The organism is Pedobacter miscanthi, assembly GCF_003315595.1.
GTDB lineage: Bacteria > Bacteroidota > Bacteroidia > Sphingobacteriales > Sphingobacteriaceae > Pedobacter > Pedobacter miscanthi.
In genome coordinates this window covers 1-49,890 of sequence record NZ_QNQU01000036.1, presented here as the reverse complement: position 1 = coordinate 49,890, position 49,890 = coordinate 1, and the positions used below count along the sequence as shown (strand labels likewise).

Below are 49,890 nucleotides of genomic sequence, written 5' to 3'. Positions count from 1 at the left end.
TTCTACTCCTTAAATTAAGATCAAAACAAATCTAAAGGACGTATCGTGGGGGATTTTTTCTTGGTGTCAGATGTTACCATCTGACACCAAGATTAATTTATTTAATCTGATTTTCAAAAGCTCATTAACATTTAAACAAAGTCAGATGGTAACATCTGACTTCACACTACGCTAAAACATCCTCTTTCAGCGCCTCTGCGGCAGGATTAACCAAGGTGCCAATCAGTTCCGGAACCGGAACATCAGTGCTTTCGCTGTAACCATGGGTTAACAACCTTACCCTGTTAATGCAAACCCTGATAAATTCTGGCACAAAAAGGTCGAATTTTTCGAATTTTGCCGATAATTCAGGGTTTTCCTGCTGAAATTCTAAAATTACATCAGCAACCTGACGCCAGAACTGTTTTTCGTCCATCCCTACATAACTGTGGAAAATATTGCCTAAGTACCTGAAAACTGCATCGAATATGCCCGAAAGGATAAATAATGGTGCCAGTTCGTCGTTAATTTCCCTTAAAACGTCGACAAGGTCATTCGGTAATTTCGCTTTCGTTTCTTCTGTTAATACAATTTCTTCCACAAAATCTTTAATGATAATGCGCTCCGGAACACCATTTTTCATGACCAGAATCGTGTTTTCACCATGCGGACTAAAGAAAAAGGCATGTTTATAAAAAATTCTCAATACCGGTTTCAGATAAGCAGATAAATAAGCGTTTAACCAGCTTGAAGCATCTAATCCCGATTTTTCAATCAGTGCCTGCACCATACTTTTACCATTATCATCTACATAAAGTAAACTGGCCATCGTCATGATGTTTTCGCCTTCCAGCAGGTAATTTTCAGCACTTTCGCGCCAAATGGCACCTAAAAATTCCTGGTATTGGTATGGAGATCCCGGAATTTCACTGTATTGCGGGTGGGTATAAGCTACCGTAGCTACTTCGCCCAAAAGTACAACACGTGTTTGTTTCAGGTATTCATCACCCTGCAGCATGTCTTTTGCCCATTGCGTAACTTTTGGTGCAATGGCTAGTTTTTTAGGCGATAATCCCCTGAAAATAGAGGTATTTAATATCGAAATCGCCGTTTTTACATAATGTTTTTTAGGTTCACTCACGTTAAAAAAAGTACGGATGCTGTTCTGGCACATGTATTCGTCGTTACCAACTCCAACAGGTACAATTAGCTGATGGGCAATGTCGTGCGCCAGCTGCAATACAATTTTATTGTTCCACTGCCATTCGTGTACTGGGATAAAGAAATAATCTTCTGGGTTTAATTCCTGCTGGATGAGCACCTGATTAAAATCGTGAACCTGTTTTAAACTCAATTCTTCATTGTAGAAAGAGAACGAAGAAATGCTTTCGATGCTTTTAAACTGCGCCCTTGATTGGTGTACCGCCAACCAGGCCAGTTGTGTTTTTTGTGCCGCTTCTGGCGCATATTTCCCCTGGTCGTTGTGGTTAAAGCCAATACGGCCTTTATTGATGGTTGCCCATGGATGACCGTCCATTTGATGTTCAATCGTCTGGTAATCGGCATTGGCCAGTTCATCGGCGGTTAACCTGCCTTTTTCGTGGATATAGGCATCAGCATATAAAGTATTTAGCGTTTCTTCGATAAAATGGGCGAGGGTAAAGGGTTTAATACCGAAAGTTTGCTGCAGTTCGGAATAAAAGGCAGGGGCATTGTTTACCGCTACACTTTCGTCGTTTACAAACTTTTTAATACTTTGTTTGTCAATATGCAGGTAATCCAAAGCACGCTGCTGACCAGAGAAAGTATAATAAATTTCCTCATTATCGGTGGCTAAACGGAAATCGAGAACACCATCTTCGTTTGTATTCACAAGTGTTGGTTCTGCCAGTTTTTCGTGCATCAGTTCCACGATCGATTTTGCAATATAGTTTAGGTTTACCTTATCCCAAACTTCTTTTTTTAAGGGTTTTATATGGTTAAAATTGTTGTAACTCATGGTATTTATTTTTTAAGTTGTTAGTCCGGATTTGTAATCCGGACTTGTTTTACCCCGGATTTCAAATCCGGTTCTCAATGGTCCCGATTGCAAATCGGGACCAACGTGGTCTGTCATCCTGAGCTTGTCGAAGGACCAACCCTAGCTTTTAAGGCGTTTCGACAGGCTCAACGTGACAGCTTCTGACTTCAAACTCAGTTTTCGATTTGTCATCCTGAGCTTGTCGAAGGACCAACCCTAGCTTTTAAGGCGTTTCGACAGGCTCAACGTGACAGCTTCTGACTTCAAACTCAGTTTTCGATTTGTCATCCTGAGCTTGTCGAAGGACCAACCCTAGCTTTTAAGGCGTTTCGACAGGCTCAACGTGACAGCTTCTGACTTCAAACTCAGTTTTCGATTTGTCATCCTGAGTCTTTCGAAGGGCCTCTTCCTCTCCATTTACACTAAACTGCTGGAAAGCGATCCGTTTTTCTACCGGATAGATTTCGAAACCTAAAATGGCGTTGATGATAGATGCATTGCGATAAGCACCCATACCCAAATCTGGCGTTACAAAGCCGTGAGTATGCAGTTCGGCGTTTTGCACAAAGATTTCGTTTCCATTTACATCAATGGCATAATTGCGGTGCACCTGAAAAAGTCCATCGGCATTGCGTGTTATACGGTCGTTAATGGCAGATAAAAATCTTGGCTCGTTATATTTATAACCCGTTGCCAATACCACAGCATCTGTATCAACTGTAAAATCTTTTTCGCTTTCGGTATGATAAAAATCGAGCTGATAACTACCATCCTTGTTCACCGTTAGGTTGTTTAACTGGCAGTTCGGCATTAGTTCGGCATTGATTTTTTCGCTATCAACGCTTAATTCATATAGTTTATCAAAAATCTGGTTAATCAGTTCGAAATTGATCCCTTTAAACAAAGAATTTTGTTTGCTTAAAAGTTGTTTCCGTTTAGCATCGCTTAAATTGTAAAAATGATCTACATATTCAGGCGAAGTAAGTTCTAAAGTCAACTTCGAATATTCCATTGGGAAAAAGCGATCCGGGCGGGTAAACCATTTCAGTTTTAAACCATTTTCCGTTTCAGGCAACAGATCGTAGAAAATTTCTGCGGCACTCTGTCCTGAGCCGATAACCGTTACTGTTTTTTGTTCCAGTAAAGTCTGTTTAAACTTTAAATATTCCGACGAGTGTATCGCATATTGATGAACGGTTGGATCAATAAAAGCAGGTACTTTAGGCGCAGTTCCTGTTCCGAGCACTATTTTTTTTGCGAAAATAATCTCTTTAGCTCCGGTGGCCTGATCTATTTTTTCAATTTGATAAATGCCGTCAGCATAGTTTATATTGCTTACTTTTTGCCCAAAATGGCAGTTTTTTAAATGGGTAATGGCCCATTTACAATAGGCGTTATATTCTTTGCGTAGCACAAAAAAATCTTCCCTGATGTAGAATTTATAGAGGCGATCGGTTTGTTTCAGATAGTTTAAAAAGCTGTACGGACTGGTTGGATCGGCCATGGTAACCAGGTCGGCCATAAAAGGCACCTGTAAAGTGGCATCGCTCAACATCATGCCCGGGTGCCAGTTAAATTCGCTCGCCTGATCCAAAAATAAAGTAGATAAGCTTTCTATCGGTGCACATAAAGCGGCAAGGCCCAGGTTAAAGGGACCTATACCGATGCCTATAATGTCGTATGTTTTCTGTTCCTGCATCTTAAATTTCCTCCGCTTCAAACTGTCCCAATTTAATCATGGCATGTGCTTTGGCTTCAGGATATTTATCCCAATACCAGTCGCGGTAACAAAAAGTTAGGTTGGCCATTTTATAAGGCATCTGGATTACTTTCTCCAATTTGAAACCTAATCTGGTTACAAAAATGTGCATCGCCCGGCTTTCAACTGCGGCCTCACCGATACATTTACCCACTTCTGGTTGTTCGAAAATAAAGTCCATCAAAGCCTGACCAGTTTCGAAACTGAATTTTTTGTCCTTATCCGTAGGGGCAATCAGTAAATGTGCGCCATAATCAGTCATAAGGGCTTCATAACAGGCACCCACACCATCGCGCATTGGCCAGTAAGGCTCAATGGTGAAAGTTGGTTCACCGTTTATTTCACCTATAAAACTGTGCGAAGCATCGTTTGGTAACAGCGTTCTGTAAAATAACTCCAGGCCTTTAATCGGACCATCCATTTTCCAGATCGGTTTAGCGTGTTCCTGGTTAAACCAATCGTGCACCATTTCCAGATCGCGGTCTATATTGAACGGACGGATGTTAATCGTTACGTTTTCTTTAGGGAAAAACCTGCTGTACAGCACCTCTTTTGTTTGTGGTTTAATCAGGTTTTCGGAGAAAAAATATTTAGCCAATGGGTTCGGGAACTCACGGTAAATAGCCGGATTATCGATAGGAGCACTGGCTTCGTCGATGTTGCAAAGATTGGTTAATAAATTGCCTTTTACTTCCCAGCTGCGGCGGTTAATGATATAATCAACCAGACCGGTAGTATCGCTGTTTTCGAATTGTTTAAATTCCAGGTAAACCAGGTCGATCAGCGTTTTCTCATCTGCTAAACCATTGCTGGCGATGGCATTAACTACCCCCAAAATGTTGTTGATGAGCAAGTAATAAGTGAGTTTAGGAATAATATAATCATTCGGAACAATTGATCCGCTTTCGGCAGCAATGCCATGATAAACGGCTTCTAATGATTCTGCTTTGGCATCGCTGAAGAAATAACCCTGATTATCCCTGAAATAGAATTTGGCTGGATAAAAATCCTTATCCAGTTCCAGCATCACATTTTGCTGGTGAAACTCGAAAGCCATTCCATAATTGTTGTAAAGGCCAACAATTGGTGCCACACAAAGGTGAAGGTATTGTTTAAACCAGTTAACAGCGGTGTATGCAACTGTTTTGTTTTTATTGATCGACGCTTCCTCAAGTACGTGTGCAATCCTTGGTTTCTGCCCCAGTAAGCCATCCTGGCAAAGCGCCGCCAATAAACTTACATTTTTCTCTGCATCTTCTCCCTTGAAAGGATTATGCCTGATGCTGATGTTAAAACCATCAATGGTTTCACCCTGATAGTTTACGGTGATAAATGCAGGGTCGGTAATAAATTCAATTTCCGGAAATTCGGCTTTGGCTGCTTTGCCGTATTCTGTTTTCAACAATTTACTTACATCATAACCACGGTGAAGCTCTCTTACCAGGTTAACCCGCTGTGAGTTGGTGATTTTTACATGTAAGGAAAACTTCAGCATCCAATCGCTGGTTGCGTTGTAAACAGTTCTTACCGAAGAAGTTGGAGTGTAAGATTCTCCAAAACAGCCCAGGTAGAACAATAATTTTTCATCTTCCATGGCCTGCACGGTTGGCAATGTTAGCAGATAATCCGCCTCCCAGGGGTGCATGGGTACTACTTTATAATTGGGATGCTGATCCAATAAAGCAATCAAATCTGCATTTCCACTATCTAAGAGTTCAATCCTGAAAAGATCGGTAATATCGAAACCTTCTGCATTTTTCTCAATAATGTTTTTTGCAGCAATTAAAAAATATGCCAGTTGGAATTGTCCCTGAGTTTCTGGTGAAAATTTGAAAAGTTCTTCCTTATTGTTAAAGCCCGACCGGCCTTTTGGCAGTGGATGGGCGTTGTGGCCTAAAAATAAAGATTGCTCTGCCTCAATAAATTTCATTTTAGGGAAATTTACCGGTTTTCCATTCTGTTTAAAATAAGTCAGAAATGATTCCAGGTTTTCAACGCTGTTGGTTAAACGTTCGTTAACAATTGCAGCATCGGCATTGGGGAACTCTTCGGCACTGAACTGGATGGCCAGCTCCATAAAGCGGTAAATACTGATCGGGTTGATCGCATCTGTAGCGATGTTGCGTTCAATTACCGGGAAATTAAATACATGCCGGCCACTATCAGCATAAAATTTTAAAGGTGCATATACTTCGAAACCGATAGCACTGAAATCGAACCGGATATGCATCCGGTCGGTAGTGGTAATCAGGTAGTCGGCCAGTGGCGCATCGTATTTCGGTATGCCGACGTATCGACTCCAGTTATTAAATTCGCGGCAGTAACTGTTTAGGAGTGCATTAAAGTTAGTTTCTTCTGAAATCTGCTGGAGCAAGGTTGAGTCTAACGTATTCATTTCCGTGTTTTTTAATAATTTTAATAATGTTTTCAATATCGCTAAGCGTGGTTAGCGGGTTCAGTAGTGTAAACTTGAGGTAGAATTGCTGATTGATTTTAGTGCCAGCAACCAGGGCTTTTCCTTCGTTAAACATGGCTTTTTTGATGTAATGATTCATGGCGCAGACATTTAAAACCAAATTTTTCGGGCGGTAGCGGAAAACCAGTGCGCTGATATCCGATTCGTTCATCAGTTCAAAATTGCTGTCGGCATGTAACCGGTCGGCAATCTGGGCAGCGGTTTCAATAATGGTGTCGAAATAACCTCCCAATTTCTTCCTGCCCATCATCCTGAGTGTAAACCAAAGTTTTAAGGCATCGAACCTTCGCGTGGTTTGTATCGATTTATTCACCTGGTTTGGCAAACCATCTTCATCATGGTCTTTAGGATTCAGGTAATCAGCATGGTGGGTAATCAGGTTGAAATATTTTTTATCGTTCACTAAAAAACCACTGCTGCTTACCGGCTGGAAGAAAGATTTATGGTAATCAACCGTAACCGAATGGGCCAGTTCAATGCCATTGAGTAAACTCCGGTATTTATCGGTTAATAATAACCCACAGCCATAAGCCGCATCGATATGGAACCAGGTGTTGTATTTTTTACTGATGTGGGCAAGTTCTTTCAATGGATCTACATTTCCGAAATCGGTGGTACCTGCCGTACCCACCACAGCAATCGGAATGTTGCCCTGCGCAATTTCCCTTTTAATGGCATCTTCGAGTAAAACCGTATTCATCCTGAAACTGCGGTCCGTTTTAATTTTGATCACCGATTTTTCGCCCAGACCCAGCAATGAAGCATTTTTCTGGATGCTGAAATGTGCTTTCTCCGAAACAAAAATCCGGAACTTCGAAGCTTCCGCAGGTAAACCGTTTAGTTTAATGTCGTGGTTTAAAACCGTAACGGCATAATAATCACGTGCCAGTAAAAGTCCCATTAAATTACTTTGGGTACCGCCACTGGTAAAAATGCCGTCTGCTTTTTTGCTATAACCAATCTGATCGCAGGTCCATTCAATCAGTTTCTGCTCGATCAATGTTCCGCCTGCACTTTGGTCCCAGGTATCAATAGATGAATTGATCGACGAAATCATCACCTCGGCGGCAACAGCCGGAATTACAATAGGGCAATTTAAATGGGCAATGTAGGCGGGATGGTGGAAAGCAACTGCGTGGTTCGTATAAAGTTCTTCCACTTCTTTAAGCAGCGAATCGTAATTGTCGTGCGTTTTTTCAAATTCAACTGCATCAAATAAGGGCCTTAACTGGGCAGGAGTTACTCCGCTAAATGGCTTTTGATTGTTGTGCAGGAATTTTTTTACCGCCTGGGTAACCTTACCCACCGCGTGGAGGTATTCTTCTTCGTTTTCGTGGTGAAAGATTTCCTTCGTCGGACTTTCCGTGAGGAAATCTATAAGCTCATGTTTTTCGAGGTCTGATGCAAACATTAGTTTTTCAATTTTTCAAAATTTAAGTTTAAAAAGGCAATAAACGACCAGCTGTAAAGCCAGTATTGTATGAATAATTAGTTAGCAGAATGCTTTGAACTTGGTCATCGTTTTTAACGAAATATTCCGGGAGCTAAGTTATGTGTTTATTTAGATTGATTAAAAATAATGTTTAAAATATTTTTAACATATTGTTGGTAAGTGTTTTATGTGCGTTTTATCAAATATTTGAATCGCCTGTTCAACAAAAAAATTGTTTATTTTATTTGGATTTAATCTAAATTAATGATTGATTTGCGCAAAAAAATAATCATTAATGAAGAATCTATACTTAATTGCAATCTTAATCTGTGGATTTATCCTTACAGGTAAAGCACAAACCGTAACGGGTAAGGTGCTTGGAGAAACTGCTCCCTTAGCCGGGGCAAATATTAAAGTGGAAGGGAAGGGCACCTCTGCCACCACAAATGCAGATGGTACTTTCGAATTAAAATTAACTGAAGGGGCTTACGTTTTGCAGGTAAGTTATGTAGGTTATACCACTGTATTACAAAAAGTTAATTTAGCTAATAGCCAAACGGTTAACTTAACCCTTAGCTTAAGCCCAACCTCAAATATGCAGGAGGTTGTGGTGGTTTCATCACGTAAACCAACCAAAATCAGCGAAATACCTGGTACCGTTTGGGTGGTAGATGGTGCAAAAATCCAGGAGCAGGCAAGGGCAGGTATTCCTTTAAAGCAAACTTTGGCGCAATTGATCCCGAGTTTAGATGCCGGCCCCGAAGGACGTACGAATTATGGCCAAAACCAGCGTGGCAGAGATGCATTGGTGATGATTGATGGGGTATCGTTAAACAGTACCCGTGGGGTTAGCCGTCAGTTCGAATCGATTGATCCTTTTAACATTGAGCGTATTGAGGTTTTATCTGGTGCAAGTGCCGTTTATGGCGGCGGTGCAACAGGTGGTATCATCAATATCATCACTAAAAAAGGGCAGGATAGTCAGCCGAGTTTTACTACACAGGTTGGCGTTCGCAGCGGATTGAAAGAGAAAAGTGATCATGATGTACGTGTAGCTCAAGCCATTTCGGGCGGTAGCAAAGATTGGAACGGACGTATCGGTATTGCTTTCCAGAAAAACAATGCGGCTTATGGTGCAGACGGAAAACAGATTTTTACCGACATCACCCAAACTGATTTACAATATAACCAATCGTTCGATTTCTTCGGAAGTACCGAATTTAAACTAACCGATTATCAAAAAATAACGGTAAACGGTCAGTATTATAATTCGGGTTACCGCGGAGATAAAGACTTGTTTTTAGGCACAAACTACGCTGGTTTGTTATCAAATCCGGCAGTTTTGGAAATGAGAAATGGTTATTCATCGGACGTTGATCCTAAAACAAGCAGGGCAAATATCAATGCCAACTATCAGGCAAGCGAAATTTTAGGCGGACAAACACTTTATATCCAGGCAGCTGCCAGAAATGAGCAGTTTAGCTTCCACCCGTTCCCGGGTCAGGCGGCTATACCAGGTGTACTTTACAGCGGTTCATCCATCCAGAATACCAATTACAGCGCCTTAAAACTGGTATTGAATAAAGACTGGAACAGGGTAAACCTTACCTACGGTGTAGATGCCGACAACGAAAACTTTAATGCCCAGCAAGCCTTGTTTGATAGGGTAAAGGCTGCAACATCAGGCGGACTTACCAATGCAACGGTGGCAACCATTGCGCGTTATCCTAATTTCAGGGTGAACGGTTTATCTGGCTTTTTACAGGCACAGGTTAAAGTAACTGACTTTTTAAGTTTATCAGGAGGTGTGCGTCAGCAACGTATGTTTGTTAAAGTTGGCGATTTTGTGGGTACTACAGCTTCAGTGCCTTTGGCTTATGGCGTAGGCAGAACAGCTACACCAATTGCGGGTGGTAAAAACCATTACGATGTAAACCTGCTAAACGGTGGTTTAGTGGTAAAAATCAACGCGCCACAACAGGTTTGGGTTAACTTTTCGCAAGGCTTTAACTTGGCCGATCCGGCAAAATATTACGGACAGGGAAGTTATACTTTGGTAGGTACCAACTTTAATTTGGGTAACTCTATCAATGTGGCCAGTTCTCCTTTAACGGGTATTAAAACAGAACAATACGAAGCCGGCTACCGTTACCGTACAGGTATATTTAATGCACAGGTAGCTGGTTTTTATGCTGTATCTGATAAAAACGTGAAAACCAACAGCACTTTCAATATTGAAGTTTTTGACGAAAAAGTAAGAAATATCGGTGTTGAAGGTTCATTATCTCTAAACCTGAAAAATGGTTTCGAGGCAGGAGCAAACGGTTTGTATATTAAAACCCAGAAACAGAATACAGATGGAACCTGGTCTTTACAAGATGTTACCGTGGCTAGTCCATCCAAACTGGCTGGTTATTTAGGCTATAATGGAAAAGTATTCGGCTTAAAAGCACAGATTTTCCATTCATTTGATTCGAAAGGTATTTCTGTTGTTCAAAATAAGCCGGTAGAATATGAGTTAAAAGGATACACCACTGTTGATTTATTGGGATCGGTTAAAATATTCACCGGAAGCTTATCAATTGGTGTACAAAATCTGTTGAATAAAGAGTATCAGACGATCTGGAGTCAACGTTCACAGTATCTGTATGCTGCTTTAGCCAAAAAAGAAACTTTTTATTATGCAGGCCGCGGCCGTACGTATAATTTAACGTATACGCTTAATTACTAACTCACGCGATCGTCATGCTGAATTTATTTCAGTATCTTTCTTGCAAGATAGACCCTGAAATGAATTCAGGGTGACGGATTAGATTTTAAACAACAAATGCCCCAATCTGGGGCATTTGTTGTTTATTTTCTCTTCAGTTCAATCACCGTAATCTCCGGCCAGATCCCGATCCGGCCTGAAAAACCAAGGAAACCAAAACCGCGGTTCACATTTAAATAGCGGCCATTTTCGGTTTTAATGCCTGCCCAGTGTTTGTAACGGTATTTTACCGGGCTCCATTTAATCCCGAAAGCTTCGATTCCGAATTGCATGCCGTGCGTATGGCCTGCTAAGGATAGCTGGATTTTAGAAGGATAGTTTTTTACCTGTGCATCCCAATGCGATGGGTCGTGAGATAAAAGAATTTTAAAATCATTCACATTTGTATTTTGAAGCGCTTTATTCAGATCGCCGCGTTCCCCGAAACCGATTCCCCAGTTTTCTATTCCTGCAAGGATAATTTTCTCACCGTTTTTATGCAACTCTACATGTTCATCCAGTAAAAGTTTAAAGCCCAGTTCTTTGTGGTAAGCTTTCAGTTGGTTTAAATTCCTGATTTTATCTGCTTCACTGGGCCATTTGATATAATCGCCATAATCGTGGTTGCCGAGAACAGAAAACTGTCCAAACGGAGCTTTAATCTGCGAAAAATGACCGATATAAGGCACAATTTCCGAAGAGGCATTGTTCACCAAATCTCCGGTGAAAACAAAGAGGTCGCTTTTTTGAGCGTTAATCATGTCGATTCCCTTTTGTACTGCTTTGGGGTTGGTAAAACTCCCCGCATGTACATCAGAAATTTGTGTGAGTGTAAAGCCATCAAAAGCGGCGGGTAGATCGTCGAAATACAACGTATGTTTAATTACGCGATAGGCATATTTACCCTGGGTAATGCCATAGGCAAATAAAGCGATGGTTAAACAGAACATGATAAAAGCAAAATCGACCCAATAGCTGCTGCGGCCAGCAATATGAAAGCCTCCCGGTTCAAAATTAGTGGCTAAGCCAATAAGTAAGCGGTAAATATCGCCAAGGAGCAGAAAAAAAGCGAAAACAATTTCTGAGGCAAAAACAATCAAAAAAGCGTGACTAACAATCTGAAAGAACTTATTTATTCCCTGAATCCGCATTTGTTGAATGGCGAAAAACAAGGCAAAAGTTAAACCGATAATAAATACCCAGAATATTGGGCTAAGCAAACTTGATTGATTAATGGTGCCCAGGCCCGATAATACATAGGCATTTAAGGCAAAAAATATAATTGCAACTATCAGGAGCGGCAATAGATTGAGTTTTCTTCTCATTGTTAAAAATCTGTAATCAGTATATGTGGTAAAAATAGAATTTAAACGAATAGAATTACTTACTGTTACGGGTGACAGCTATTTTTACGCTTCTTTGATTAAAGCAATTTCTGTTTTAATGCGTTATATTTATGAATATGATAGTTTGTTGAATTAAAATCAACTTCCTGTTGCATATTTTATAATTTACTTTCTTTTATTAGCTTTGTGCGAATATGCTGTCCAAAAAAACAAAATATGCCATTAAAGCGCTTGTTGCGCTAGGTAAAAATTTAGATAAACCACCAATGCAGATTTCGAAAATTGCAGAGGAGGAGCATATCCCAAAAAAATTCCTGGAACAGATCCTTCTGGATCTGCGCAATGCCGGCTTTTTATACAGTAAAAAAGGAGCAGGCGGTGGTTACAGCTTAAACAAAAAACCTGAAGAGATTTTATTGGTGCACGTAATGCGTGTAACCGATGGCCCCATTGCAATGGTGCCATGCGCAAGTTTAAACTTTTACCACAAATGTGATGAGTGCGTGGATGAAAAAACATGCGGTATCAGAAGTGCTTTTATTGATGTAAGGGATGCCACACTAAAGGTTTTAACCGAAACCAGCATTGCAGATGTAATTGGTCGTGAGGATAACCTGAAAATCGGTATCGTTAATTTATAATAACTTATTTTCTAGAGAAACCTATCAGGTTTTAAAAACCTGATAGGTTTGAACGCGGTATAACAAGATTTCGTAAATTTTTTAATAATAAATTACGACTATTCCTATATACTTTATATATTTGGCGTATGAACTTCAATTTTATACCTAAACAATTAACCGCTAAGCAAATAATGTGCTGTTGTTGTAAAACGCAGTAACAGGAGCCTACAGATAATTTTATGTATAAAATATTGAATGCTTCTCGGTAACAGGGAGGCATTTTTTGAATAAAGCTAACAACATATATGCAAAGTTTCAGAACAGAACTCGAAAATCCGATCGTCGAGCAGGACATCATCGATTTAGAGAACAAGATTAAAGCTTTTAGAGATGGAACCATCCACGACGAAAAGTTTAGGAGCCTCCGTTTGGCCCGTGGTGTTTACGGACAAAGGCAGCCAGGTGTGCAAATGGTGCGCATTAAACTGCCATTTGGTAAGGTAACTTTTAAGCAGTTATTGCGTATTGCCGATATTGCCGATGAATACGGAAGCGGTAACCTGCACTTAACCACACGTCAGGATATCCAGATCCATTATGTGAGTTTAGATAGAACACCTGAGCTTTGGGCCAAACTGGAGCAGGATGATATTACACTGCGCGAAGCCTGTGGAAACACGGTTCGTAATGTAACCGCTTCTCCTAATTCGGGTATCGATGCAGAAGAACCTTTTGATGTTTCGCCTTATGTACAGGCTGTATTTTTATACTTTTTGCGTAACCCGATCTGTCAGGAAATGGGCCGCAAGATTAAAATTTCATTTTCTTCAAGCGATAGGGATACGGCTTTCAGCTATATCCACGATTTAGGTTTTATTCCGAAAATTAACGAAAATGGCGAACGTGGGTTTAAGGTTTTATTTGCCGGTGGTTTAGGTGCACAGCCTTTCCTTGCCAATGCCGTTCACGAATTTTTACCTGAAGATCAGTTAATTCCTTTTACCGAGTCTGTACTCCGCGTGTTCGATCGTTATGGCGAACGCAGTAACCGTAACAAAGCACGTTTAAAATACCTGGTTCAGAAATTAGGCTTAGAAGAAGTGTTGCGTTTGGTTGCTGAAGAACGTATTGCCAATAAGGTAAAAACCTTTAAAATAGATCTTAATACTGTTCCTCAGCCCACTTTACCTTTAGAACAGGAATACCCTGCGGTAGAAATATTGAATGAAGCACATTATAAACACTGGTTAGCTACCAACGTAATTGAGCAAAAACAAGCCGGGTTTTATGGCGTGTATGTAAAAGTTCAGGTGGGCGATATTAAAACCGATAAAGCTAGGGCCTTTGTTGATGCCATCAGGTTGTATGTTGCCGATGAAATCAGGATCACCCAAAACCAGGGTTTATTGTTAAAATTTGTGCGTAAGGAAGCACTGCCTTCATTATATGCCGCGCTAAATAAAATTGGTTTTACCACAGCCGGCTTTGATAGTTTGGCTGATATTACCACTTGCCCGGGTACGGATACCTGTAATTTGGGTATTTCGAACTCGATGACGCTTGCAGAAGTTTTAGAGGAAGTAATTTATACCGATTTCCCAGAATTTATCTACGAGAAAAACATTAAGATCAAAATTAGTGGCTGTATGAACTCTTGCGGTCAGCATGGTTTGGCCGAAATTGGTTTCCACGGAAGTTCGGTAAAAGCTGAAGGCAAAGTGGTTCCGGCTGTTCAGGTAATGCTTGGTGGCGGTACGGTTGGTAATGGTGTTGGCCGTGTGGCTGAACGTGTAATTAAAGTGCCTTCAAAAAGGGCGACAAGTGTTTTACATTTCATTTTAAATGATTTTAAAGCCAATAACCAGGAAGATGAAAACTTCCACCAATATTATGACAGAAAAGGTAAAGACTATTTTTATCAGTTATTGAAACCATTAGCCGATTTAACCAACCTTCAGACGGAAGAGTTTGTAGACTGGGGCCACGTTGAAGAATTTGTAACTGCGATTGGTGTGGGTGAGTGTGCCGGTGTGGTGATTGATTTAGTAGCTACTTTATTATTAGAAGCCGACGAAAAATTTGGCTGGGCAAAACAAAATCTGGATAAAGCTGCTTATGCCGATGCCATTTACCATACCTACAGCACTTTTGTAAGCGCAGCAAAATCTTTATTGTTGGATAAAGGCGTAAACAGCAGTACACAGGTTGGTGTGATCCGTGAGTTTGATAACCATTATGTAGAAACCGGAGAATTTAATTTACCGACCAATTTCTCAGACCTGGTTTTACAGATTAACAAAAACGAACCGACTGAAGAGTTTGCAAAAAAATATTTTGAAGAAGCCAGTCAATTTTTAAATCAGATTAAGGAGAAAAGAGCGGTACTAGTGCAAGGATTGAAGTAGGGAATGATAGAGTTAATGAATGATTAAGTGTTAAAATGAATGATTGAATGATGAAATGATTGAATTGCCGATAAGTATATACATGATGTAAGCGCATTCACTCATTCAAAATCCACTCATTCAAAATTAAAAATCGCTGGTAAAACATTCTCTCATTCAAACTTAAATCATTTAAAAAGTAAAATACAAAGATGAGCGATCAGAAATTAAATATAGAATCAAGAATTACCCTTTTAGGCGCAGGTCCAGGCGATCCGGATTTACTGACTTTAAAAGGCGTAAAAGCATTGCAAACTGCTGATGTGGTATTGTATGATGCCTTAACCAACGAAGCTTTATTGGAGCATGCCCCGGCAGAAGCGATTAAAGTTTATGTAGGAAAACGTTCGGGTGAGCATTCTTATCCGCAGGATACCATCAATAAATTAATGATCGATTACGCTTTAAATTACGGACATGTGGTGCGGTTAAAAGGTGGCGATCCTTTTGTTTTTGGCAGAGGGTACGAAGAGCTTGATTATGCCGCATCGTACAGCATTCCGGTAAGTGTAATTCCGGGTATTTCGAGTTCGATCGGTGTACCGGGTTTACAGCAGATTCCGGTTACGCACCGTGGCATGAGCGAAAGTTTCTGGGTAATTACAGGTACTACCACTTCTGGTGAAGTATCAGCCGATATTTACCAGGCAGCGCAATCTAACGCTACTGTAGTGGTGCTGATGGGATTAAAAAAACTACCTAAAATTGTAGAGATTTTTAAAGCAGCAGGCAAACATCATTTACCAACAGCCGTAGTGCAAAATGGATCGGCAGAGGATGAGCGATTAGTTGTAGGCGTAGTAGAAACCATCGAAAGTTTAGTGCAACAGGAAAATATTAAAGCCCCGGCTTTATTAATTTTTGGAGAAGTTGTATCATTACATCCGTCATTTAAGAACTTAATTAAACAATATGCAAGTATTGCCTAACCAACCAGATAATGCATCGTCTATTTCGGAAGAAGAAAAAGGCAACCAGCTTTTTCCAGTTTTTGTAAAGCTGAACAAGCTGCGTACATTATTAATTGGGGCAGGTAATATCGGGCTCGAAAAATTAACAGCAATTGTTAACAATAGCCATAGCGCTACCATAACTATTGTTGCAGAGATCGTTTCGCCCGAAGTTTATGCACTTATTGCAAATTATCCACAGATAAAGGTGAAGCAGAAAAGTTTTGATATCAACGACCTGGATGATATCGACATCGTTTTTGCTGCAACCAATAACAATATTTTAAACGAAGAGATCAGGAGTGTTACGCACGAGCGTGGTTTGCTGATCAATGTAGCCGATAAACCAGAACTTTGTGATTTCTATCTGGGATCCATTGTTCAAAAAGGAGATTTAAAGATTGCGATTTCTACAAACGGAAAATCGCCAACTATTGCCAAACGTTTAAAACAGATTTTAAACGAAGGTTTGCCTGAAGAACTGGACGAAACACTACAGAATATGAGTGCTTTGCGTCAGACTTTAAACGGCGATTTTTCTGCAAAGGTTAAAAAACTCAATAAAGTTACCCAGAGTTTAATCAATCCTAAAAAGAGTTTTGCGGAGCGAAATATTAAATGGTTAATCTGGGTGGCTGCAGTTTTACTGCTTGGGGCAATCGGGCTATCCCTCTGGAATACCGAGCCAGAGTTTCAGTCATTTCTGATTAATATAGATCCATTATTCTACTGGTTTTTAGGGGCAGGGTTTTTATTTGCCTTAATTGATGGCGCAATCGGTATGTCGTATGGCGTTACCACGGCATCTTTTTCGCTGGCCATGGGTTTGCCACCGGCATCGGCCAGTATGGCGATCCATATTTCGGAAGTAATGAGCAACGGGATTGCCGGCTGGATGCATTACCGCATGGGTAACGTAAACTGGAAGCTTTTTAAGATATTAATTCTTCCGGCGATCATTGGTGCGGTATTAGGTGCCTATATTTTATCTTCATTAGAACATTATAGCAGTTACGTTAAGCCGGTTGTAGCAGTTTATACGCTGTTTTTAGGTGCTGTTATTTTAATGAAAGCCTTTAACATCAAGAGAAAAAAAGCCGATCAGAAAATCAAGAAAATTGGTTTATTAGGCTTTTTTGGTGGTTTTATCGATGCAGCTTTTGGTGGTGGCTGGGGATCTATCGTTTTATCGAGTTTAATTGCAGGCGGTCGTCACCCATTGTTTTCATTGGGAACTGTAAAAATAAGCCGTTTTTTTATTGCTACCCTCAGTTCGCTTACCTTTTTTACCATGCTTGGTGGCAAACACTGGGAAGCAGTTGTAGGGTTAATTATCGGTAGTGCAATTGCATCGCCGATTGCTGCAAAAGTATCGAACAAAATTTCGGCAAAAACCATTATGGTAGCTGTTGGAATTATCGTAATGATTGTAAGCTTGCGCAGCGTGATTATGTTTATTTTAAAATTAATTTAGTGATGAACAACCTTGAGGAGATAAAAGCAGCACTGGCAGGTTTAAGTACAATTGATAAATTGAAGTTTTTGGCAGATCAATATGCCGGTCGCATAATATTTTCGACCAGTTTTGGCTGGGAAGACCAGGCCATTACCCATTTGATTTTTGCCAATAACATTCCGATTAAAGTTTTTACCTTAGAAACCGGTCGCCTGTTCCCCGAAACCTATTACGTTTGGAACCGTACCCTCGAAATTTATAACAAGCCGATCCATGCCTATTATCCGCAAAATGAGCTGTTGCAGGATATGGTGAACACCAAAGGTCCGAGCAGCTTTTACGAATCGGTAGAAAACAGGAAGGAGTGCTGTTACATCCGTAAAATCGAACCTTTAAAAAGAGCATTAAAAGGTAACGAAATCTGGATAACAGGAATCAGGGCCGATCAGAGTGCCAATCGTGAAGACATGCAAGATTTAGAATGGGATGAAGGCAATCAACTGGTTAAATTCCACCCCATATTCGACTGGACTTTAGAGGATGTAAAAACCTACATTAAAGAAAATAACATTGTGTACAATACTTTGCACGATAAAGGTTTCCCGAGCATAGGATGTGCCCCATGTACAAGAGCAGTACAGCCGGGCGAAGATTTTAGGGCCGGAAGATGGTGGTGGGAAGACCAGAGCAAAAAAGAATGCGGATTACATGCAACCACTTAATGGATGATGTAAAATGTAAAATGGATAATGGGGAGACAAGGTAAAATGGAAGATGTGTAATGGATGATGGGGAACTGTGCATTTGAGCAGATGAACTGCAACTTTTTAACCTTAAAACCTTCCAACAATTTTTAACAACAACAACACAACAACAAATATAACAAGTTGAATAATTGAGCGATTTAACATTCAATCATTCAACATTTAAACATTCCAACAATTGTAATGAGTACATATAATTTTGATTATTTAGATGAACTGGAAGCCGAGGCCATTCACATTTTGCGTGAAGTAGCAGGTCAGTTTGAAAAACCGGCCCTGTTATTTTCGGGTGGGAAAGATTCGATTACTTTAGTTCGTTTAGCAGAAAAAGCATTCCGTCCGGGGAAATTTCCTTTTCCTTTGGTACACATAGATACCGGCCATAATTTTGAAGAAACCATTACTTACCGCGATCAGATGATCGAAAGGATTGGCGAAAAACTGATTGTGGGTTCGGTGCAGGAATCGATAGATCAGGGTAAAGTGGTTGAGCAGACTGGTAAAAATGCCAGTAGAAATGCTTTACAAACAGTAACCTTGCTCGATACGATTGCGAAATATGGATTTGATGCCTGTATTGGCGGCGCCCGCAGGGATGAAGAAAAAGCAAGGGCTAAAGAACGTATTTTCTCTGTTCGTGACGAATTTGGTCAGTGGGACCCAAAACGCCAGCGCCCGGAGCTTTGGAATATTTACAACGGTAAGATTCATAAAGGCGAAAATATCCGTGTGTTTCCGATCAGTAACTGGACAGAACTTGATGTTTGGAATTATATCCGCAGGGAGAAAATTGATCTGCCAAGTATTTATTTCTCGCACGAACGCGATTGTATTACCAGAAACGGACAATTAATGGCTGCTTCTCCGTTTTTAAATATGGATGACGAGGATGTTGTTGAGCGTAAACAGGTGCGTTTCCGGACAGTAGGTGATATGTCGTGCACAGCTGCGGTAGAATCGGATGCATTTTTAATCGACGATATTATTTCGGAAATCAGTGCTTCTAAAATTTCAGAACGTGGTGCCCGTATGGACGATAAAGTTTCTGAAGCCGCAATGGAAGACAGAAAAAAGGGAGGGTATTTTTAGGAGAGAATGAAGTATTTAGTATCAAGTATCAAGATTGAACAGCCCTCTTGATACCCGATACTAAATACTTGATACTTGGTACTCAATACTCAATACTAAATACCCGATACTAAAAAACCCAACCCAAGCATTAAAACATTTCAACATTAAAACATTACAACAATCGTGAACATATTAAAATTTTTCACAGCAGGCAGCGTAGATGATGGTAAAAGTACCTTGATTGGCCGTTTGTTATACGATACAGATTCTATTCTGGCCGATCAGTTAGAAGCTTTACAGAGTTCTAACCGCAAAAACGACGACGGATCAATAGATCTTGCCATTCTTACCGATGGTTTAAGGGCCGAGCGCGAGCAGGGCATCACTATTGATGTAGCCTACAAATACTTTCAAACAGAGAAACGTAAATTCATTATAGCCGATACCCCGGGGCATATCCAGTACACCAGGAACATGGTTACAGGAGCTTCTACGGCTAATCTGGCCATTATTTTAATCGATGCCCGTAATGGCGTGGTTGAGCAGACCATCCGCCACTCTTACATTGTTTCTTTATTGGGCATTAAACATGTGGTGGTGTGTATCAACAAAATGGATATGGTTGATTACAGCGAAACCGTTTACAGTTCGATTATAGAGAAGTACAAAATCCTGGCCCAGCAATTAAAACTGGCAGATGTTACTTATATCCCGGTAAGTGCTTTAAAAGGAGATAATGTGGTGCAGGCTTCTGAAAATATGGACTGGTATGAAGGTGAAAGCTTGCTGCATTTTTTAGAGAAAGTAGATACCGATAGCCTGGACAAATCGCAACTGGCACGTATGCCCGTACAATGGGTAGTAAGACCACAAACTGATGAACTGCACGATTATCGCGGTTATGCCGGCCGGGTTTTAAGCGGAACCTTCAACTTAAATGATAAAGTTACTGTTTTGCCGTCAGGAGCAAGTTCTACCGTAGAAAAGATCGATTTTTTTGATCAAACGCTTGATGCTGCACACGCAGGCCAGTCGGTAATTATCCATTTAAAGGATGATGTAGACATCAGCCGTGGCGATACCATTGTAAATGCTTCGGCATTGCCACAGGAAACAAAACTGATTGAAGCCGATCTTTGCTGGATGGATACCCGCGCACTCGATACTTCGATTATGTATAACATTCAGCATAACAGCAAAATCACGAAGTGCAAAATCAGCGAAATTCTGCATAAAGTTGACATTAACACGCTGGAGAAGCATGCTGCCGATGAATTTAAATTAAATGATATCGGTCGCGTAATTGTTAAAACTGCTGATGCTTTAGCCTTTGACTTATACGACGATAACCGCGCAAATGGTTCTGCCATTTTGGTTGATAGCCGTACCAATTTAACCGTTGGGGCTTTGATGTTCAGGGCGGCAGTGGAGTAAGATGTAAAATGGAAGAGGTAAGATGGATAATGGAAATGACCAATGACCAATTTTCAATGATCAATAGCCTTATGGAATATCGCTAAAACCTTAATATTCTTAATTCCTTAATGGTGGAAAAATGGATGATGTAAGATGGAAAATGAAAATTGATGCGATATTTATTTCAACTCACTGATCCTAAAATCCTACAATCCTGAAAATCCTAATTTAGAACCACAACCAAATATAATAATGAAAGCTTTAGATTGATCTGAAGTGAAAGCAATTTCAATGGGGTGCCGAATGGTTAGCCCCATTTTTCGTTTAAGGTTTTTTGTATCTTTATTATGGAAATGTTCCTAAAAGCTCATCTTCCTGTTATAACATAATCCATAAAACATGAAAAGAAATCTTTTGTACCTCATTTTTGCCGCTGTGCCATTTGTTTTTGCCTGTAACCAATCAGAGAAAAAAGTTGATACCGCAAAAAAAGATTCCGTTATCAATCAAAGCTGTTATGCTGCTTTTTTTGAGAAAGATAGTGCCGCTATGATTGTGAAAACCATGTCTTCCGGCAAGGTAACAGGATCGCTATTGGTAAAATATGCGGATAAACCGCAGAATAATGGAAAGATAACAGGGAAGTTTAATGGCGATACGTTATTGGTTGATTATCGCTTTAACACCGGAGGCGATACCACTAAAGCTTTTACCAATCCGCTGGCATTTTTAAAGAAAGATGGGAAATTGATTATGGGCGTTGCACAGATTGAAACCACTTTGGGCCGATCGTATTTTGTTAAAGGCAAACCGATTAATTATGAAGCCGGGAAATTTACTTTTGCAGAAGTGAATTGTAAATAAATAACATATCCGGTCTTAGCGTCCCGCTAAGACCTAATTTATACTCATAATTATTTTTGCCACGGAGGCACTGAAAGCACGGAGATATTTTTTTTTTTTGCTACACATCATCCTGCTGTACCGTCATTTCGAGCGGAGTGTAGCGAAGTCGAGAAATCTATCGAGGTAGATCTCTAAGTTATATTGCCTGTTATATACATTTTATTACCTCCATAATAAGGTAAATAAAATTATTTTAAAATAAATTACTACTATTCCCATAGACTTTATATATTTGTATAATTAAACAAACGTATAACGAGCATAAACTTTTTGTTATGATTTTGAATAAAGTAGAAAAAGCGAACATTGAACCAAAAATTACTTTAATAGGTGCTGGTCCTGGCGATCCGGATTTATTTAGTTTAAAAGGTGTTAAAGCATTAAAAACAGCTGATGTTGTTTTATATGATGCAAATGTGAACGAAGCTTTATTGTGTCATGCGCCTGATGGTATTCCGAAAGTTTATGTGGGCAAACGTTCTGATGATGAATCATTCTCTCAGGATGCAGTTAACAAGCTGATTATTGATTATGCTTTAAACTATGGCCATGTAGTACGTTTAAAAAGCGGCGATCCGTTTTTCTTTGCAAAAGGATATGAAGAAATTGATGCGGCAGAATCGTACAGTATTCCGACTGAAATTATCCCGGGTATTTCGAGTGCAACCGGTGCGCCAAGTTTGCAAAAAATCCCGATGATTTACAAAGACCTTAGCGAAAGTTTCTGGGCGGTAACCGGAACAAATAGCAGGGGCGAAATTTCTGAGGATTTATATATTGCTGCAAAAACCAAAGCAACCATTGTAGTTTTAAACGGAATTGAAAAAGTAAAAGAAATTGCCGCTATTTTCCAGGCGGAAAATAAAAACCTGTTGCCTGTAGCGGTAATCCAGAATGGTTCTACGCCACAGGAAAAAATTGCAGTAGGTATTGTAGATACCATTGCCGAAATTGTTGAAGATAAAAAAATTGATGCGCCTGCGTTATTGGTTTTTGGCGATGTGGTTTCACTTCACCCTCAGTTTCAACCGATCCGCGATTTTTACGAAATCATCGCCGAAGAGTACTAGATATTTTTAAACCAAAAATATATTTGTTTTGTTGTTAAAAACCGCTTATGGATTTAAGCGGTTTTTTCGTTTTTAACATCCCGCAGATTTAAGGTTGTTGCCGCTTCAAAATCAGCGGGAAACCATCAACCATTTTGTTCCCGCAGATTTAAGACGATCAGCGCAGAATAAACTTATGTTTTTTGCATTTTGCAGGAACCAACGTTGTTTTTAAGCCTGATAGCAGCGGAAAACCCGAAGGTGAGGCACGAGCCGAGGCTTTGTAGCGAATAGCAGGGCTACCGGCCGCCACGAAGAAACCTACCACTCACTTTCTAATAAAAAAGCTAAGTATTTGTATGAATCAGATCTCTCTGCTTTGCGCCGGTAAGGGCGACTATTTTTCCTTTAAAATAACAACTAATAATATAATTTACATTATTTGTAAAGCTCAAAACAATTAGTAACTTACTTGGGTTATCTACACCAAATAGTTGATGGAAATTATACATATAAGCGCCGAGTGTTACCCTGTTGCAAAAGTTGGTGGATTAGCCGATGTGGTAGGGGCCTTACCAAAATACCAGAATAAACTGGGCCATATAGCCAAAGTGGTTGTACCGGCTTATGATACAAAATTTATCCGCGAAAGCGAATTCGAAGTTACTTACGATGCCTGGGCAAACTACGGCAATCACCATTTTCAATACCGCATTTTAAAAGAAAGAACCAATAAACTTGGGTTTGATTTATATGTGATCCATATTCAAGGATTAACCGATCGCCCCAATGTTTATGGCTATGGTGATGATACCGAACGTTTTGTTGCCTTTCAGATTGCTACGCTCGATTGGATTGTGCAATGGGAGCACCGTCCGGATGTAATCCACTGTCACGATCACCATACTGGTTTAGTACCTTTTATGGTGGCAAACTGTATAAAATACAAGCCGATCAGTAGTGTTCCCACGGTTTTAACCATTCATAACGCGCAATATCAGGGACAGTTTGGCTGGAACAAACTATATTACCTGCCAGCTTTTGATTTATGGAAAGGTGGATTGTTAGGTTGGGATGACGCGATAAACCCTTTGGCTTCAGCCATAAAATGTGCCTGGAAGGTAACCACAGTTTCGCCGACCTACCTGGAAGAAATGATGGGTAATGCCCGCGGACTGGAAAGTTTATTAAGGCAGGAGCGCTGGAAATCTGTCGGGATTTTAAATGGTATCGATAATGAGGTATGGGATCCTGCAACCGACCCTATGCTTGGCAAAAATTACAATATAAAAACCGTAGAAGCAGGAAAACTGGCAAACAAAACAGCACTTTGCAATGTTTTTCAATTAGATCCGTCTAAACCGCTATTTACTTTTATCGGCAGGCTTGTTGATGAAAAAGGAGCTGACATTCTACCAGATATTTTTTACACCGCGCTGCAGCAACATGGCGATAACATTAATGTTTTGGTTTTAGGTTCAGGAGATAACTGGGTAGAAGGACGTTTAAATCAGCTGAAAGATATTTTCGGCGGTAAATACAATGTTTACATCGGTTATAATGAACAGGTTTCGCATGAGATGTATGCCGGGGCAGATTTCCTGATTATGCCATCGAGGGTAGAACCTTGCGGTTTAAACCAGCTTTATGCATTACGTTATGGAACTGTACCGATTGTACGCAGGGTTGGAGGATTAAGAGATACAGTAATTGATATTGGCGATAATGGTTTCGGTATTTGCCACGATCAAACGAGTATTTGGGATGTTACGCATTCCATTAACCGTGCAGTTGATTTTTACAATGATAAAAAAGCCTTTAAAGCTGTGAGAAAAACCATGATGAAAATAGATCATTCCTGGGATAGGGCAGCCTTAAATTATATAGAATTATACCAAAATTTAAAATAAGCTTAAACATGACTGACAAAGTTTTAGGCGTTATCCTTGGCGGTGGCCAGGGCTCTAGATTATCGCCACTAACACAAACACGTTCTAAACCGGCAGTTCCGATTGCAGGTAAATACCGTTTGGTAGACATTCCGATTTCGAACTGTCTTAATTCGGGTATCCACCGTATGTTTGTGTTAACACAGTTTAATTCGGCATCCCTAAACAAACACATTAAAAACACCTATCACTTTAGCCACTTTAGTACAGCTTTTGTTGATATTTTGGCGGCTGAACAAACTGTGCAGAACTCAGGTTGGTTTCAAGGTACAGCAGATGCAGTCCGTCAGTGTATGCATCACATTGTTTCGCATGAGTTCGATTACATCCTCATCTTATCAGGCGATCAGTTGTACCAGATGGATTTTAAAGATATGATCGAAAAACATATCGAAGCGAATGCAGAAATTACCATCGCTACCATTCCGGTAACTGCAAAAGATGCAACAGATTTTGGTATTTTAAAGGCTGATGATGAAAACATGATCACCTCATTTATTGAGAAGCCTAAGACCGGTTTGGAAGATTGGATTTCGGATACAGGTGAAGAAATGCAGGCCGAGGGCCGTAACTTCCTTGCATCAATGGGTATTTATGTGTTTAACCGCGAATACCTGATCAATATTTTAAATGAAAACGAGGATGAAAAAGACTTTGGTAAAGAAATTTTACCTAGGGCGATTACACAAAGCAGGGTTTTAAGCTTCCAGTACGAAGGTTATTGGACCGATATAGGTAATATTTCATCTTTCTTTGAGGCCAATTTAGGCTTAACAGATGAAATCCCTAAATTTAACATGTTTGATAGCAATCATGCCATTTTTACAAGGGCCAGGATGCTGCCACCTTCAAAAATTTCGGGAACCACTTTGGATAAAACCATTATTGCAGAGGGGTGTATTATCCAGGCCAGCAAGGTAGAGCATGCTGTTTTGGGGATTCGTTCGAGGATTGGGAAAGACACGGTAATTACCAATGCCTATATTATGGGCAGCGACAGGTACCAGACGCTGGAAGAGATACAGGAAGAAAACAGTAAAGGAAATTCACTGATTGGTATCGGCGACCGTTGTTTCATCAATAATGCCATCATCGATAAAAACTGCCGCATTGGTAACGATGTAAAAATTAACGGTGGCGACCATTTAGAAGATGGAGATTTTGAACTTTATGCCGTTAAAGATGGAATTGTGGTAATTAAAAAAGGCGCTGTTGTACCTAGTGGGACGGTGATTTAGTCAAGTATCTGTCATTCTGAGCACCGGAAGAATCTTTCCAGACCTTATAGGTTTCAAAAACATATAAGGTCTTTTCTTTTTAAGCCTTTTTCGTTTTCCATCCAACATTTTCTTCCTAAGCTTGTTAGTAAAATAAACAAAAAATAGCTTATGGCCGAACAGCACCTTTATCAAACAGGAATTATAGGAAATTGCGCTTTCATTGCACACATAAATAAAAATACCGATATCTCATGGCTTTGCTGGCCACGTTTCGATAGTCCGTTTGTTTTTGGGAGTTTATTGGATAAGAAAAAAGGAGGTGAATTTTCAATCCTGCCACAGGGCGAATTTACCTCGAACCAATATTATATCGAAAATACCAATGTTTTACGCACAGAAATCACCGCTGAAGACGGAAAATACCGTATAACTGATTTTGCTCCGCGTTTTCACCTTTACGAACGTTATTTTAAACCTTTAATGTTCATCAGAAAGATTGAACCTTTAGAAGGTAATCCGCGTATCACGATAAAATGTGAACCCGTGTGCGATTATGGGAAAGGGAAAATGAAATCGAGTAGGGGCAGTAACCATATCGATTATCTGGGTTGTGATGAAAATATCCGTTTAAGTACCAATGTTTCGCTTACCTATATCATCGATGAAAAAGCTTTTGTACTGAACGAAGCCAAATACCTCATCATGACTTACGGACAAAACCTGGAAGCCCCGGTGGTGAGTACGGCCGAAAATTTTCTTCGTGAAACCATTGCTTACTGGAGGTTATGGATTAAACATTCATCCATTGCCGGCTTTTATCAACCATTTGTGATCCGCTCGGCCCTGGTTTTAAAAATACATCAGTATGAAGATACAGGCGCTATCATCGCTGCCAGTACCACGAGTTTGCCCGAATCGCCCGGAAGTACGCGGAACTGGGATTATCGCTATTGCTGGTTGCGCGATTCGCACTATGTGCTTACTTCGTTAAACCACATTGGCCATTTTGAAGAGATGGAAAAGTATTTTAATTACCTTTCTGATATTTCTCATGCGGAAGATACACGGTACCAGCCTTTATATGGCATTGCAGGAGAAAGGGAAATTACTGAACGCACATTAGACCATCTGGAAGGTTATAAAGGCGAACAACCTATCAGGATCGGGAACCAGGCTTACGAACATATTCAGAATGATATTTACGGACAGGTTTTAATTTCAATGCTGCCACTTTATACCGATCATCGTTTCGTTTTTTCAGAACGTAGTGATTCGGTTAAATGGATAGAAAGTGTACTCTCTAAAATTGAGCGAACCATTGATGAAAAAGATGCGGGAATCTGGGAGTTCAGGAATATTGCTAATGTGCATTGCTACAGTAATTTGTTTCAGTGGGCCGGTGCACAGGCAGCTTTCAAAATGGCGAAAACCATCGGTAATGCAGATTTTGAAAAACGTGCCCAGGTATTAATTGATAAAGCTGCGGCACATATTGAAGCCTGTTACGATCCAGAAAGAAAGGTATATACCAATGCTGTAGGAAGCGAGCATTTAGATGCGAGCACTTTGCAGTTAATTATGATGAATTACTTGGATCCGGCTTCTGATCGGGCCAAAGATCATTTAATTGCATTAGAAAAGGAATTAAAAACGGAAGACGGATTGTTTTACCGTTACCTGCATGCTGATGATTTTGGAAAACCGAAAACTACGTTTTTAATCTGTGCATTCTGGTATGTTGAAGCCCTGGCCTGCGTAGGTAGAACTGATGAGGCAATTAAAGAGTTCGAAAACATCATTAAATATTGTAATCATTTGCTATTGTTTAGTGAAGATGTGGATGCAAAAACCGGCAGTCAGTGGGGAAACTTTCCGCAGGCTTATAGCCATGTGGGATTGATGAATGCGGCTTACCGCATTGCAATTAAACTGGACAGGCCGATATTTTTGTAAGGATGGTGGATTACAAATCCACAGTTCGAGGGTCGGAATTGCAAATCCAGACTAACTAGAAAAAGCTTTGACAACTTTAATATGCACAATGCATATTAAAGTTGTCAAAGCTGTTATAAAAAGATCTGTGAGGGACACAGACCTTGATATTAGTTGTTTTATGGGTAATTTAAATTACAATCCGTCACCCTGAATTTATTTCAGGGTCTGTACTTCAAAAAGATGCTGAAATAAATTCAGCATGACGACTCGCATTATGAATAGCAACTACAAAAAAACTACCCTCTTTCCACAAACTCTTCCTTAACCAAACTCCAGAGCAGTTTTCTTACTTCCTTAAAATCGTTTAAGTAATATTTTGCTTCAGAAATGTTATTGCCTACTTTAATGGTAAAAGCTTCATCTGGTAAGGCCCTGAAAATATCTTCATCGGTATGATCGTCGCCGAGGGCAAGAATAAAATCAGGATCCTTTTCATAAAGCCAGTTTAAAGCCGCCTTACCTTTATTTACTTCCATGTTTTTAAACTCGATTACTTTGTTACCCGGCATGAGTTGCAGGCCTTTATCTGCAGCAAGGATTTTCATGTGGCTGATGATTTCGTTGGCCCTTAAATCGCCCAAACCTTCTTCTGCTTTGCGGTAATGCCATACCAGTGAGTAACTTTTTTCTTCAATAAATGATCCCGGTGTACGGTCGGTATAGGTTTCTAACAGGGTTCTGATTTCCTGTTTCCATTGGTCGGTAAGTAGGGGCAGGCAGTTCCATTTATCGCCATGCGATTTTTGCCAGGCACCATGTTCGGCAATTAAATCAACTTTTAAATGCCCAAACCACTGTTCTAAAGTTTCATGTCTTCTTCCACTGATGATTACCACGGTGTTGGCATGGTCTATGGTCAGGTTTTCTATCAGATCGTAAAGTTCTGCATCAGGTGAGGCATCATCAATATTTCCGGTAAAATCTACCAGTGTGCCATCGTAATCGAGAAACAGTGCCCTATCGGTTGTTTTTGCATATTTGGCAGCGATTACTTCGTTAATGGCATTTACTGCATGTTTGGTTAATAATGATTTTTGAGAATCTTTCACTTCGTTTAATCTTAAAATAAAATTGTTTACCCAATGTTTTACATTGAATTTTTCTACAATGGCACGCATGGCTGTCATGCGTTGTTGCTGTTCTTCCAAAGGCATTTTTAATGCGGTAACAATAGCTTCCATGATGTCGCCAAGGTTGTTAGGGTTAACAATTACCGCATCTGTTAATTCTTTGGAAGCACCGGCCATTTCGCTTAAAATAAGTACGCCGTCATTGTTGTTCCTGCTGGCAATATATTCTTTGCTTACCAGGTTCATACCATCGCGCATAGGCGTAACCAGGCAGATATCGGCTGTGGCGTAAAGCGCAGATAGTACCTCTATCGGAAAAGAGCGGTAAAAATAATTAACCGGAATCCAGTTGATAGAGCGGTACCGTGCATTTAAATTACCCACAAACTGGTCAATCTGATCCCTCAGCTCGCTATATTGCGGTACCGTATCGCGTGAGGGAACCACAATCATAAAAAGCTCAATCTTGCCGATATATTCGGGATGAAGCTGCAACAGTAGTTCTAAAGCTTTTAAGCGTTCTAAAATGCCTTTACTATAATCTAATCGGTCGATAGAAAGGATCACTTTCATATCTTCTTTTCCGGTCCTGAAATAATCGATTTCTTTTTTAACTTCTTCCGTTTGGGTTAAATCAGAAAATTTATCATAATCTATTCCCATCGGGAAAGCTTCTACTACAATCTGCCTTTCATTGCTGTTGAGTACGTTTGACGATGAATTTACCGGAAGCAGGCGCGTTGCCGTACTGATAAAATGGCGTACATCATCATAAGTATGAAAACCGATTAAATCGGCACCGATTAATCCGTTTAAAATTTCTTCCCGCCAGGGGATTAACCTGAATATTTCGTAAGAAGGGAAGGGGATATGCTGAAAAAATCCAATGGTAGCGTTCGGTAATTTTTCTCTTAAAATGCCTGGTAAAAGGAGCAGTTGGTAATCCTGAATCCAGATTTTATCTTTCCTCTGGAGTACCTGCATCGCACTTTTTGCAAATTTTTCGTTTACTGATTTGTAGCAGTCCCAATAAGTTTGCTCAAAATGAGCGTAGGTAACTACATAATGGAATACGGGCCATAAAACTTCGTTTGAAAAGCCTTCGTAATATAAATTGATTTCGTTTTGGGTAAGGAAAACCGGGTATAGATTTAATTCGGCGAGTTTTTGTGTAACTTCTTCTTGACGTTCTTCCGGAACCTCGATTCCGGGCCATCCTATCCAGATGGAATTGCCTGATTTATACACGTCGCCCAAACCGGTGGCAAGTCCGCCTTCGCTGGGAATAAACGTGTATTCGTCGTTTTCTTCGATGATTTTAACGGGTAGTCTGTTCGATATTATAACTGTCTTCATGCTTGTATTTGATGTATCTACATCATTAAAAGCATATCAAAATGGTTTTGTTTGGATTTTTAGCCCAAAAAAACATTCAAATGATTAAACGTAGTTAAAAACCAGCGAAAAAGTTGTACCACTTCCGGGAGTAGAAATTACTTCGATACTTCCCCTGTGCATCTTCATAATGTTACGGCTGATCGTTAATCCAATGCCCGATCCATTTTTTCTGGTGGTGTAAAAAGGAACAAAAATCTTCTCCAGATCTCCTGCATCAATTCCTTTTCCGTTATCGGTAACGTCGATATAAAGTTTCGTGTTTTCCAGACGGTAATTTACATTGATATAAGGCATTTCTTTACTTTCAACGGCATAAATGCTGTTGGTAATCAGGTTAATCAATACCTGCTCTATCAGTTTCAAATCGAGCTGTACGGTAATTTTTGAGGAAGTTTGCTCTACATCCAGCACCACATTTTTAACCTTTGCAAATGGCTGCATCAAAACTTTAATGTGTTTCAATATTTCGCCGATGGTATGCGATTCGAGATTTGGTGTGGGCAGTTCGGCAATTAAGCGGTAATCTTTCACAAAATCCAGTAAACCCGATGAACGCCTCTGAATAGTTTGTAAAGCCATTTTCAGGTCGTCCATTTCATCTTCTGTGAGGTTCTTTTTATCGGTTACCATTTTATTGATCGTATCCGATAATGAGCTGATGGGCGTAATGGAATTGAGGATTTCGTGCGAAATCACACCAATTAACCTGTTCCAGGCCTCAGTTTCTTTCTGCTCAATTTCATCTTTAATATTCTGGAAACTGATGATGGTATAATTTTTTCCATAAAGGTTTAAAGGAATCACTTCGGTAGAAAGCTGGATCAGTTTATCCTGGATTTTTAACTCCAGAAATCTTTTTCCACCGGTTAAAATCTGATCTATTTCAGCCGCAAATACAGGAAGATGCTGTTTTAACCGGTGCCAGTATTTATAGGCCGGTACACCCAATAGATTTGAGGCCGCCTGATTGAAAAAAGCAATTTCTTCGTTTTGTTCTTCCGATGTATTGTTGACCACGATTACGCCTACCGGTACCTGTTCTAAAATGGTTTTAATCAGCTGGAACATGGCTTCCTGCTCCAACCTGATCTGTTTATGTACCTGTAAAATATCGCTAAACGATTCGTAAAGTTCAGGGAAACTGCCCCTTGTTACCTTGTTTTTGAAATTTAAGGTGTGATCGCGCGTTTTTACGGCCAAAATGAAACGGTTAATATCCGAGCGGATCTGATTGATATAATAGTAAAGCGAAATAATGGTTCCCAATAAGATTAATGAAACACCGATAATGGTAAACCAGAGCTGGGTATTTTTGATCAGGTAAAACAGGAGGTAGCCCAGCAGATTGATTATCACTAGGCGGAATATTAAACGAAAGGTAAAGCGCTGGTAGAACATGTTTTTTAAGCTGAAAGCTAAAAGCTGAAAGACTAAAGCTTTAACCTTTGGTCTTTAGACTTTAAGCTTATATTCCAAATTTCTCGATTCTTCTGTAAAGTGCGGCCCGGGTTAAACCCAGTTCGGCTGCGGCTTTTGATATATTTCCTTTGTGTTTGTCGATTGCTTTCTGCACCATCATTTTCTCCATATCCTCAAGGGCCATTTCATCGGGGATGGAATTGTTTTGTGCAAAACGCTGCGGACTTAATTGTAAATCTTCTTCCGAAATTTCGCTTCCATCGCTCATAATTACCGCCCGTTCTAAAACATGTTGTAATTCGCGCACATTGCCCGGCCATTTATAATTTAAAAGTACATCTTCTGCTTTATGGCTTAATTTACGGATTTCTTTATGATATTTTGAACTGAAACTCTGCATAAAATGATTGGCCAGGAGTAAAATATCTGTCCCCCGTTTACGTAAAGGTGGTAATAACAACTCAACGGTGTTAATACGGAAAAGTAAATCCTGCCTAAAGGTATTTTTAGCCACCATTTCGTTTAATGGCATGTTAGTAGCGGTAATTAAGCGCACATTTACCTTACGTTCTTTACTTTCGCCTAAACGGGTTACGGTACGGTTTTGTAATACGCTCAGCAATTTTGCCTGTAAGGGCAGGGTTAAATTGCCAATTTCATCTAAAAATATGGTTCCGCCATCAGCAAGTTCGAAACGGCCGGGTTTATCTTCTTTTGCGTCGGTAAAAGCACCTTTGGCATAGCCAAATAGCTCACTTTCGAATAAATTTTCGTTTAAAGAGCCTAAATCAACGTGCATAAAAACCTGGTTCTTTCTTTGCGAATTTCCATGGATTTCGTAAGCAAAAACCTGCTTACCCGTGCCGTTTTCGCCTAAAATCAGCACATTGGCATCAGTTGGCGCAACTTTAAGCAAGGTAGCCTGCAGCTGTTTGATACCATCAGCCTGACCAACAATATTCTCAAAGCCGCGGGTAAGGTCTTTTTGTAAAGAAGAATGTATTTTTTCGAGTTTTTTTACTTTTCTGGTCGATTCGCGGAGTTTGGATGCTGCAGAAATCGTGGCGAAAAGTTTTTCGTTTTCCCAGGGTTTTAAAATAAAATCGGTGGCGCCATTTTTGATTGCTTTAACTGCAAGTTCAACATTTCCAAAGGCGGTCATTAAAATCACTACATAATCTTTATCGATAGATAAAATGTGTTCGAGCCAATACAAACCCTCGCGACCATCACTTGCGCCTTTTTGGTAATTCATATCAAGCAGAATGATATCTACTTCGTTTTTACTCAACAAAACATTGATTTCTTTAGGCGATTTACAGGTAATTACCTGCTTTACCTGCTGTTTTAGAAACAAACGGGCACTCAGCAGGATATCGTCGTCATCATCAATAATTAAAACTGTGGCGTCCAACATAAATTTAAATTTGATGTGCTAAAGTACTAAAACTGTCCGCTCCCGCACACGAACTGTCCGATAATGAACATATTAAAATAATAAAAACTTTTAATTGCCTGATTATTAGGTCTTTAATTATGATTTTGGCTTTTGGCACAAGCTTGGCATAAGGGAAATCGAACAGTACAACCGAACACATGGATAAGAAAATAGAGAAAAAAAGATTTGGCACTAAAACCTTGTTAATCATAGGTGGCGCAATTGCTTTTGTGGCAGTTGTAATTTATGGCTATACTTTATCCCTTAAAAAAGTTTATAGTGCAGATGCCGATAAATTAACGATCAGTAAAGTAGAATATGGCGATTTTGAAGATGTAGTTTTATTAAACGCGAGTGTTGTTCCACTAACTTCGGTTATTGTAAGTTCATCAGAAGGCGGTACGGTTGCCGAAATTTTTACCGAAAACGGTGCTTCGGTTGTAAAAGGAACACCCTTGTTAAGAATCTCCAACTCAAATGCGATGTTGAGTTATACTTCCAGTCAAACTGCAGCTACTGAGCAGATTAACCAGTTACGTAAATCGAGACTGGATTTAGAGCAAAATCAAAGGGTACTTAATCAGGATGTTTTGGATGTAGAAAACAGTTTGAGAACAGCAACCCGTCAATATAGACTAGACAGTTCGTTGTTTGCGAAAAAAGTGATTACACTACAGGAATTTAATAAATCGAGTCAGGATTTTGAATACTACCAGGGTAAACTTAAAATTGTGCGTCAGGCTGTTAAACAGGAAAACCAGAGCAGAAAAATGCAGTTGGCACAGATAGACCAATCGATGGGCCAGATGAACGAAAGTTTGGAAATGATCCGCAAAAATATCGAAAACATGACGATTAAAGCACCGGTTTCGGGTAAATTGTCTTCTTACGATCCGGTAATCGGTAAATCATACAATTCTAACGAAATGATCGGTAAAATTGACGTTTTGCAGGGTTATAAACTTCAGGCTGGTGTGGATGAATATTACATCAACAGGGTTAAGGAAGGGCAGACGGCCAGTTGCGAGTTTAATGGAAAAACTTATAACTTAACGGTAAGCAAAGTAATCCCCGAAGTTACTGCAGGTCAGTTTCAGGTAGAAATGGTATTTAAAGGTCCGGCTCCGGAAGGCTTACGCAGAGGTTTATCGTTACAAACTAAGTTAACACTATCAGATAACAGCAAATCGTTGCTTTTGGCACAGGGGCAGTTTTTTCAAAGCACAGGCGGCTCATGGGTATTTGTGGTAAACAATGGCAAAGCAACAAAGAAAAACGTAAAAATCGGCAGAAAAAATTACCTCTACTACGAAATACTGGATGGCTTGCAAAAAGGCGACGAAGTAATTACGTCATCATACGACCAGTTTAACCAGTACGATCAGGTGGTGATAAATAAGTAAAGCGGTTAGCGGATGGCGCTTGGCGATATGTAATGACCAATAACCAATAAATTAATGATCAATAATCAATAATCAGGAAACTAAAATTAGCCAATAATTGATTGAGATTTGAGATTTTTTAAAAATGGAATATAAAGTTAACGAATAATATATTCAGGTCTAAATACTTGATACTATATGCTTGATACTAAGTACCTGATACTAAATACTAGATATAAAACTAGAAAAACACTTGATACGATGATTAAAATAGAAAATCTGGAAAAAGTTTACAAAACTGAAGAAGTAGAAACAACGGCCCTCAACGGAATAAACCTTCATGTTGCTGCAGGCGAATTTGTTTCCATCATGGGGCCATCAGGCTGCGGAAAATCTACCCTGTTAAATGTAATGGGTTTATTGGATAAGCCTGAAAGCGGAAGTTATAAGTTTATCGATACGGAGCTTTTAACGCTGAACGACAGGGAACGTTCCAATTTCCGTAAGCGGAATATGGGTTTTGTTTTCCAGAATTTTAACCTGATTGATGAGTTAACTGTTTTCGAAAACATCGAACTGCCATTGATCTACAATAAAATTGCAGCTGGCGAACGCAAAAAACTGGTAAATGAAATCATCGAAAGGATGAACATTGTAAACCGGAGCGGACATTTTCCTCAGCAATTATCGGGTGGACAGCAACAACGTGTAGCCGTAGCCAGGGCTTTGGTAACCAAACCTAAACTGGTTTTAGCGGATGAGCCTACCGGAAACCTCGATAGTTCGCATGGAAACGAAGTAATGGAGCTGCTTTGCGAATTGAATGAAACCGGTACTACCATTGTAATGGTTACGCACTCCAGTCATGATGCCAGTTTTTCCAACCGGATCATTAACCTGAAAGATGGTCATGTGATTTCCGAAAAGATAAACAAAAGCCGTAACGAGGAGCTGATATAAAGGTAAAAGGTTGAAGGTTTTAAGGTAGAAGGTCGAGTTATATCAACCTTTCAGCCTCTACCTTCCAACCTTCCTCCTCATAAAAAGATTTTAGTTTAGTTAATGATAGCCGCCCAGCAATCTTCCCCGGATGGGGAGATTTGGGACAGGCGCAAAAGCTGAAAGACCAAAGTAAGGGAGCTAACCTTCTTGATACTTGCTACTTAATACTTGCTACTTAATACTAATTACCAGACACTACGAAAATGTTCAAATTAAACCTAAAAATAGCCTTACGTAACCTTTGGAAAAACAAAGGCTTCTCACTAATCAACATTGGTGGTTTGGCGATTGGCCTGGCCAGTTGCATGGTTTTGTTGCTATATGTTGCTTACGAGTGGAGTTACGATAAACAGTTCTCCAATCATGACAAATCTTATGTAGTTTATCAGAATATGGAGGCAAGCGGCAAAACTTTTAGCTGGGCGTGGACACCAAATGTGATGGCTAAAGAAGTGCAGGAAAAAATCCCTGGCGTTAAATATGCTTCTCACACCACTTACCCAAGAAAACAACTCATTACCGCTGGCGATAATAAGATCAATAGCAATGCCGTATTTGCCGATCAGAATTTTATTAAAATATTGGATTATAAATTTATTGAAGGTAATGCAGCCACAGTTTTAAAAGATGTAAATACTATTATTCTGACCAGCTCTTTTGCGAAAAAATTATTTGGAAATGAAAATCCTATTGATAAAACAGTAAAATTCGAAAACGGGGATGTACTAAAAGTTGAAGCGGTAATAGAAGATGTACCCGCAAACAGCAGCTTAATTTTCGAATGTATTATGCCCTGGGCATTGTTCGAAAAGCATCAATCCTGGGTAAAAGAAGGCAATTGGGGCAATAACATGTGTTTAACCCTTGTTCAGTTAAAGGATAATAACTTTTTCACTACTGCGAATGGTTTGATGCATGATATTTACAAACGCAATCAAAAAGATAATACATCAGTAGCTTTACTGCATCCTTTAACCAAATGGCACTTATACGATGATTTTCAAAACGGTAAATCGGTAGGTGGAAAAATAGATCAGCTTAAAATATTTTTGCTGCTGGCGTTTTGTATCCTGCTGATTGCCTGTGTAAATTTTATGAATTTATCTACCGCGCGCTCAGAGCGCAGGGCAAAAGAAGTAGGCGTACGTAAAGCAATCGGATCAACACGTAAATCGTTAATTAGTCAGTTTTTTTTAGAATCCCTGCTTATCACGTTTATCGCCACCGTTTTAGCTTTTATCTTAATTGAGGTGAGCTTACCATATTTTAATAATCTTTTGGATATTAAATTAACAATCGATTATCATAATGGCCCGTTTTGGTTAACATTTGTGGGGCTAATGGTAATCACTGGATTTATAGCTGGTAGTTATCCGGCACTTTATCTGTCTTCTTTCGAACCGATTAAAGTATTAAAAGGTTTTACCCTTAAAACAGATTCATCCGCTTCGGTACGGAAAGTATTAGTGGTTGGCCAATTCGTTTTTGCTGCTGGTTTAATTATTTGTACCGCAGTAATTTATCAGCAGCTTAATTATGTTAAAAACAAGCCTATTGGTTACGATCAATCCAATTTAATCCAGATCGCAGTAGTTGGCAGAATGAACGATGCAGCCAAAATAGAATTGCTTAAAACGCAACTCATAGAAGCCGGAGCAACCACTAATGTTACTACTTTTAGTACCGATTTTACCGAAGGAGGAGATAATACTACGGGTATAGAGTGGGAAGGTAAAAATCCGAATGAGAAAATTTCATTTAACCATAGAAATATAGGATATGATTTTACTGAAACCATTGGCACTAAAATGATCAGTGGTAGAGAGTTTTCTGCGAAATTTCCTAATGATACAGCGAGCGTACTGTTAAATGAGGCGGCAGTGAGCATGATGCAGCTGAAAAATCCTATCGGCAAAGTAATTACTTTCTGGGGAGATAAAAAACTAACTATAGTGGGTATTGTAAAAGATTTTGTGGTAGAAAGTGTTTACCAAAGAGTGGCCCCAATGATTTTTAGGGTAAATGGAAAGGACGATGCAAGGGTGATCATTGCACGTTTAAATCCAAATCAGAACATCAGTTCATCACTGGCTAAAATTGATGATTTAGTAAAACAGATTGAACCTAATTATCCGGTTAACCGCAAATTTGTGAACGAATCTTTTGAAATAAAATTTAAAAACGAGAAACTTTTAGGCACACTTTCTAACTGGTTTGGCGGTTTTGCCATCTTTATTTCCTGTTTGGGCTTGTTGGGCTTAGCCCTGTTTATGGCCGAGCAGCGTAAAAAAGAAATCAGTATCCGCAAGGTTTTGGGTGCCAGTACAGCCAACATCCTCACATTATTAAATAAAGATTTTATAAAACTGGTGGCCATTGCAAATATTATTGCCTTTCCCCTGGCTTATGTTATCATCAACAAATGGCTATCTGGTTTTGAATATCGGGTTTCCATTTCGGCATTGCCATTTGTTGCGGCTGTAGGCATATCAGTAATTATTGCGGTTTTAACGGTGAGTTTACAATCGGTAAAAGTAGCCAAAGCAAACCCTATTGATGCACTTAAATACGAATAAGCAATGCGCCTAGCGTTTGGCGATCAGCGCAAAACTTATCGCCAACCGCCAACCGCTTTACGCTAAACCTCACAAACATGTACAGATTAAACCTAAAAATAGCATTACGCAACCTGTGGCGCAACAAGGGCTTCACTTTGATTAACCTTGGCGGATTGGCCATTGGTTTGGCCAGTTGTATGATCCTTTTACTTTATGTAGCCTACGAATATGGTTACGATAAACAGTTTACGGATTACGATAAAACCTATGTGCTTTACAATAACCAGAAAACAGCTTCAGAAACTTTTAGTTTTATGGCTTTTCCCGGCAGGCTAAAAGACGAAATCAGGGATAAAGTGCCGGGAGTAGCTAAAGTAAGTCGCTTATCCTACGCAGAGCAGATGCTTATTTCCTATAACCATAACAATTTTAAAAAGAATGCCGTTTTCAGTGATCCTGATTTTATTAAAATGTTCGATTATAAGGTTTTAAATGGTAATAAAAATACCATGCTGAATAGTGTTGATGGTGTTGTTCTCACAGAAACGCTTGCCAAAAACCTGTTTGGTAATGAAGATCCTTTAAATAAAACGGTAAAACTCGATGAAAAAGAAAATTTAAGGGTGGAAGGTGTAATCGAAGATTCGCCGAAAAATTCAACGATCCAGCTGGATTATATCATGTCGTGGAAATTGTACGATAAATTAAACCCCTGGACGAAAGATAGCGGCTGGGGCAATAACTACTGTATGATGTTTTTACAGCTTCAGGATAACTCCTTTTTCGACCGTGCCAATAATGTGCTGAAAGGAACAATCAAATCGCACGATAAAGAAGCAAATGGTGAGCCTTTTATGCACCCGCTTTCAAAGTGGCATTTGTACGATAAATTTGAAAACGGTAAAAATGTAGGTGGAAAGATAGACCAGTTGAGGATATTTTTTCTGCTGGCTTTTTGTATACTTTTAATTGCCTGTGTTAATTTCATGAACCTTTCTACTGCCAAATCAGAAAAAAGGGCACGTGAGGTTGGAGTTCGTAAAGCCATTGGTTCTTCAAGAAGTAACCTGTTGGGGCAGTTTATGTTCGAATCTATCCTGCTTACTGCTTTAAGCATGTTGCTGGCTTTTGTACTCATCGAAGTGAGTTTGCCTTATTTTAATAACCTTTTGGGCATCACCCTCGAGGTTAATTACAGCGATTATAAATTCTGGACGGTATTTTTGGGTTTAACTTTGCTTACAGCCTTTATAGCCGGAAGTTATCCTGCATTTTACCTTTCTTCTTTCGATCCGGTTAAAGTTTTAAAAGGCTTTAAAATTTCGGGAGGCTCTACACTGTCTATCCGCAAATTCCTGGTAATATTTCAGTTTGTGTTTGCCGCCTGTTTGATTGTTTGTACCGCGGTAATTTATCAGCAGTTAAATTATATCAAAAATAAACCGATCGGTTACAATAGGGCAAATCTGGTGCAGATTTCTACTGAAGGCGAGTTTTCTAAAAAGGAAAAACGAGAGATATTGAAAGACGAATTGCTAAAATCTGGTGCCATCACCGCTGCTACCGAATATAGCCTGTCGCTAACCAGCGGAGGGAACAATACTTATGGCGTGAACTGGCCGGGCAAAAATGAAAAAGATAAAATCCTGGTAAACTTTAGGTTTACTAACCTCGATCTGACTAAAACTACCGGCATGGAAATTTTGCAGGGGAGGGATTTTTCTAAAGATTTTGTAGATACCGCCAGTGTAATTGTGAACGAGGCCCTGGTTAAGGTAATGGGCATGAAAGATCCGGTAGGTAAAATGATTACCTGGGATCAGCCTCTGAGGATTATCGGCGTATTGAAAGATTATGTAATGGAATCGCCTTATCAAAAAGCTGCTCCATTGCTTATTGCTCAAAATACCAACCGCGCTTCTACCATTATTATGCGCCTCAACGATAAGAGCAATATCACTTCGTCCATCAATAAGATCAATGAGGAAATTAAGAAGTTAAATCCATCATACCCAACCGAGATCAGGTTTGTGGATGATAATTTTGAACGTAAATTCAGGGATGAAAAACTGCTGGGTACACTTTCTAACTGGTTTGGCGGTTTTGCCATCTTTATTTCATGCCTTGGTTTATTAGGATTAGCCTTGTTTATGGCTGAGCAGCGCAAAAAAGAAATCAGCATCCGTAAGGTTTTGGGTGCCAGCACAGCCAACATCCTTACTTTATTAAACAAAGATTTTATAAAACTGGTTGCCATCGCCAACCTGATCGCCTTTCCACTGGCCTATATTATCATTAATAAATGGCTTTCGGGCTACGAATACCGGATTTCCATTTCCGTGCTTCCGTTTATTGTGGCCATAAGCCTGTCGGTTATTATTGCAATACTTACCGTAAGTGTGCAATCGGTTAAGGTGGCAAAGGCAAACCCGGTAGATGCACTTAAATATGAATAAGCTATGTGGTTAGCGTTTGGCGATCAGCGTAGAGTTATCGCTTACCACCAAACGCCAAGCGCTATAACCTTCCAACCCTCAACCTCAAGGAGATGTTTAAACTCAATTTAAAAATCGCACTGCGTAACCTTTGGAAAAACAAGGGTTTTACATTAATCAATGTTGGTGGCCTGGCAATAGGCATGGCCTGTTGTTTAATGTTGTTGTTGTATGTAAACTACGAATGGAGTTTTGATAAACAGTATAAAAATGCCGATAAGGTATATATTACTGCTTTGAATTTAAAATTTAACGGCAAACTGGCTACAACCATGGCGGTTCCGAATAAACTGGCAAAAGCAGGTGTTTCAGAGTTGCCGGGTATTAAAAGTGGTGCCCGTATGTCGATGAATAACGGACAGAAACTATACGGCCGTAACCAGCATAATTTTAAATTATCGGGGATGAACGTTGATCCTGATTTTTTGAAAATCCTTGATCATAAGTTTATCTATGGAGATCCGAATACTGCTTTATCCGAACCGAATAATGTATTGATCAGTCAATCAACCGCTAAAAAACTATTTGGCGAGCAAAATCCGATCGGACAAAGCATCAAATATGATAACAGGGTTAGTTTAAAAGTGAGCGCTGTTATCGAAGACCTGCCAAAAAACCAGAGCTTGCAATACGACCTGTTGCAGCCGTGGGCATTTTTTGAACAGGAAAATCCTTCTGAAAAAGAAAACGGATGGGGTTCCATTACCTGTTTAACCTTATTTCAGCTTAAAGATAATGCCTCATTTGAAGCTACAAACGCGGCTTTAAAACACTTTATTGTAAAAAAAGATCCCAATTTAAAAGAAATGACTTATGAGCCTTTTCTTTTTCCATTAAGCAAGCTGCACTTGTATGATGATTTTGATAACGGAAAAGTTGTGGGCGGGAAAATAGATCAGTTAAGGTTATTTGTTTTTCTGGCAATATGTGTGCTGTTTATTGCCTGCATCAATTACATGAACCTCTCAACCGCCAAATCAGAAAAACGTGCCCGGGAAGTAGGAGTGAGGAAGGCTTTGGGTTCTACACGGAACACCATTATGGGGCAATTTATGATAGAATCGTTACTATTGTCGTTTTTAGCCATGCTAATTGCATTTACCCTGCTCGAAGTTTCGCTGCCTTATTTTAACAATTTGCTGGATATTTCAATCAAAATCAATTATAATGCTGTTGGATTTTGGGCCGTTCTGCTTTCGATGGTGTTGATTACCGGTTTCCTTGCGGGCAGTTACCCTGCATTTTACCTTTCGTCGTTTATCCCGGTAAAAGTACTTAAAGGCTTTAAAGGATCTACAGGTTCGTTATCCATCCGTAAAACTCTGGTTGTGGTGCAGTTTAGCCTTTCTATCTGTATGATCATCTCGGCAATTGTGATTTATAGCCAGATCCAGCACCTTAAAAATAAACCCCTTGGTTTTGATGAAACCGCGTTGGCACAGATAGATCTGGAAGGCGAATGGACAAAACCAGAAAAACTCCAGACTTTTAAAAACGAACTCGAAAGGGCTGGTGCTACCGTTGCGGCAACCGAATATGCCAATTCTTTTACCAATGGTGGCTCTATTACGAGCGATATCGAATGGCCGGGTAAACCTAAAAATGATGTTTCTATAATCAATTATAGAAGTACAGGTTTCAATTTTGCTAAAACAACTGGTGTTAAAATTATTGAAGGAAGGGATTTTGATCCCAAATTTTCAGCCGATACCTCAACTTCACTTTTATTGAACCAAAGCGCTGTTAAAATCATGGAGTTAAAAAATCCTGTCGGTACCATTATCCATTGGGGCGATAATCCACCGCTTAAAATTGTAGGTGTGGTGCAGGATTATTCTAACGAATCGCTGGCTTCAAAAATACAGCCAACCGTTTATTACTATAATGTTAAAACCAGTAGAGTGCTGCTGCTTAAACTTAATCCTAAGCAGTCGCTTTCTAGCTCTATCGATAAAATAAAAGCAATAAGTCAGAATTTAAATCCTGCCTATCCGATTGAAGTAAAAATGGTTAGTCAGGGCATGGCCGAAAAACTCCGTAGCGAGCGTTTACTCAGTGCACTTTCTAATATTTTTGGTGGCTTTGCCATTTTTATTTCCTGCTTGGGCCTGTTGGGCTTAGCACTTTACACTGCCGAGCAGCGCAGCAAGGAAATCAGTATCCGGAAAGTACTGGGTGCCAATCTGTCGGATATATTAATCCTCCTGAACAAAGATTTTATGAAACTGGTGATTATTTCCAATATCATTGCTATTCCGGTGGCTTACATCCTGCTTGCTAAATGGCTCGAGAAATACGATTATAAAATTACGGTGAACCAATGGCCTTTTTTACTGGCGCTGTTAACCTCTGTAGTGATTGCCCTGTTAACCGTTAGCCTGCAAACATTTAAAGTAGCAAAGGCAAACGCTGTAGATGCACTTAAATACGAGTAAGAAATGTGTTAGGCGTTTGGCGATCAGCGTAGACCTATCGCTAAACGCCAAGCGCCTAACGCTATAACCCTAAACCTTTCAACCCTCAACCTCTAAAACATGTTCAAACTCAACTTAAAAATCGCACTCCGTAACCTTTGGCGGAATTGGGGTATCACCTCAATCAATATTGGTGGTTTGGCCATTGCATTGGCTGCTTTCATTTTGGTTACCATGTATTTTACTTTCGAAACAGGTTTTGATAAGTCAAACCCCAATTACAACGAAATTTATGTGATTGGAAGAACTTTGCCTGATTTTAAAACTAATACTACTTCTCCGCCATTGGGCAAAACCATTAAAGCCGAACTGCCCGAAGTGGTTTCTGTTGGGATTATGAAAATGAGCTATTTCGAGTTTCCCGTAACCAGTAAAAATGGGGTCGTTTTTTTAAGCAAATGCCTGTATCTCGATTACGATGCAGCAAAAATGTTTAACATTAAACCCAGCGGTGGCTTGCTAAGACCCGAAGATTCGGGTCAGAACTTGTTTTACCTAAGCAACGAAAACTATAAAACACTTTTTCCAGACAATAAAAGCGGTAAACCCGAAATGATCGGGATAGGGAGCAAATCTTCGGGTATAACCGGCAGGATAAGTGGAAGTATTTACGCAGATCCGCACTCCAATATTGCTTTTGATGCCATTTCGGTGGTAAAGGAAATGGGGGTGGGCGAGAATTATGGATATAACAATTACAACACCTATATCCAGGTAAAACCAGGAACGGATATTAATGCGCTCGAAGCAAAAGTGAATACAATTTATAAAAGGGAAATGCTAAAAGCCGGTGAAGATCCTAATAATAAGGATTTTAAAGCAACCAGAACATTCCTTGATCCATTAAAAAATCAGCACCTGAGGCCAAAAGCCGGCACCGATGCCAATTATAAAATACTCATGGCCTTATCTGTGCTGGGTATTTTAATTCTGGTAATTGCCTGTATTAATTTTACCAACCTTAGTATTGCACAGGCAGCCAAAAGAGCTAAAGAAGTCGGCGTTAAAAAAGTAATGGGTGCCTACCGATTCCAGCTTTCGATTCAGTTTTTAACCGAAATACTGATCCAGTGTTTTGTAGCCACCATTTTAGGGTTAATTATTGCAGAAATCATCTTGCCAAAATTTAATAACCTGTTTACGGTAAATCTATCCATCTGGACGGCCAATAGTGCCCTGTTTTGGCAACTGCCATTAATTTTGATTTTTATTACCCTTATTGCAGGCGTGTACCCGGCAATGGTTTTATCAGGCTTTAAACCGGCCCTGGTTTTAAAGGGCAATTTCCAAACCAGTAAACAAAGTTATTGGCTGCGTAATGGCCTGTTGGTTTTTCAGTTCAGCATTGCGGTTATTTTTATTACTGGTTTGTTGATTATCAATTCGCAGTTAAAATATATGCGTACCGAGGATGTCGGTTTCAAACCCGAGCAGGTGGTGTACATTAAAAATCTTACCATTTTCGGTTCGCCCAGCAAATTTGACCCGGTAAGGGATAGAATTGCCAAAATTCCCGGGGTAAAATCGGTAACGGTAGCCAATACAGTACCTGATGGCTCTGATGGCGGCAAAAACAGGTACACAGTTGATGGTAAAGAGCAAAGTTTGACTTTTACCGATGTTGGCTTTGATTATTTTGAAACGTTAAACATCAAGCTGAAAGAAGGAAGAACTTTTTCGAGGCAATTTAAAACTGATACTGCCAATTCTGCTATACTAAATGAAGCTGCTGTGGCCAGGTACGGACTAACCGATCCGATCGGTAAAACCATCAGGGGCTGCCAGAATAAAGAATATAAAATTGTGGGCGTAATAAAAGATTTCAAAACACTTGGTTTCGAAAAGCCCGTAGAACCTACCATTTACTCCATCAACGATCCCTGTGGAAACCCGAAAACTGAAATTATGCTGAAGATAGAAGAAAGCCGGATGTCGGAAGTATTAAGCACCCTTAAATCGCAGTGGCCCGAGATCAATAAGCTGGATGGCGATAATTTCCGCTACCAGTTTTTGGATGAAATGTATGGCCGGTTATTTAAAAAACAGGAACAATTACAGTCGGTATTTTTTGCGGCCGCATTGCTCACTATTTTTATTGCCATACTTGGTTTGTTTGCCTTTGCGAAATACATCACTACTGGCAAAATCAAGGAAATTGCCGTAAGGAAGATTTTAGGGGCAAGCAACCTGCAGATTTTTAAATTAATCAACAGTTCATTTTTTATCATGGTGCTCATTGCGAACATCATTTCGTGGCCTTTGGCTTATATTTTAACCAAAAAATGGCTCGATACTTTTGCCTACCGCATCGATTTGCCAATTTTACCATTTATGATGAGTGCCGGCTTAACCATTTTGTTAACCATTGTAACCGTAAGCATCCAGGCAAATGGCGCTGTAAAAGCAAACCCTGTTGACGCTTTGAAATACGAGTAGACTTGCGGATGGCGCCTGGCGTTAAGCGATAAGTCTTCGCAAAACGCCAAACGCTTTACGCCCAACACTAAAAATATGATACAACTTAATAACATCGAAAAGTACTACGCCAATAAGGGTGTTAAAAATTATGTGCTCCGCCTGGTTACCACAACCATTAAACAGGGAGAATTTGTTTCCATTATGGGGCCATCGGGTGCTGGAAAATCAACCCTGCTTAACATTATTGGCATGCTCGAAGAACCAACTTACGGTACTTATGAGTTTTTGGGAGAAAATGTAACCTCACTAAATGAACGTAAACGCATCGAACTTTACCGCAATCACATCGGTTTTGTATTTCAGGCTTATCATCTGATCGATGAAATGACGGTTTATGAAAACATCGAGGCCCCTTTGTTGTACAAAAAAATTGGTAGCTCCGAAAGGGCGAGCAGAATTGCCGATTTGTTAGATCGTTTTAACATTGTGGCCAAAAAAGATTTATTTCCAAATCAACTTTCAGGCGGGCAACAACAGCTGGTTGGTATTGCAAGGGCTTTGGCTGCCCAACCTTCCATTATCCTGGCGGATGAGCCAACCGGTAACCTGCAATCGGCACAGGCAGAAGAAATTATGGAACTCTTTAAAAAATTAAACCAGGAAGATGGCATTACCATTATCCAGGTTACCCATTCCGAAAAAAATGCACAATATGGAAACCGTATTTTACACATTGCCGACGGCGTGGTGAAAGAGGATATTAATGTGGCCTAAATAAGCTTTGTTAATGCAAAGGATGCATACAGATATATCATCCGTGTTTATCTGTATGCATTTGTGGTTAAAAACATTGAGTAGCAATGTCTTTGGCATAGGTTGATATAGTTCCGAAATAATATATATTTTTTCCCAGATTACTTAGGCTAATCATTAAATTCGTTTTCTAAAATCATTTTAATGAAACAGCTCCTGATTCTCACGCTTACGTTCCTTTCTATCACCTGTTTTGCCCAAGAACAGTTACCAATCATAAAAGCAAACTCCAAAACAGCAAAGATTTTGGAAGAAAATGGACTGGTAAAAAGCTGGACGATTGATCCGAAAACAAATCCTGATGTTTTCACCACTTCGAAACTGGTAAAAGCCAAGACGGTTAAATTTAAAACCGACATAGATTCCATTATCCTTACAATCAAACCCGGCGAAAAAAAGGATTTTATCGTACTTTTAAATGGTAAAGATTCATGCCTCACCAGGATTGCCAGTCCGGAAATAAAAAACTATAGTAAAACGAAACCCGAAATCCACGATAGCATCCCGCTAATTATCAATAGTGAAAGTACTATTTACGTTAAATCAGTACTCAGTAAAACCGACACGTTGAATTTAAACTTCGATAGTGGAACAACAGAACTGGTAATTACCAATAATGTACTTAAGAATAAAGTAAAGTCTGATCCTAAATTATACAATACCTACTATAACTTAAACATCGGCAATAGCGACTATAAAACCAAGGTTTACCCCGCCGAACTAACCGGGGTGGGTACCGATGGAAGGTTTGGCTGGGACCTTTTCGATGGGAAGATTGTTGAACTCAACTATGATAAAAATGTAATGGTTGTTCACTCTGTTTTGCCAAAATATGTAGGCCGGGATAAAAGCTTTACCAAATTAAACATTAAATACCTTTCCTCGCTTTTTCTGGTAGAAAGCACCATCGAACAGGGCAATACAAAGAATACAGATTGGTTCCTTTTCGATACAGGTTACCACCGAACCGCTATGCTTGATAACGACCTGCTTAAAACAGGAAATTTTCCCACAGATAAAATGGAAGTGATTAAAAAAGTAATCATGCACGGTGCCGCAGGAAATGAAATACCGGTGGTTACATCAAAACTGCAGACCCTTAAAATTGGTAAATACGACCTGAAAGATGTACCAGTGCAACTCATAACTGGTAACAAGCCACTAAGGGGAGCGAACATCCATATCTTGGGCAATGAAGTTTTAAAGCGCTTCAATACTTTTCTCGATTTCCAGAACAATGTAATTTACCTCAAGCCGAACCATTTTTATAATGATGATTATGTAGAGCAGAAAAAGAGCGGCGCGTAGATCTCATTTATAATNGATGATTATGTAGAGCAGAAAAAGAGCGGCGCGTAGATCTCATTTATAATAGAGTCGTCATCTCGACCGAAACGCAGTGGAGCGGAGAGATCTATCTCGAGACAGATATCTCGGCTACGTTACACTTCGCTCGAGATGATGGTAACTTTTGAGGGGTATTTACAAATGCATTTCCGCTTAGCTAGACCAAAGTACAGTTTCTCCGTTCCATTTAATTCCGGCCTAACAAATTTTTCGGGCTCCACCGACCAAGCCAACTTACTGGCTTCAAAAGAAAAATTTTCAGCCGGCATTTTTTGTTTCTTTTTGATGCCAAAAAGAAGGAGCCCTTCGGCGGCGGAGAGCCGAGGCAAGATTGTGCTGTAGGAAAAAAAATCAATTATCTGGTAATTTAAACCTTCATCGCTAAACCTTACCTTTGCTTCATGCAAAAAACGTTTACTGATCAGATGGGAAGAGAAATTACCATCAATTTCCCGCCCCAACGCATTATTTCTGTTGTACCTTCTCAAACAGAACTTTTGTTCGATTTGGGGCTCGATCAGGAAATTATCGGATTGACCAAGTTTTGCATCCATCCGATAGAAAAATTTGCAGCACGCACCAAAGTAGGCGGGACAAAAAAACTCAATATCGACCTGATTAAAGATTTAAATCCCGATCTGATTATCGGTAATAAAGAGGAAAATACACAAAGTGATATTGAAGAACTTGCCGGATATTTCCCCGTTTGGATGAGCGATATTTTTACACTTGATGATGCGATGAAAACCATTGCTGAAATAGGAGCACTGGTAAACCGCGAGCCCGAAGCCGGTTACCTGAACCACCTGATTTCGGCCGGCTTTAACGACCTGAAAACGCTTGCGCTTCAAAACCACATTAATAAAAAAGTAGCTTATCTGATCTGGCGTAAACCTTATATGACCGCCGGGAAAAATACGTTTATAGATAATATCCTGCTTACAAACGGCATGACGAATGTAATTGAAGAAGAACGTTATCCTGTTGTGATGTTAGAACAACTGAAAACCAGCAACTGCGAACTGATCTTACTGTCATCAGAGCCTTATCCTTTTAGAGAAAAACACATTGAAGAAATTCAATCGGCCATTCCCGATGCTAAAGTAATACTGGTTGATGGGGAGATGTTTAGTTGGTACGGCAGCAGATTGGTTAAAGCTGTTCAGTATTTTTTCGAATTCCAAAAACAACTTTATTAAACATACCGTTTTAATTGTTGTAAATTGTAGCATAAAATTAAATCAACCCGTTTAAACTATCATGAAAAGAATATTAGTATTATCCTTATTTGTTGCTGTAATTTCTGGCTGTAGCCCTTTAAAAGATGCAAACCATACCGGCTCTGTTACCGCAAGCGGAACTATTCAAAAACTTGGAATGAGCACCTTTCAATATGGTACGCATTTATTAAAAACCGACAATAAAACCTATGCTCTAAAAAGTGCTTCCATAAACCTTGATACCTATTTAGATAGAAAAGTTAAGATTAAAGGACGTAAAGTTAAAGGCTATCCGATAGATGGTGGTCCGGAACTGGTTGATGTAACACTGGTTGAGTTTTAGGTAAGATGGATGATGTAAGGCAAGTTGAGTTCATTCTCATCCATGGTCTCTGTCTCATAGACTATCGCTAAGTTTTACTTATCCATCACTAATTAAATTTTTATAAGTCATTATTAAAATTTGATTATTCAATTTAGTTTCTATCTTTGCAGTCCTTAAAACATCCTAACTGCGGAAGTGGCGTAATTGGTAGCCGCACCAGACTTAGGATCTGGCGCTTCACGGCGTGGGGGTTCGAGTCCCTTCTTCCGCACAACAAATAAAACCGTTCTGATTTAATATCAGAACGGTTTTTTTATGGCTCAATTCCACGCTTTGTGCCCAGGGTTGGTGTCCCCATGGTTGGTGTCCCCATGGTTTGTGTCTCCACAAACCATCGCTCTCTTATTAGTTTTTCTTCGAATAAGATTTCCTCTCCGTCCCGTAGGTGACGGCTCATGGGTAGCCAATTGACAAATTGGCGTTTTCGTTCCGTAGGAACGTTTCGTGTTTTATATAAGAATAGCATTTGCCGGCCCTGCCACCTAAACCCGATGGAAGTGGTACATCCCGATTTTACATCGGGATAAAGCGTAAAGCGGGACTGTATCATCCTAAGCGCTACTGAACATGCTTTCCGAAAAAAATAAAGTCTGTCCCCATGGTTTGTGTCTCCATAAACCATCGCATCGCTCTCTTATTAGTTTTTCTTAGAATAAGATTTCCTATCCGTCCCGTAGAGGACGGCTCATGGGTAGCCAATTGACAAATTGGCGTTTTCGTTCCGTAGGAACGTTTCGTGTTTCATATAAGAATAGCATTTACCGGCCCTGCCATCTAAACCCTATGGAAGCGGTCCTTCCCGATTTAACATCGGGATAAAGCATACAGCGGGACTGTATCATCCTAAGCGCTACTGAACCTGCTTTC

General features: G+C 39.8%; 31 protein-coding genes and 1 tRNA gene. 24 read left to right on the top strand and 8 right to left on the bottom strand.

Annotated elements, in window-relative coordinates:
• Positions 1-166: 166 nt before the first annotated feature.
• From DRW42_RS26585 to DRW42_RS26570, 4 genes are all read right to left on the bottom strand, one after another.
• Complete coding sequence (locus DRW42_RS26585; RefSeq protein ID WP_113951892.1) at positions 167-1,978, bottom strand: IucA/IucC family protein; 1,812 nt, start codon at positions 1,976-1,978, stop codon at positions 167-169.
• Between the two features lie 340 nt (positions 1,979-2,318).
• Positions 2,319-3,698 (bottom strand): lysine N(6)-hydroxylase/L-ornithine N(5)-oxygenase family protein, encoded by a 1,380-nt coding sequence (locus tag DRW42_RS26580; RefSeq protein ID WP_113951891.1) that lies wholly within the window; start codon positions 3,696-3,698, stop codon positions 2,319-2,321.
• 1 nt (position 3,699) lies between these two features.
• Positions 3,700-6,153 carry a GNAT family N-acetyltransferase gene (locus DRW42_RS26575; protein WP_113951894.1) on the bottom strand — a complete coding sequence of 818 codons (2,454 nt, stop codon included), beginning with the start codon at positions 6,151-6,153 and terminating at the stop codon, positions 3,700-3,702.
• Positions 6,104-7,645, bottom strand: coding sequence for a pyridoxal phosphate-dependent decarboxylase family protein (locus DRW42_RS26570; protein WP_113951890.1), 1,542 nt, complete (start codon positions 7,643-7,645; stop codon positions 6,104-6,106). Before DRW42_RS26570 ends, DRW42_RS26575 begins: the two co-directional genes overlap by 50 nt.
• Before the next feature lie 316 nt (positions 7,646-7,961).
• Between DRW42_RS26570 and DRW42_RS26565 the strand changes: the two genes are divergently transcribed.
• Positions 7,962-10,397: a TonB-dependent receptor gene (locus DRW42_RS26565; RefSeq protein ID WP_113951889.1), complete on the top strand. Its 2,436-nt coding sequence runs from the start codon at positions 7,962-7,964 to the stop codon at positions 10,395-10,397.
• Positions 10,398-10,519: 122 nt separating this feature from the next.
• On the opposite strand, the gene DRW42_RS26560 is transcribed toward DRW42_RS26565, so the two are convergent.
• Positions 10,520-11,740: a metallophosphoesterase gene (locus tag DRW42_RS26560; RefSeq protein ID WP_167437829.1), complete on the bottom strand. Its 1,221-nt coding sequence runs from the start codon at positions 11,738-11,740 to the stop codon at positions 10,520-10,522.
• Positions 11,741-11,955: 215 nt separating this feature from the next.
• Between DRW42_RS26560 and DRW42_RS26555 the strand changes: the two genes are divergently transcribed.
• The 12 genes from DRW42_RS26555 to DRW42_RS26500 all read left to right on the top strand — a co-directional run bounded on the left by DRW42_RS26555 (position 11,956) and on the right by DRW42_RS26500 (position 27,562).
• Entirely contained in the window at positions 11,956-12,402 is a 447-nt protein-coding gene (locus DRW42_RS26555) for an RrF2 family transcriptional regulator (RefSeq protein WP_029275042.1), read from the top strand.
• A gap of 287 nt (positions 12,403-12,689) precedes the next feature.
• Complete coding sequence (locus DRW42_RS26550) at positions 12,690-14,789, top strand: HEPN domain-containing protein (protein WP_113951888.1); 2,100 nt, start codon at positions 12,690-12,692, stop codon at positions 14,787-14,789.
• 191 nt (positions 14,790-14,980) lie between these two features.
• Positions 14,981-15,757 (top strand): uroporphyrinogen-III C-methyltransferase, encoded by a 777-nt coding sequence (cobA, locus tag DRW42_RS26545; protein WP_113951887.1) that lies wholly within the window; start codon positions 14,981-14,983, stop codon positions 15,755-15,757.
• On the top strand, positions 15,741-17,252 hold the full coding sequence (locus DRW42_RS26540) for a TSUP family transporter (RefSeq protein WP_113951886.1): 1,512 nt from the start codon (positions 15,741-15,743) through the stop codon (positions 17,250-17,252). Before cobA (DRW42_RS26545) ends, DRW42_RS26540 begins: the two co-directional genes overlap by 17 nt.
• 2 nt (positions 17,253-17,254) lie before the next feature.
• On the top strand, positions 17,255-17,956 hold the full coding sequence (locus DRW42_RS26535) for a phosphoadenylyl-sulfate reductase (RefSeq protein ID WP_113951885.1): 702 nt from the start codon (positions 17,255-17,257) through the stop codon (positions 17,954-17,956).
• A gap of 225 nt (positions 17,957-18,181) precedes the next feature.
• Positions 18,182-19,087, top strand: coding sequence for a sulfate adenylyltransferase subunit CysD (gene cysD / locus DRW42_RS26530; RefSeq protein WP_113951884.1), 906 nt, complete (start codon positions 18,182-18,184; stop codon positions 19,085-19,087).
• Positions 19,088-19,252: 165 nt separating this feature from the next.
• Positions 19,253-20,503 (top strand): sulfate adenylyltransferase subunit 1, encoded by a 1,251-nt coding sequence (locus DRW42_RS26525; protein ID WP_113951883.1) that lies wholly within the window; start codon positions 19,253-19,255, stop codon positions 20,501-20,503.
• A gap of 381 nt (positions 20,504-20,884) precedes the next feature.
• Positions 20,885-21,349: a hypothetical protein gene (locus DRW42_RS26520; RefSeq protein WP_113951882.1), complete on the top strand. Its 465-nt coding sequence runs from the start codon at positions 20,885-20,887 to the stop codon at positions 21,347-21,349.
• 317 nt (positions 21,350-21,666) lie between these two features.
• Positions 21,667-22,461: a uroporphyrinogen-III C-methyltransferase gene (cobA, locus tag DRW42_RS26515; RefSeq protein ID WP_113951881.1), complete on the top strand. Its 795-nt coding sequence runs from the start codon at positions 21,667-21,669 to the stop codon at positions 22,459-22,461.
• Between the two features lie 476 nt (positions 22,462-22,937).
• Complete coding sequence (locus DRW42_RS26510; protein WP_113951880.1) at positions 22,938-24,350, top strand: glycogen synthase; 1,413 nt, start codon at positions 22,938-22,940, stop codon at positions 24,348-24,350.
• An 8-nt stretch (positions 24,351-24,358) separates the two neighbouring features.
• Positions 24,359-25,627 (top strand): glucose-1-phosphate adenylyltransferase, encoded by a 1,269-nt coding sequence (locus DRW42_RS26505; protein ID WP_113951879.1) that lies wholly within the window; start codon positions 24,359-24,361, stop codon positions 25,625-25,627.
• Between the two features lie 150 nt (positions 25,628-25,777).
• A complete protein-coding gene (locus DRW42_RS26500) occupies positions 25,778-27,562 on the top strand; it encodes a glycoside hydrolase family 15 protein (protein ID WP_113951878.1) in 1,785 nt (594 codons plus the stop codon).
• Positions 27,563-27,840: 278 nt separating this feature from the next.
• On the opposite strand, the gene DRW42_RS26495 is transcribed toward DRW42_RS26500, so the two are convergent.
• The 3 genes from DRW42_RS26495 to DRW42_RS26485 form a co-directional block, all read right to left on the bottom strand.
• Entirely contained in the window at positions 27,841-30,030 is a 2,190-nt protein-coding gene (locus DRW42_RS26495; protein WP_113951877.1) for a bifunctional alpha,alpha-trehalose-phosphate synthase (UDP-forming)/trehalose-phosphatase, read from the bottom strand.
• An 84-nt stretch (positions 30,031-30,114) separates the two neighbouring features.
• Entirely contained in the window at positions 30,115-31,428 is a 1,314-nt protein-coding gene (locus DRW42_RS26490; protein WP_244215373.1) for a sensor histidine kinase, read from the bottom strand.
• Between the two features lie 109 nt (positions 31,429-31,537).
• Positions 31,538-32,908 (bottom strand): sigma-54-dependent transcriptional regulator, encoded by a 1,371-nt coding sequence (locus DRW42_RS26485; RefSeq protein ID WP_113951875.1) that lies wholly within the window; start codon positions 32,906-32,908, stop codon positions 31,538-31,540.
• A 179-nt stretch (positions 32,909-33,087) separates the two neighbouring features.
• Between DRW42_RS26485 and DRW42_RS26480 the strand changes: the two genes are divergently transcribed.
• The 11 genes from DRW42_RS26480 (at position 33,088) to DRW42_RS26425 (ending at position 49,234) form a co-directional block, all read left to right on the top strand.
• Entirely contained in the window at positions 33,088-34,332 is a 1,245-nt protein-coding gene (locus DRW42_RS26480) for an efflux RND transporter periplasmic adaptor subunit (protein WP_113951874.1), read from the top strand.
• Between the two features lie 240 nt (positions 34,333-34,572).
• Positions 34,573-35,271, top strand: coding sequence for an ABC transporter ATP-binding protein (locus DRW42_RS26475; protein WP_113951873.1), 699 nt, complete (start codon positions 34,573-34,575; stop codon positions 35,269-35,271).
• 245 nt (positions 35,272-35,516) lie between these two features.
• On the top strand, positions 35,517-37,889 hold the full coding sequence (locus DRW42_RS26470; RefSeq protein ID WP_113951872.1) for an ABC transporter permease: 2,373 nt from the start codon (positions 35,517-35,519) through the stop codon (positions 37,887-37,889).
• 77 nt (positions 37,890-37,966) lie between these two features.
• On the top strand, positions 37,967-40,327 hold the full coding sequence (locus DRW42_RS26465) for an ABC transporter permease (protein ID WP_113951871.1): 2,361 nt from the start codon (positions 37,967-37,969) through the stop codon (positions 40,325-40,327).
• 92 nt (positions 40,328-40,419) lie between these two features.
• On the top strand, positions 40,420-42,801 hold the full coding sequence (locus tag DRW42_RS26460) for an ABC transporter permease (RefSeq protein ID WP_113951870.1): 2,382 nt from the start codon (positions 40,420-40,422) through the stop codon (positions 42,799-42,801).
• A gap of 99 nt (positions 42,802-42,900) precedes the next feature.
• Positions 42,901-45,276, top strand: coding sequence for an ABC transporter permease (locus DRW42_RS26455; RefSeq protein WP_113951869.1), 2,376 nt, complete (start codon positions 42,901-42,903; stop codon positions 45,274-45,276).
• A 75-nt stretch (positions 45,277-45,351) separates the two neighbouring features.
• Positions 45,352-46,032, top strand: coding sequence for an ABC transporter ATP-binding protein (locus tag DRW42_RS26450; protein WP_113951868.1), 681 nt, complete (start codon positions 45,352-45,354; stop codon positions 46,030-46,032).
• Between the two features lie 183 nt (positions 46,033-46,215).
• Positions 46,216-47,379, top strand: coding sequence for a pepsin/retropepsin-like aspartic protease family protein (locus tag DRW42_RS26445; protein WP_113951867.1), 1,164 nt, complete (start codon positions 46,216-46,218; stop codon positions 47,377-47,379).
• 440 nt (positions 47,380-47,819) lie between these two features.
• Positions 47,820-48,617, top strand: coding sequence for a helical backbone metal receptor (locus DRW42_RS26435; protein ID WP_113951865.1), 798 nt, complete (start codon positions 47,820-47,822; stop codon positions 48,615-48,617).
• Between the two features lie 61 nt (positions 48,618-48,678).
• Positions 48,679-48,981: a hypothetical protein gene (locus DRW42_RS26430; RefSeq protein WP_113951864.1), complete on the top strand. Its 303-nt coding sequence runs from the start codon at positions 48,679-48,681 to the stop codon at positions 48,979-48,981.
• Between the two features lie 171 nt (positions 48,982-49,152).
• Positions 49,153-49,234 (top strand) — tRNA-Leu (locus DRW42_RS26425).
• Positions 49,235-49,890: the final 656 nt, after the last annotated feature.

Coding starts and splice junctions, on each gene's coding strand:
- DRW42_RS26430 (WP_113951864.1), top strand. CDS start 48,679: ATGAAAAGAATATTAGTATTATCCTTATTTGTTGCTGTAATTTCTGGC.
- cobA (WP_113951881.1), top strand. CDS start 21,667: ATGATTTTGAATAAAGTAGAAAAAGCGAACATTGAACCAAAAATTACT.
- DRW42_RS26535 (WP_113951885.1), top strand. CDS start 17,255: ATGAACAACCTTGAGGAGATAAAAGCAGCACTGGCAGGTTTAAGTACA.
- DRW42_RS26575 (WP_113951894.1), bottom strand. CDS start 6,153: ATGAATACGTTAGACTCAACCTTGCTCCAGCAGATTTCAGAAGAAACT.
- DRW42_RS26455 (WP_113951869.1), top strand. CDS start 42,901: ATGTTCAAACTCAACTTAAAAATCGCACTCCGTAACCTTTGGCGGAAT.
- DRW42_RS26505 (WP_113951879.1), top strand. CDS start 24,359: ATGACTGACAAAGTTTTAGGCGTTATCCTTGGCGGTGGCCAGGGCTCT.
- DRW42_RS26460 (WP_113951870.1), top strand. CDS start 40,420: ATGTTTAAACTCAATTTAAAAATCGCACTGCGTAACCTTTGGAAAAAC.
- DRW42_RS26450 (WP_113951868.1), top strand. CDS start 45,352: ATGATACAACTTAATAACATCGAAAAGTACTACGCCAATAAGGGTGTT.
- DRW42_RS26480 (WP_113951874.1), top strand. CDS start 33,088: ATGGATAAGAAAATAGAGAAAAAAAGATTTGGCACTAAAACCTTGTTA.
- DRW42_RS26510 (WP_113951880.1), top strand. CDS start 22,938: ATGGAAATTATACATATAAGCGCCGAGTGTTACCCTGTTGCAAAAGTT.
- DRW42_RS26500 (WP_113951878.1), top strand. CDS start 25,778: ATGGCCGAACAGCACCTTTATCAAACAGGAATTATAGGAAATTGCGCT.
- DRW42_RS26435 (WP_113951865.1), top strand. CDS start 47,820: ATGCAAAAAACGTTTACTGATCAGATGGGAAGAGAAATTACCATCAAT.
- DRW42_RS26495 (WP_113951877.1), bottom strand. CDS start 30,030: ATGAAGACAGTTATAATATCGAACAGACTACCCGTTAAAATCATCGAA.
- DRW42_RS26550 (WP_113951888.1), top strand. CDS start 12,690: ATGCAAAGTTTCAGAACAGAACTCGAAAATCCGATCGTCGAGCAGGAC.
- DRW42_RS26445 (WP_113951867.1), top strand. CDS start 46,216: ATGAAACAGCTCCTGATTCTCACGCTTACGTTCCTTTCTATCACCTGT.
- DRW42_RS26580 (WP_113951891.1), bottom strand. CDS start 3,698: ATGCAGGAACAGAAAACATACGACATTATAGGCATCGGTATAGGTCCC.
- cysD (WP_113951884.1), top strand. CDS start 18,182: ATGAGTACATATAATTTTGATTATTTAGATGAACTGGAAGCCGAGGCC.
- DRW42_RS26465 (WP_113951871.1), top strand. CDS start 37,967: ATGTACAGATTAAACCTAAAAATAGCATTACGCAACCTGTGGCGCAAC.
- DRW42_RS26585 (WP_113951892.1), bottom strand. CDS start 1,978: ATGAGTTACAACAATTTTAACCATATAAAACCCTTAAAAAAAGAAGTT.
- DRW42_RS26565 (WP_113951889.1), top strand. CDS start 7,962: ATGAAGAATCTATACTTAATTGCAATCTTAATCTGTGGATTTATCCTT.
- DRW42_RS26560 (WP_167437829.1), bottom strand. CDS start 11,740: ATGAGAAGAAAACTCAATCTATTGCCGCTCCTGATAGTTGCAATTATA.
- DRW42_RS26470 (WP_113951872.1), top strand. CDS start 35,517: ATGTTCAAATTAAACCTAAAAATAGCCTTACGTAACCTTTGGAAAAAC.
- DRW42_RS26520 (WP_113951882.1), top strand. CDS start 20,885: ATGAAAAGAAATCTTTTGTACCTCATTTTTGCCGCTGTGCCATTTGTT.
- DRW42_RS26570 (WP_113951890.1), bottom strand. CDS start 7,645: ATGTTTGCATCAGACCTCGAAAAACATGAGCTTATAGATTTCCTCACG.
- DRW42_RS26475 (WP_113951873.1), top strand. CDS start 34,573: ATGATTAAAATAGAAAATCTGGAAAAAGTTTACAAAACTGAAGAAGTA.
- cobA (WP_113951887.1), top strand. CDS start 14,981: ATGAGCGATCAGAAATTAAATATAGAATCAAGAATTACCCTTTTAGGC.
- DRW42_RS26540 (WP_113951886.1), top strand. CDS start 15,741: ATGCAAGTATTGCCTAACCAACCAGATAATGCATCGTCTATTTCGGAA.
- DRW42_RS26485 (WP_113951875.1), bottom strand. CDS start 32,908: ATGTTGGACGCCACAGTTTTAATTATTGATGATGACGACGATATCCTG.
- DRW42_RS26555 (WP_029275042.1), top strand. CDS start 11,956: ATGCTGTCCAAAAAAACAAAATATGCCATTAAAGCGCTTGTTGCGCTA.